General features: G+C 70.7%; 48 protein-coding genes, 2 tRNA genes and 4 pseudogenes (1 of these 54 only partly in view). 40 read left to right on the top strand and 14 right to left on the bottom strand.

Annotated elements, in window-relative coordinates; all coding sequences use genetic code 11:
• From ACIBB8_RS15785 to ACIBB8_RS15775, 3 genes and pseudogenes are all read left to right on the top strand, one after another.
• On the top strand, positions 1 to 1,315 hold the final stretch of the coding sequence (locus ACIBB8_RS15785; protein WP_398952358.1) for a SpoIIE family protein phosphatase. 1,361 nt of this gene lie to the left of the window's left edge; the window shows 1,315 of its 2,676 coding nt (coding positions 1,362-2,676); its start codon lies beyond the left edge, outside the window; it ends in the stop codon at positions 1,313 to 1,315.
• Positions 1,316 to 1,466: 151 nt separating this feature from the next.
• Positions 1,467 to 1,568, top strand: a pseudogene (locus tag ACIBB8_RS15780) (acyl-CoA thioesterase II); the annotation flags it as partial.
• 132 nt (positions 1,569 to 1,700) lie between these two features.
• On the top strand, positions 1,701 to 4,367 hold the full coding sequence (locus tag ACIBB8_RS15775) for a SpoIIE family protein phosphatase (protein ID WP_398952355.1): 2,667 nt from the start codon (positions 1,701 to 1,703) through the stop codon (positions 4,365 to 4,367).
• On the opposite strand, the gene ACIBB8_RS15770 is transcribed toward ACIBB8_RS15775, so the two are convergent.
• On the bottom strand, positions 4,343 to 5,152 hold the full coding sequence (locus ACIBB8_RS15770; RefSeq protein WP_398952353.1) for a phosphatase: 810 nt from the start codon (positions 5,150 to 5,152) through the stop codon (positions 4,343 to 4,345). The two genes, ACIBB8_RS15775 and ACIBB8_RS15770, sit on opposite strands and share 25 nt — an antisense overlap.
• Before the next feature lie 175 nt (positions 5,153 to 5,327).
• Here ACIBB8_RS15770 and ACIBB8_RS15765 point away from each other — a divergent pair.
• Positions 5,328 to 5,603 (top strand): annotated as a pseudogene (locus ACIBB8_RS15765) (helix-turn-helix domain-containing protein); the annotation flags it as partial.
• 52 nt (positions 5,604 to 5,655) lie between these two features.
• Positions 5,656 to 6,243: a Uma2 family endonuclease gene (locus ACIBB8_RS15760; protein ID WP_398952351.1), complete on the top strand. Its 588-nt coding sequence runs from the start codon at positions 5,656 to 5,658 to the stop codon at positions 6,241 to 6,243.
• Between the two features lie 127 nt (positions 6,244 to 6,370).
• Here ACIBB8_RS15760 and ACIBB8_RS15755 read toward each other — a convergent pair whose 3' ends face one another.
• A complete protein-coding gene (locus ACIBB8_RS15755; RefSeq protein WP_398952349.1) occupies positions 6,371 to 7,006 on the bottom strand; it encodes a TetR/AcrR family transcriptional regulator in 636 nt (211 codons plus the stop codon).
• Between the two features lie 109 nt (positions 7,007 to 7,115).
• Between ACIBB8_RS15755 and ACIBB8_RS15750 the strand changes: the two genes are divergently transcribed.
• From ACIBB8_RS15750 to ACIBB8_RS15735, 4 genes are read left to right on the top strand one after another with little or no spacing between them, the layout of a single operon-like run.
• On the top strand, positions 7,116 to 8,723 hold the full coding sequence (locus tag ACIBB8_RS15750; protein ID WP_398952347.1) for a carboxyl transferase domain-containing protein: 1,608 nt from the start codon (positions 7,116 to 7,118) through the stop codon (positions 8,721 to 8,723).
• Positions 8,724 to 8,737: 14 nt separating this feature from the next.
• Positions 8,738 to 10,816, top strand: a complete 2,079-nt coding sequence (locus tag ACIBB8_RS15745; RefSeq protein ID WP_398952548.1) for an acetyl/propionyl/methylcrotonyl-CoA carboxylase subunit alpha — start codon at positions 8,738 to 8,740, stop codon at positions 10,814 to 10,816.
• A complete protein-coding gene (locus tag ACIBB8_RS15740; protein WP_398952345.1) occupies positions 10,813 to 11,751 on the top strand; it encodes a hydroxymethylglutaryl-CoA lyase in 939 nt (312 codons plus the stop codon). The genes ACIBB8_RS15745 and ACIBB8_RS15740 overlap by 4 nt, the downstream gene beginning before the upstream one ends.
• Positions 11,752 to 11,780: 29 nt before the next feature.
• On the top strand, positions 11,781 to 12,941 hold the full coding sequence (locus ACIBB8_RS15735) for an acyl-CoA dehydrogenase family protein (RefSeq protein WP_398952343.1): 1,161 nt from the start codon (positions 11,781 to 11,783) through the stop codon (positions 12,939 to 12,941).
• A gap of 29 nt (positions 12,942 to 12,970) precedes the next feature.
• Here the strand turns inward: ACIBB8_RS15735 and ACIBB8_RS15730 are convergent, their stop codons facing one another.
• Positions 12,971 to 13,522, bottom strand: a complete 552-nt coding sequence (locus ACIBB8_RS15730) for a GNAT family N-acetyltransferase (protein ID WP_398952341.1) — start codon at positions 13,520 to 13,522, stop codon at positions 12,971 to 12,973.
• Positions 13,523 to 13,617: 95 nt separating this feature from the next.
• Between ACIBB8_RS15730 and ACIBB8_RS15725 the strand changes: the two genes are divergently transcribed.
• Together ACIBB8_RS15725 and ACIBB8_RS15720 are read left to right on the top strand one after the other, a co-directional pair.
• A complete protein-coding gene (locus tag ACIBB8_RS15725) occupies positions 13,618 to 14,217 on the top strand; it encodes a GNAT family N-acetyltransferase (protein ID WP_398952338.1) in 600 nt (199 codons plus the stop codon).
• Between the two features lie 151 nt (positions 14,218 to 14,368).
• Positions 14,369 to 14,902 carry an NUDIX hydrolase gene (locus ACIBB8_RS15720; protein ID WP_398952336.1) on the top strand — a complete coding sequence of 178 codons (534 nt, stop codon included), beginning with the start codon at positions 14,369 to 14,371 and terminating at the stop codon, positions 14,900 to 14,902.
• Here the strand turns inward: ACIBB8_RS15720 and ACIBB8_RS15715 are convergent.
• Positions 14,880 to 16,226: a hypothetical protein gene (locus ACIBB8_RS15715; RefSeq protein WP_398952334.1), complete on the bottom strand. Its 1,347-nt coding sequence runs from the start codon at positions 16,224 to 16,226 to the stop codon at positions 14,880 to 14,882. The genes ACIBB8_RS15720 and ACIBB8_RS15715 overlap by 23 nt on opposite strands.
• A gap of 123 nt (positions 16,227 to 16,349) precedes the next feature.
• On the opposite strand from ACIBB8_RS15715, the gene ACIBB8_RS15710 reads away from it, so the two are divergent.
• The 13 genes and pseudogenes from ACIBB8_RS15710 to ACIBB8_RS15650 all read left to right on the top strand — a co-directional run bounded on the left by ACIBB8_RS15710 (position 16,350) and on the right by ACIBB8_RS15650 (position 28,194).
• Positions 16,350 to 16,550: a hypothetical protein gene (locus ACIBB8_RS15710; protein ID WP_398952332.1), complete on the top strand. Its 201-nt coding sequence runs from the start codon at positions 16,350 to 16,352 to the stop codon at positions 16,548 to 16,550.
• Positions 16,550 to 16,855 (top strand): hypothetical protein, encoded by a 306-nt coding sequence (locus tag ACIBB8_RS15705; RefSeq protein WP_398952330.1) that lies wholly within the window; start codon positions 16,550 to 16,552, stop codon positions 16,853 to 16,855. The genes ACIBB8_RS15710 and ACIBB8_RS15705 overlap by 1 nt, the downstream gene beginning before the upstream one ends.
• A gap of 216 nt (positions 16,856 to 17,071) precedes the next feature.
• Entirely contained in the window at positions 17,072 to 18,196 is a 1,125-nt protein-coding gene (locus ACIBB8_RS15700; RefSeq protein WP_398952328.1) for a radical SAM protein, read from the top strand.
• The gene (locus tag ACIBB8_RS15695; RefSeq protein WP_179182600.1) at positions 18,193 to 18,357 is read left to right on the top strand and encodes a hypothetical protein; all 165 of its coding nucleotides are present in this window, start codon (positions 18,193 to 18,195) and stop codon (positions 18,355 to 18,357) included. Before ACIBB8_RS15700 ends, ACIBB8_RS15695 begins: the two co-directional genes overlap by 4 nt.
• 88 nt (positions 18,358 to 18,445) lie before the next feature.
• Positions 18,446 to 19,312 (top strand): GNAT family N-acetyltransferase, encoded by an 867-nt coding sequence (locus ACIBB8_RS15690; RefSeq protein WP_398952326.1) that lies wholly within the window; start codon positions 18,446 to 18,448, stop codon positions 19,310 to 19,312.
• Between the two features lie 210 nt (positions 19,313 to 19,522).
• Positions 19,523 to 19,915: pseudogene (locus tag ACIBB8_RS15685) on the top strand (transposase); the annotation flags it as partial.
• A gap of 52 nt (positions 19,916 to 19,967) precedes the next feature.
• A complete protein-coding gene (locus ACIBB8_RS15680) occupies positions 19,968 to 20,522 on the top strand; it encodes a hypothetical protein (RefSeq protein WP_398952324.1) in 555 nt (184 codons plus the stop codon).
• A gap of 473 nt (positions 20,523 to 20,995) precedes the next feature.
• Positions 20,996 to 22,030, top strand: a complete 1,035-nt coding sequence (locus ACIBB8_RS15675) for an ABC transporter substrate-binding protein (protein ID WP_398952322.1) — start codon at positions 20,996 to 20,998, stop codon at positions 22,028 to 22,030.
• Between the two features lie 98 nt (positions 22,031 to 22,128).
• Positions 22,129 to 22,980: a siderophore-interacting protein gene (locus ACIBB8_RS15670; RefSeq protein ID WP_398952320.1), complete on the top strand. Its 852-nt coding sequence runs from the start codon at positions 22,129 to 22,131 to the stop codon at positions 22,978 to 22,980.
• A gap of 151 nt (positions 22,981 to 23,131) precedes the next feature.
• On the top strand, positions 23,132 to 24,580 hold the full coding sequence (locus tag ACIBB8_RS15665) for a pyridoxal phosphate-dependent decarboxylase family protein (protein ID WP_398952318.1): 1,449 nt from the start codon (positions 23,132 to 23,134) through the stop codon (positions 24,578 to 24,580).
• On the top strand, positions 24,564 to 25,841 hold the full coding sequence (locus ACIBB8_RS15660) for a lysine N(6)-hydroxylase/L-ornithine N(5)-oxygenase family protein (protein ID WP_398952316.1): 1,278 nt from the start codon (positions 24,564 to 24,566) through the stop codon (positions 25,839 to 25,841). Before ACIBB8_RS15665 ends, ACIBB8_RS15660 begins: the two co-directional genes overlap by 17 nt.
• Entirely contained in the window at positions 25,838 to 26,425 is a 588-nt protein-coding gene (locus tag ACIBB8_RS15655; protein ID WP_398952314.1) for a GNAT family N-acetyltransferase, read from the top strand. The genes ACIBB8_RS15660 and ACIBB8_RS15655 overlap by 4 nt, the downstream gene beginning before the upstream one ends.
• Positions 26,422 to 28,194, top strand: coding sequence for an IucA/IucC family protein (locus ACIBB8_RS15650; protein ID WP_398952312.1), 1,773 nt, complete (start codon positions 26,422 to 26,424; stop codon positions 28,192 to 28,194). Before ACIBB8_RS15655 ends, ACIBB8_RS15650 begins: the two co-directional genes overlap by 4 nt.
• A 272-nt stretch (positions 28,195 to 28,466) precedes the next feature.
• On the opposite strand, the gene ACIBB8_RS15645 is transcribed toward ACIBB8_RS15650, so the two are convergent.
• Complete coding sequence (locus ACIBB8_RS15645; RefSeq protein ID WP_398952310.1) at positions 28,467 to 30,104, bottom strand: beta-N-acetylhexosaminidase; 1,638 nt, start codon at positions 30,102 to 30,104, stop codon at positions 28,467 to 28,469.
• Positions 30,105 to 30,406: 302 nt separating this feature from the next.
• Here ACIBB8_RS15645 and ACIBB8_RS15640 point away from each other — a divergent pair, with 302 nt between their 5' ends.
• Positions 30,407 to 30,682 carry a hypothetical protein gene (locus ACIBB8_RS15640; protein WP_398952308.1) on the top strand — a complete coding sequence of 92 codons (276 nt, stop codon included), beginning with the start codon at positions 30,407 to 30,409 and terminating at the stop codon, positions 30,680 to 30,682.
• A 43-nt stretch (positions 30,683 to 30,725) separates the two neighbouring features.
• Positions 30,726 to 32,555 carry a glutamine--fructose-6-phosphate transaminase (isomerizing) gene (gene glmS, locus ACIBB8_RS15635; protein WP_398952306.1) on the top strand — a complete coding sequence of 610 codons (1,830 nt, stop codon included), beginning with the start codon at positions 30,726 to 30,728 and terminating at the stop codon, positions 32,553 to 32,555.
• A gap of 105 nt (positions 32,556 to 32,660) precedes the next feature.
• Here glmS and ACIBB8_RS15630 read toward each other — a convergent pair whose 3' ends face one another.
• Positions 32,661 to 33,233, bottom strand: coding sequence for an acetate uptake transporter (locus ACIBB8_RS15630; RefSeq protein ID WP_398952304.1), 573 nt, complete (start codon positions 33,231 to 33,233; stop codon positions 32,661 to 32,663).
• 383 nt (positions 33,234 to 33,616) lie between these two features.
• Positions 33,617 to 34,138 carry a universal stress protein gene (locus ACIBB8_RS15625; RefSeq protein ID WP_398952302.1) on the bottom strand — a complete coding sequence of 174 codons (522 nt, stop codon included), beginning with the start codon at positions 34,136 to 34,138 and terminating at the stop codon, positions 33,617 to 33,619.
• Between the two features lie 905 nt (positions 34,139 to 35,043).
• Between ACIBB8_RS15625 and ACIBB8_RS15620 the strand changes: the two genes are divergently transcribed.
• The 3 genes from ACIBB8_RS15620 (at position 35,044) to ACIBB8_RS15610 (ending at position 37,091) form a co-directional block, all read left to right on the top strand.
• Complete coding sequence (locus ACIBB8_RS15620) at positions 35,044 to 36,279, top strand: helix-turn-helix domain-containing protein (RefSeq protein WP_398952300.1); 1,236 nt, start codon at positions 35,044 to 35,046, stop codon at positions 36,277 to 36,279.
• Positions 36,280 to 36,289: 10 nt separating this feature from the next.
• Positions 36,290 to 36,892, top strand: a complete 603-nt coding sequence (orn, locus tag ACIBB8_RS15615) for an oligoribonuclease (RefSeq protein ID WP_398952298.1) — start codon at positions 36,290 to 36,292, stop codon at positions 36,890 to 36,892.
• A 126-nt stretch (positions 36,893 to 37,018) separates the two neighbouring features.
• Positions 37,019 to 37,091: transfer RNA gene (locus tag ACIBB8_RS15610), tRNA-His, on the top strand.
• A gap of 33 nt (positions 37,092 to 37,124) precedes the next feature.
• Here ACIBB8_RS15610 and ACIBB8_RS15605 read toward each other — a convergent pair.
• A complete protein-coding gene (locus ACIBB8_RS15605) occupies positions 37,125 to 37,718 on the bottom strand; it encodes an MFS transporter (RefSeq protein WP_398952296.1) in 594 nt (197 codons plus the stop codon).
• Positions 37,719 to 37,905: 187 nt separating this feature from the next.
• Here ACIBB8_RS15605 and ACIBB8_RS15600 point away from each other — a divergent pair, with 187 nt between their 5' ends.
• Positions 37,906 to 38,418, top strand: a complete 513-nt coding sequence (locus ACIBB8_RS15600) for a winged helix-turn-helix transcriptional regulator (protein WP_398952546.1) — start codon at positions 37,906 to 37,908, stop codon at positions 38,416 to 38,418.
• A gap of 237 nt (positions 38,419 to 38,655) precedes the next feature.
• Here the strand turns inward: ACIBB8_RS15600 and ACIBB8_RS15595 are convergent, their stop codons facing one another.
• Positions 38,656 to 40,206: a carboxylesterase/lipase family protein gene (locus tag ACIBB8_RS15595; protein WP_398952294.1), complete on the bottom strand. Its 1,551-nt coding sequence runs from the start codon at positions 40,204 to 40,206 to the stop codon at positions 38,656 to 38,658.
• Positions 40,207 to 40,303: 97 nt separating this feature from the next.
• Here ACIBB8_RS15595 and ACIBB8_RS15590 point away from each other — a divergent pair, with 97 nt between their 5' ends.
• Complete coding sequence (locus tag ACIBB8_RS15590) at positions 40,304 to 40,876, top strand: TetR/AcrR family transcriptional regulator (RefSeq protein WP_398952292.1); 573 nt, start codon at positions 40,304 to 40,306, stop codon at positions 40,874 to 40,876.
• A gap of 112 nt (positions 40,877 to 40,988) precedes the next feature.
• Here the strand turns inward: ACIBB8_RS15590 and ACIBB8_RS15585 are convergent.
• From ACIBB8_RS15585 to ACIBB8_RS15575, 3 genes and pseudogenes are all read right to left on the bottom strand, one after another.
• Positions 40,989 to 41,321, bottom strand: a pseudogene (locus ACIBB8_RS15585) (hypothetical protein); the annotation flags it as partial.
• A 188-nt stretch (positions 41,322 to 41,509) separates the two neighbouring features.
• Positions 41,510 to 42,400: a spermidine synthase gene (locus tag ACIBB8_RS15580; RefSeq protein ID WP_398952290.1), complete on the bottom strand. Its 891-nt coding sequence runs from the start codon at positions 42,398 to 42,400 to the stop codon at positions 41,510 to 41,512.
• An 80-nt stretch (positions 42,401 to 42,480) separates the two neighbouring features.
• A complete protein-coding gene (locus ACIBB8_RS15575; RefSeq protein WP_398952544.1) occupies positions 42,481 to 42,981 on the bottom strand; it encodes a hypothetical protein in 501 nt (166 codons plus the stop codon).
• 242 nt (positions 42,982 to 43,223) lie between these two features.
• On the opposite strand from ACIBB8_RS15575, the gene ACIBB8_RS15570 reads away from it, so the two are divergent.
• Positions 43,224 to 44,582 carry a tetratricopeptide repeat protein gene (locus ACIBB8_RS15570; protein WP_398952288.1) on the top strand — a complete coding sequence of 453 codons (1,359 nt, stop codon included), beginning with the start codon at positions 43,224 to 43,226 and terminating at the stop codon, positions 44,580 to 44,582.
• A gap of 322 nt (positions 44,583 to 44,904) precedes the next feature.
• Here ACIBB8_RS15570 and ACIBB8_RS15565 read toward each other — a convergent pair whose 3' ends face one another.
• Entirely contained in the window at positions 44,905 to 45,501 is a 597-nt protein-coding gene (locus tag ACIBB8_RS15565; protein ID WP_398952286.1) for a histidine phosphatase family protein, read from the bottom strand.
• Between the two features lie 246 nt (positions 45,502 to 45,747).
• Here ACIBB8_RS15565 and ACIBB8_RS15560 point away from each other — a divergent pair, with 246 nt between their 5' ends.
• From ACIBB8_RS15560 to ACIBB8_RS15530, 7 genes are all read left to right on the top strand, one after another.
• Entirely contained in the window at positions 45,748 to 46,680 is a 933-nt protein-coding gene (locus ACIBB8_RS15560; RefSeq protein ID WP_398952542.1) for a phosphatase PAP2 family protein, read from the top strand.
• Entirely contained in the window at positions 46,580 to 47,773 is a 1,194-nt protein-coding gene (locus tag ACIBB8_RS15555) for a hypothetical protein (protein ID WP_398952284.1), read from the top strand. The genes ACIBB8_RS15560 and ACIBB8_RS15555 overlap by 101 nt, the downstream gene beginning before the upstream one ends.
• Positions 47,764 to 49,377 (top strand): hypothetical protein, encoded by a 1,614-nt coding sequence (locus ACIBB8_RS15550; protein ID WP_398952282.1) that lies wholly within the window; start codon positions 47,764 to 47,766, stop codon positions 49,375 to 49,377. The genes ACIBB8_RS15555 and ACIBB8_RS15550 overlap by 10 nt, the downstream gene beginning before the upstream one ends.
• Entirely contained in the window at positions 49,374 to 50,708 is a 1,335-nt protein-coding gene (locus tag ACIBB8_RS15545) for an AAA domain-containing protein (RefSeq protein ID WP_398952280.1), read from the top strand. The genes ACIBB8_RS15550 and ACIBB8_RS15545 overlap by 4 nt, the downstream gene beginning before the upstream one ends.
• A 312-nt stretch (positions 50,709 to 51,020) precedes the next feature.
• Positions 51,021 to 51,362 (top strand): hypothetical protein, encoded by a 342-nt coding sequence (locus ACIBB8_RS15540; RefSeq protein ID WP_358862460.1) that lies wholly within the window; start codon positions 51,021 to 51,023, stop codon positions 51,360 to 51,362.
• A gap of 218 nt (positions 51,363 to 51,580) precedes the next feature.
• Complete coding sequence (locus ACIBB8_RS15535; protein ID WP_398952277.1) at positions 51,581 to 52,309, top strand: bifunctional DNA primase/polymerase; 729 nt, start codon at positions 51,581 to 51,583, stop codon at positions 52,307 to 52,309.
• Positions 52,300 to 52,373, top strand: a tRNA-Lys gene (locus tag ACIBB8_RS15530). The genes ACIBB8_RS15535 and ACIBB8_RS15530 overlap by 10 nt, the downstream gene beginning before the upstream one ends.
• A gap of 58 nt (positions 52,374 to 52,431) precedes the next feature.
• On the opposite strand, the gene ACIBB8_RS15525 is transcribed toward ACIBB8_RS15530, so the two are convergent.
• Positions 52,432 to 53,673, bottom strand: coding sequence for a M6 family metalloprotease domain-containing protein (locus ACIBB8_RS15525; protein ID WP_398952275.1), 1,242 nt, complete (start codon positions 53,671 to 53,673; stop codon positions 52,432 to 52,434).
• A gap of 490 nt (positions 53,674 to 54,163) precedes the next feature.
• Here ACIBB8_RS15525 and ACIBB8_RS15520 point away from each other — a divergent pair, with 490 nt between their 5' ends.
• Entirely contained in the window at positions 54,164 to 56,029 is a 1,866-nt protein-coding gene (locus ACIBB8_RS15520; protein ID WP_398952273.1) for a putative bifunctional diguanylate cyclase/phosphodiesterase, read from the top strand.
• Positions 56,030 to 56,208 lie beyond the last annotated feature (179 nt).

Raw genomic sequence — 56,208 nt, 5'->3', positions numbered from 1 at the left:
GATGGTCAAGTTCTGGCGCCGCGAGAAGGAGCCTTTCGACGAAGAGGACGTCGCCTTCGCCGAGGAGCTGGCCGCCCGGGCCGCGGTGTGCGTCGACAACGCCCGCCGCTACACCCATGAGCACACCATGGCCGTCACCCTGCAGCGCAGCCTGCTGCCCCGCGCCCTGCCCGAGCAGTCCGCGCTGGAGGTCGCCCACCGCTATCTGCCCGCCCAGGCCGGGGTGGGCGGCGACTGGTTCGACGTCATCCCGCTGCCTGGCACCCGGGTGGCCCTGGTGGTCGGCGACGTCGTCGGCCACGGCCTGCACGCCGCCGCCACCATGGGCCGTCTGCGCACCGCCGTCCGCAACTTCTCGGCCCTCGACCTGCCTCCCGACGAACTCCTGAGCTACCTGGACGAGCTGGTCACCCAGCTCGACACCGAAGAGGCCACCGGGAACCACGAGGACAAGGCGGTCACCGGTGCCACCTGCCTGTACGCCGCCTACGACCCGGTCACCGGGCTGTGCACCCTGGCCCGGTCCGGCCACCCGGGACCGGCCCTGGTCCACCCCGACGGCACCGTGGACTACCCGGACGTACCGGTCTCTCCCCCGCTGGGCCTGGGCGGCTCCCTTCCCTTCGAGACGGCCCGGCTGGATGTGCCGGAAGGCTCACGTCTGGTGCTCTTCACCGACGGGCTGGTCAAGGGACGCAGCAACGACATCGGCACCGGCCTGGAGACCCTGCACACCGCCCTGGCCGCCACGGTGGACCGCACCCCGGAGGAGACCTGCACCGCGGTGCTGAACGCCCTGCTGCCCACCCGGCCCAGCGACGACATCGCGCTGCTGGTGGCCCGTACCCACCGGCTGGCCCCCGACCGGGTCGCCGAATGGGCGGTCGCCTCCGACCCGGCGGCCGTCGCCCCCGTCCGCGCGGAGTGCACCCTCCGGCTGAGCAACTGGGGGCTGGACGAGATCTCCTTCGCCACCGAACTGATCCTCAGCGAGCTGATCACCAACGCCGTACGCTACGGCACCCAACCCATCACCGTCCGCCTGCTGTACGACCGCACCCTGATCTGCGAGGTCTCCGACGGGTCCAGCACCGCCCCCCATCTACGCCGGGCCGCCACCACGGACGAGGGCGGCCGCGGCCTGTTCCTCGTCGCCCAGTTCGCCCGGCACTGGGGCACCCGCTACCTGGCCCGCGGCAAGGTCATCTGGGCCGAACAGGCCCTCCATGACGGCGCCGCGGAACCCGGTGTGGATCTCGGCGACCTGCTGCTCGCTCAGCTGGACGATGCTCAGTGGGACGACATCGCGGGCTGATCCGCCGGGAGGAGACCCGCCGCTCCCAGCAGATACGCGACCATCGGGCCGTAGAAGCGCGGGTCGGATACCCTGCCGACCGCCAAGGAGTCGCTGCCGCGGTACGCCGACGCCTTCAACGAGCCGGGCGTCGCGGAGCGGCTGCTGAAGGCCAGGCTCCGCCGGCGGACTGGGCCAGGCCCGGATCTACACCCAGGACGGCCAGCTGGCGATCTCCGTGATCCAGGAGGGCGTGGTCCGCGTCCCTCGGTGACGAGCCGCCCGCGGAGGGAGGTGCTAGAAAGAGAGAGTGACCGGGCTCAACGGTCGACCAGGGCACCTCCCGCGCGGCCCTCTGAGAGAGCGCCTCCGTCGGATCCTGAGCGGGCGGAGCATCGCCGCGCAGATGTTCGCCGTACAGGCCGTGTTCGCCCTGCTCCTCATCGTCATCGTGACGGTGGCACTCCTGTTCGACGCCCGCAGCACCGCGGTGAGAGCGGCTGGCGACCGGACGGCCGCCATCGCCCAGACCCTCTCAACGTCTCCCCAGGTCGTGGCGGGCCTCCATTCCCCCCATCCGACCGCTGCGCTCCAGCCGCTGGCCGAACGGACCCGGAAGCTGACAGGCGTCGACTTCGTCATCGTGGCGAACACGAAGGGCATCGTCTACACCCACCCGCTGCGGAAGCGCATCGGCAAACCGCTGATCGCCGACTTCCGGCCCGCTCTGAAGGGCAAGGTCGTCACGGAGACCATCCACGGCACCTTCGGCCCCACCGTGGAAGCCATAGCCCCTGTGACCGACAGCAAGGGGTCGGTCGTCGGCCTCGTCACCGCCGGGGTCACGGTCAAGCGCGGGGAGGCCCTGGCGGCCGGCCAGGTGCCGTTCCTCCTGGGGGGCGCGGCCGTCGCCCTCGTGGTGTCCGCGGGCAGCACGGCGCTGGTGAGCCGGCGGCTGCGGCGCCAGACCCGCGGCCTGGACCCGGCGGAGATGACCCGGATGTACGAGCACCACGACGCGGTGATCCACGCGGTGCGCGAAGGAGTGCTCATCGTCGGGGACGACGGGCGGCTGCTGCTGTCCAACGACGAGGCGCGGCGGCTGCTGGATCTGCCGCCGGACGCCGAGCAGCACCGGGTGACGGAGCTGGGTCTGGAGCCGGGCACGGCCGAACTGCTGGCCTCCGGACGGGCCGCGACCGACGAGGTGCTCTTCGCCGGGGACCGGCTGCTGGCCGTCAACCAGCGGCCCACCGCCCCCTACAGCGGGAGCGTGGCGACGCTGCGGGACACCACCGAGCTACGGGCGCTGGCGGGCCGGGCGGAGGTCGCGCGGGAGCGGCTGGGGTTGCTGTACGACGCCGGGGTGCGGATCGGCACCACGCTGGACGTGCGGCGCACCGCGGAGGAACTGGCCGAGGTGGCGGTCCCCCGGTTCGCCGACGTCGTCACGGTCGAGCTGCTGGACCCGGTGCTGGGGGGCGAGGAGCCGCAGGGAGCGGGCACCGAGATGCGCCGTGTCGCCGTCGTGGGCCTGGAGGCCGACTCTCTTTTCTATCCCGTCGGCGCGCTGATCCCGTTCGTCGCCACCCACCCGGTCGCGGCCGGGATGACCCTCGACCGTGCGATCCTCGAGGCGGACCTGAGCACCGCCGACGGCTGGCGGGCCCAGGATCCCGAACGCGCTCGGCGCATCCTGGAGCACGGCATTCGCTCTCTGATCTCGGTGCCGCTGCGGGCGAGGGGAGTGGTGCTGGGAACGGCCGACTTCTGGCGCTCCGAGAAAGACCCCTTCGATGAGGAGGACCTGTTCTTCGCCGAGGAGCTGGCCGCCCGGGCCGCCGTATGCATCGACAACGCCCGCCGCTACACCCATGAGCACACCATGGCCGTCACCCTGCAGCGCAGCCTGCTGCCCCGCGCCCTGCCCGAGCAGTCGGCGCTGGAGGTCGCCCACCGCTATCTGCCCGCCCGGGCCGGGGTGGGCGGCGACTGGTTCGACGTCATCCCGCTGCCCGGTGCCCGGGTGGCGCTGGTGGTCGGCGACGTCGTCGGCCACGGCCTGCACGCCGCCGCCACCATGGGCCGGCTGCGCACCGCCGTCCGCAACTTCTCGGCCCTCGACCTGCCTCCCGACGAACTCCTGAGCTACCTGGACGAGCTGGTCACCCAGCTCGACACCGAAGAGGCCACCGAGGACAACGAGAACCGGGCGGTGACCGGTGCCACCTGCCTGTACGCCGTCTACGACCCGGTCACCGGGGTGTGCACCCTGGCCCGGTCCGGCCACCCGGGGCCCGCCCTGGTCCACCCCGACGGCACCGTGGACTACCCGGACGTGCCGGTCTCCCCGCCGCTGGGCCTGGGCGGCAGTCTGCCCTTCGAGACGGCCCGGCTGGAGCTGCCGGAGGGTTCGCGTCTGGTGCTCTTCACCGACGGGCTCGTCGAGGACCGCCGCCGCGACCTCGACACCGGCCTGGGCGCACTGCGCACCGCTCTGACCGCCGCCGTGGACCGTACCCCGGAGGAGACCTGTGCCGCGGTGCTGGACGCCGTGCTGCCCACCCGGCCCAGCGACGACGTCGCGCTGCTGGTGGCCCGTACCCGGCGGCTGGCCCCCGACCGGGTCGCCGAATGGTCGGTCCCCTCCGACCCGGCGGCCGTCGCCCCCGTCCGCGCGGAGTGCATCCTCCGGCTGAACAACTGGGGGCTGGACGAGATCTCCTTCGCCACCGAACTGATCCTCAGCGAGCTGATCACCAACGCCGTTCGGTACGGCACCCAGCCCATCACCGTCCGCCTGCTGTACGACCGCACCCTGGTCTGCGAGGTCTCCGACGGGTCCAGCACCTCTCCCCATCTGCGCCGGGCCGCCATCACGGACGAGGGCGGACGCGGCCTGTTCCTCGTCGCCCAGTTCGCCCAGCGCTGGGGTACCCGCTACCTGGCCCGCGGCAAGGTCATCTGGACCGAACAGGCCCTCCACGACGGTGCCGCGGAACCCGGTGTGGATCTCGGCGACCTGCTGCTCGCTCAGCTGGACGATGCTCAGTGGGACGACGTCGCGGGCTGATCCACCGGGAGAAGGCCCGCCGCTCCCAGCAGATACGCGACCATCGGGTCGTAGAAGCGCGGGTCGGTGACGTGGTCGTCCAGCGGGACGACCACCTGCAGCGTGCCCTCGGCCTCGCCGATGAAGAGGGCCGGGTCGTTGCAGTCGGCGTAGCCGACCGCGTCGAGGCCGCGCTGCCCCGCGCACCCCGCCCACCCATGGTCGGCGACCACGAGATCGGGCTGCGGGCGACCCTCGCGCTCCAGGCCGTCGAGGATCGCGGCCATCGGCGCGGGCGAGTGCGTGTGCCACAGCGTGGCCCCGCGCTCCAGCACCGCGACATCCGCGAACTGGAAGACCATCGCCTCATCGGCGGTGAGCCCGGACGGAATGCGCATGATCTCGCAGCCGGCCGCGCGCAGCGCGTCCGCCGTCTGCCGGTGCACGTCGAGCAGCCCGCCCGGATGGCCGGTCGCGAAGAGCACGCGCTGCTTGCCCACGGCGGCCTTGCGCAGCCGCGCCGCCAGCCGTTCCAGCGCGTCGACCGTGAGCTCCGGGTCGATGGTGTCCTGCCCCTGGCGGTGCTCAGGGTCGTCGTTGACGCCGCACCGCTCGGCCATCACGGCGAGCACGTCCTGCTCATCGGCCCACCGGTTGCCGAGTTCCAGCCCCAGCCAGTAGTGACGATCTCCGTTCGCGAGCTTGCGGTAGTGGGAGAGGTTGTTGTCGCGGGGGGTGGCGACATCACCGGCGATACGAGTGCGGACGAGGTGATCGACGAGGGCGGCACGGCTGGGTATCGGCATGAACCCATTGTGCCGTCAGGTGTGCGCAGTGTGCCGGGTGTCTTGCACGGCGGGCGGGGCGGGGCGGGCGGGTCGTGACGCGGACCGTGTCGCACAACCAGCCGGGAGCGGGTGCGGACCGTCCGGCGCCAAGGCCCGCGCCCAGGGCCGAACCGGTGGCGCCTGCCCCGGCCTCCCCGCCGTCGCCGCCTGGCTCGAACGCGACGCCCACCCCGACGCCGTACGCCGCACCCTCGTCGCCGACCTCCCCGAACCTCTGAAATACCCAGCGGGCCTCCTCGCCCACCGACTCGCCACCCTCCTGCCACCCCCGCTCCCCGCCGCCCCGGCCCGGGAAGCCGTACGGCGCCCGAACCCGCTGCAGAACTGCGACGGGTGCGACCGCGCCTTCCGGGCGCCGGAGCCCGGCGAGTGCCACGACTGCCGATCCGACCTGCAGGAGGCCGCCTAGCATGAACGTGACGACCCTTGACCCCGGGTACAGACGACGAGGAGCGAGCACGATGACCATCGCCCCGGACGACGCACGGCGAGACGCCCGCCTGTACCAGATCATGCGGGACTTCGTCTCATCCATGGACGACACCCTTCCTGGCAAATTCGAGATCACCAAGGAAGGAATCGTCCACGACATGATGGCGCCCGCCGGACCCCATGAGTTGACGACACTGCGCGTCCGGAAGCGCCTGGAGAAGGTGATGCCGGAAGAGCTGGTGGCCCACACGGGGACTCCCGACGTGGAAGATGCGCCGGAGGGCATCATGCGTCACCTCGACGTGATGGTGATCGCCGAGGTGGACATGGAGGTCGAGGGTTCCTTCGCGCCCCGCACGCTCATCGCCGCCATCGAAGTCGTCTCACGGTCCAACCCGGACAACGACTGGGTAAGCAAGATGCGGGACTATCCGCTTCTGGGCATCCCCCTCTACGTGATCTTCGATCCGCGTACCGGCTCGGGGGCCGTGCTCTCCGACATCCATCCCACGCCGAACGGGCCGCGGTACGCCACCCGCAAGGACTTCGTGTACGGGGAGGACATCACCATCGGCGAGTGGACCATCTCGACCGATAACCTGCCGCAGTACGCGTAGCGCACCGCGGCCTGCCCGGTCGGCGCGATCTGCGCAGGTCGGCGTCGAGCGGCCGATCCCGATCGCCGCCGGTGCTGTGAAGGCACACGTTCACCGGGTTGCTCGGCCTGCAGCCATGCTTTTGTCCTCAATCGCCGGACGGGCCTGCAGATACTGAGGACGAACCGCCCGCCGCCTCGAACGCCCCCCGCGCCAGCCGGTGCAGCAGTGCCGCCGTCGCCATGCGGCCCGGGAGGGCGCCGGGGCGGCCCAGGTGCGGGGTCGAGTTGAGCAGGCCGAAGACCGCGTGGACGGTGGCGCGGGCCTCGCTCTCGGGGAGGAGCGGGTAGAGGGCACGGACGACCTCGACCCACAGCTCCACGTACTGGCGCTGGAGCTGGCGCACGCGCTTGCGGTCGGTGTCCCGGAGGCGGTCCAGCTCGCGGTCGTGCAGGGTGATCAGGGGGCGGTCGTCCAGGGCGAAGTCGATGTGGCCCTCGATGAGCGCGTCCAGGAGGGCTTCCGGGGAGCCGTCGCCGGAGGCCGCGTCCTCCGTGACGCGGAGCCTTCCGCCGGCCAGGAGGCGCTCACTGATGCCGACCAGCAGCTCGGCGAGCATCGCGTCCTTGCCGGGGAAGTGGCGGTAGAGGCCGGGACCGCTGATCCCGACGGCTGCGCCTATCTCGTCGACGCCCACACCGTGGAAGCCGCGCTCGGCGAAGAGGCGGGCAGCCTCCTTGAGGATCTGCTCGCGGCGCGTGGGGGCGTCCGTCCTGGTGGTCATGGATTCGATTCTAGACAGTGGCGTTAGCGAGCGTTAACCTGAAGGGAACGTGTTAACGCTCATTAACCGGATCGGCCGGACCGGTCGACCGGGCAAGGGGGCTCGACGGATGCAGCAGGCACCGGTGCTGGCGAGTGCGGCGGATCCCGCGTCTCAGGGCTGGCTGGCCAACGAGGAGGCGCACCGCGCGCTCGGCGACGAGCTGCGGACGCGCCTGGCCGCGGCCAGGCTGGGCGGGGGTGAGAAGGCCCGCGCCCGCCATGTGGCGCGCGGGAAGCTGCTGCCCCGGGAGCGGGTGGACACCCTGCTCGATCCGGGGTCGCCCTTCCTGGAGCTGGCACCGCTCGCGGCCGAGGGGCTGTACGGGGGCGCCGCTCCGGCGGCCGGGGTGATCGCCGGAATCGGGCGGGTCAGCGGCCGGGAGTGCGTGATCGTCGCCAATGACGCCACGGTCAAGGGCGGCACGTATTACCCCATGACGGTGAAGAAGCACCTGCGGGCCCAGGAGGTGGCGCTGGAGAACCGGCTGCCGTGTCTGTACCTCGTGGACTCCGGTGGCGCGTTTCTGCCGATGCAGGACGAGGTGTTTCCCGACCGGGAGCACTTCGGGCGGATCTTCTACAACCAGGCGCGGATGTCGGGGGCCGGGATTCCGCAGGTCGCTGCCGTGCTGGGGTCCTGTACGGCCGGTGGGGCGTACGTCCCCGCGATGAGCGACGAGGCCGTGATCGTGCGGAACCAGGGGACGATCTTCCTCGGCGGTCCGCCGCTGGTGAAGGCCGCGACCGGTGAGGTCGTCACGGCGGAGGAGCTGGGCGGCGGCGAGGTCCACTCCCGTACGTCGGGCGTCACCGACCATCTCGCGGAGGACGACGCGCACGCGCTGCGGATCGTCCGGAACATCGTGGCGACGCTGCCCGCGCGCGGGGCTCTGCCCTGGTCCGTGGAGGCCGTGGAGGAGCCGAAGGTCGATCCTGCCGGGCTGTACGGGGCCGTACCGGTCGATTCGCGGACGCCGTACGACGTACGGGAGGTCATCGCGCGGGTCGTCGACGGGTCGCGGTTCGCCGAGTTCAAGGCGGAGTACGGGACGACGCTGGTCACCGGCTTCGCGCGGATCCACGGGCACCCGGTCGGTATCGTCGCCAACAACGGCATCCTGTTCTCCGAGTCCGCCCAGAAGGGCGCGCACTTCATCGAGCTCTGCGACCAGCGCGGCATCCCGCTGGTCTTCCTGCAGAACATCTCCGGGTTCATGGTCGGGCGCGACTACGAGGCCGGCGGCATCGCCAAGCACGGCGCCAAGATGGTCACGGCCGTCGCCTGCACCCGGGTCCCGAAGCTGACCGTCGTGGTCGGCGGGTCGTACGGGGCGGGGAACTACTCCATGTGCGGGCGGGCCTACTCGCCGCGCTTCCTGTGGATGTGGCCCAACGCCAAGATCTCCGTCATGGGCGGCGAGCAGGCCGCGTCCGTCCTCGCGACGGTCAAGCGCGACCAGCTGGGCGACGACTGGAGCGCCGAGGACGAGGAAACCTTCAAGGCGCCGATCCGCGAGCAGTACGAGACGCAGGGGAACGCGTACTACGCCACCGCCCGGCTCTGGGACGACGGGGTGATCGACCCGCTGGAGACCCGGCAGGTGCTGGGGCTCGCTCTGACCGCGTGTGCCAACGCCCCGCTGGGTGACCCCGGCTTCGGCGTCTTCCGGATGTGAGGGAACAGATGACGATGTTCGACACCGTTCTGGTCGCCAACCGCGGCGAGATCGCGGTCCGGGTGATCCGGACCCTGCGGGAGCTGGGTGTGCGGTCCGTCGCCGTCTTCAGCGACGCGGACGCCGACGCCCGGCATGTACGGGAGGCCGATACGGCGGTGCGGATCGGACCCGCACCCGCCGCCGAGAGCTATCTCAGCGTGCCCGCGCTGCTGGAGGCCGCCCGGCGCACCGGCGCGCAGGCCGTGCACCCGGGGTACGGATTCCTCGCCGAGAACGCGGGGTTCGCGCAGGCGTGCGCGGACGCGGGGCTCGTCTTCATCGGGCCGCCCGCTTCCGCGATCTCGCTGATGGGCGACAAGATCCGGGCCAAGGAGACCGTCGCGGCGGCCGGGGTTCCGGTCGTGCCGGGGTCGTCCGGCAGCGGGCTCAGCGACACCCAGCTCGCGGAGGCGGCGCGCGCGATCGGCATGCCGGTGCTGCTGAAGCCCTCGGCGGGCGGCGGTGGCAAGGGCATGCGGCTGGTGCGCGACGAGACGCTGCTCGCCGACGAGATCGCCGCCGCCCGGCGCGAGGCGCGCGGCTCGTTCGGGGACGACACCCTGCTCGTGGAGCGGTGGATCGACCGGCCGCGCCACATCGAGATCCAGGTCCTGGCCGACAGTCACGGGAACGTGGTGCATCTCGGCGAGCGCGAGTGCTCGCTCCAGCGCCGCCACCAGAAGATCATCGAGGAGGCGCCGTCCGTCCTGCTCGACGAGGAGACCCGGGCGGCGATGGGCGAGGCGGCCGTCCAGGCGGCCCGCTCCTGCGGGTATGTCGGCGCGGGCACGGTGGAGTTCATCGTCCCGGGCAACGACCCCGCCTCGTACTACTTCATGGAGATGAACACCCGCCTCCAGGTCGAGCACCCGGTCACCGAACTGATCACCGGCCTGGACCTGGTGGAGTGGCAGCTGCGGGTCGCCTCCGGCGAACAACTCCCGTACAAGCAGCCGGACATCACACTCACCGGACATGCGATCGAGGCCCGTATCTGCGCCGAGGACCCGGCCCGCGGATTTCTGCCGTCCGGCGGTACGGTGCTCTCCCTCGGCGAGCCGAACGGCCCGGGGGTACGCACCGACTCGGGTCTCAGCGAGGGGGTCGGGGTCGGCAGTCTGTACGACCCGATGCTCTCGAAGGTCATCGTCCACGGACCCGACCGGGCCACGGCGCTGCGGCGGCTGCGCACCGCCCTGTCGGAGCTGGTGGTCCTGGGCGTGCCGACCAACGCCGGGTTCCTGCGCCGGCTGCTCGCCCACCCGCAGGTGGTGGCGGGCGATCTCGACACCGGGCTGGTGGAACGCGCGGTGGACGGGCTGGTGCCGGACGGGGTACCGGAGGAGGTGTACGCGGCGGCGGCGCTGCTGCGACAGCCGGCCGCCGGGGACACCTCGCCCGCGGGCAGGTCCGGTTGGGTCGACCCGTTCTCGGTGGCCAACGGCTGGCGGCTGGGCGGCGCCCCCGCCCGCACGGTCCGCCACTTCCGGCTGCCGGGCCACGACCCGGTACAGGTCGCCGTGCGCTCCTGTCCGGCGGGCACCGAGCTGACGTTCGGTCATGTCGGGGAGGGTGCACTGCCACCGGCGCCCGCGACGGGCACCTGCGGCCCGCTGGCCCCACTGCCCGGCGGCACGGAGACAGCCAGGGTCATCGACGTCTCCGCACACCGCCTCACCTTCGAACTCGCCGGTGTCACCCACACGTTCACCCACGCCACCTCCCCGGAGGGGACCTGGCTGGGCCGCGACGGCGACACCTGGCACGTACAGGACCACGACCCCGTGGAGGCGTCCCTCACCGGCGCCGCGCACGGCGGCGCGGACACGCTCGCCGCGCCCATGCCGGGCACGGTCACCGTCGTGAAGGTGGCCGTCGGGGACGAGGTCGTCGCCGGGCAGAGCCTGCTCGTCGTGGAGGCGATGAAGATGGAGCACGTCATCTCCGCCCCGCACGCCGGGACCGTCACCGAACTCGATGTGACGGCCGGTGCCACCGTCGCCATGGACCAGGTGCTGGCCGTGGTGGTTCCGAGTGAGGAGGAAGCATGACCGCCGGCAAGCTGCCCATGACCGTGCCCGCACCGGATCTGCCCGCCCGGGTACGCATCCACGAGGTCGGCGCCCGCGACGGGCTGCAGAACGAGAAGGCGGTCGTCCCGACCGAGGTGAAGGCGGAGTTCATCCACCGCCTCGCCACGGCCGGCCTGACCACCATCGAGGCGACCAGCTTCGTCCACCCGAAATGGGTTCCCCAACTCGCCGACGCGGAGGACCTGTTCCCCCGCCTCGGGGACATCAAGGGGGTCGCGCTCCCGGTGCTCGTACCGAACGAACGCGGGCTGGACCGCGCCCTCGCTCTCGGTGCGCGCCGGATCGCGGTGTTCGGATCGGCGACCGAGACGTTCGCCGCCCGCAATCTCAACCGCACGATCGCCGAGTCGCTCGCCATGTTCGAGCCCGTCGTCGCCCGCGCCAAGGCGGACAAGGTGCACGTCCGCGGCTATCTGTCGATGTGCTTCGGCGACCCGTGGGAAGGGCCGGTCCCCGTCCACCAGGTCGTGCGCGTCGCCAAGGCGCTGATGGATCTCGGCTGCGACGAGCTCTCCCTCGGCGACACCATCGGCGTCGCCACCCCCGGCCATGTGCAGGACCTGCTCTCCGAGCTGAACGAGGAGGGCGTGCACACCAACACCATCGGGGTGCACTTCCACGACACGTACGGCCAGGCGCTCTCCAACACCCTCGCCGCGCTCCAGCACGGTGTCGCCACCGTGGACGCCTCCGCGGGCGGCCTCGGCGGCTGCCCGTACGCGAAGAGCGCCACCGGAAATCTCGCCACCGAAGACCTCGTGTGGATGCTCGACGGCCTCGGCATCGAAACCGGGGTCGACCTCGACGCGCTCACCGCCACCAGCGTGTGGCTCGCCGAACAACTGGGCCGCCCGAGCCCGTCCCGTACCGTCCGCGCGCTCTCGGTTCAATAAACACAGTCCCACAAGGAGTGACCCCCACCATGTCCCTGGATCACCGGCTGACCGCCGAGCACGAGGAACTGCGCCGCACCGTCGAGGAGTTCGCGCACGACGTGGTCGCCCCGAAGATCGGCGACTTCTACGAGCGCCATGAGTTCCCGTACGAGATCGTGCGCGAGATGGGGCGGATGGGCCTGTTCGGGCTGCCGTTCCCGGAGGAGTACGGCGGCATGGGCGGCGACTATCTCGCCCTCGGGATCGCCCTGGAGGAGCTGGCCCGCGTCGACTCGTCCGTGGCGATCACCCTGGAGGCCGGGGTCTCGCTCGGCGCCATGCCGGTCTACCGGTTCGGCACGGAGGAGCAGAAGCAGCAGTGGCTGCCGAAGCTCTGCTCGGGCGAGGCGCTGGGTGCCTTCGGGCTGACCGAACCGGACTGCGGGTCGGACGCGGGCGGCACCCGGACGACGGCCGTGCGCGACGGGGACGAGTGGGTGATAAACGGCTCCAAGTGCTTCATCACCAACTCCGGTACGGACATCACCGCGCTGGTCACGGTCACGGCGGTGACCGGACACAAGGAGAACGGCGCCCCGCTCATCTCCTCGATCATCGTGCCGTCCGGCACCCCCGGCTTCACGGTCGCCGCTCCGTACTCCAAGGTCGGCTGGAACGCGTCGGACACCCGTGAGCTGTCCTTCTCGGACGTCCGGGTCCCGGCGGCGAACCTGCTGGGCGAGGAGGGCCGCGGGTACGCGCAGTTCCTGCGGATCCTCGACGAGGGACGGATCGCGATCTCGGCGCTGGCCACGGGTCTGGCGCAGGGCTGCGTGGACGAGTCGGTGAAGTACGCCAAGGAGCGGCACGCCTTCGGCCGGCCGATCGGCGCCAACCAGGCCATCCAGTTCAAGATCGCGGACATGGAGATGCGGGCGCACATGGCCCGGATCGGCTGGCGGGACGCGGCATCCAGGCTGCTGGCGGGCGAACCGTTCAAGAAGGAGGCGGCGGCCGCCAAGCTGTACTCGTCCACGGTGGCGGTGGACAACGCCCGCGAGGCGACCCAGATCCACGGCGGCTACGGCTTCATGAACGAGTACCCGGTGGCCCGCATGTGGCGCGACTCCAAGATCCTGGAGATCGGTGAGGGCACGAGCGAGGTGCAGCGGATGCTGATCGCCCGGGAGCTGGGGCTGCCGGCCTGACGGTCACCGGGCGGGGGCCGCGTCGGCGATCAGCTCGTCGTGCCCGGCCACTCCTCGCGGAGCATGCCGAACAGCACGGTGTCGTAGCGCTTGCCCGCCACCAGCACGGTGGCCCGGCGTCGGCCCTCCTCGCGGAAGCCCGCCCTGGTGAAGGCGCGGAGGGCCCGCTCGTTGCCGCTCCAGGTGTCCAGTTCGATCCGGTGCAGCCCGAAGGCCCCGAACAGGTGCCCCACCAGCAGCCGCAGTGCGTCGGAGCCGTGGCCGCGGCCCCAGCGGTCCCGGGCGCCGATGGTGACGCCCACGGTGGCCAGCCCGGTGAACGGGTCCAGGTCCCGGTAGTCAGCCATGCCGATCACTGTGCCGTCGGCCAGGTCCTCGACCGTGAAGACGGCCGACTCCCTCGGGTTCAGCCGCAGCATCGTCTCGAAGCCGAGCTCGAGGGCCTCCGCCGTGACCGGGCCGAAGCACGGGTTGCCGCCGGTGGCCCAGTGCACCACCTCCGGATCGTTGCGCCACCGGAGGTGATGCTCCGCATCCTCCGCACGCAGTGCGCGAAGCCTTACCAACTTGCCTTCGATCATGCACAGATCATAGGCCCGGGATGATCGGTGGCGATCTTGGAGCCGGGCACGCAATTCGTTCGACAGGGGCCGCGCCGTCCCGGCAGAGTCCGTACATGAAGCCGCAGCACTGGCCCCTGTACGGGCTCCGCATCCGCACGCCCCGCCTGGAACTCCGCCTTCCGGACCTGGAGTTGCTCGACGACCTGGCAAGCGTCGCGGCCGACGGGGTGCACGCGCCGGACAGCATGCCGTTCACCGTGCCCTGGACCGACGGCACGCCCGCCGAACGCGGCCGGGCCGTGTACCAGCATGTGCTGTCCACCGTCGCCAACTGGTCCGTACGCGACTGGGTCCTGAGCCTCGTCGTGCTGCACGAGGGCAAGGTCGTCGGGCGGCAGGACCTGGGGGCGCGCGACTTCGCGGTGACCGGTGAGGTGCACACCGGGTCGTGGCTGGGGCTGGCACACCAGGGTCAGGGCATCGGCACCGAGATGCGCGCCGCCGTGCTGCATCTGGCATTCGCCGGGCTCGGCGCCCGGAGCGCGATCTCGTCCGCGATGACGGACAACCCGCGTTCGCTGGGCGTCTCGCGTCGGCTCGGCTATCTGCCGGACGGGCTGGAGGTGGCCGCACTGCGGGGCGCCCCCGTCACCCTGCAGTACAGCACCCCTTCCCAGTCGCCGCACTGCAGGACCTCCGGCGCCTGTATATGAGGGACGACTCGTGCGAGCTCCCGCATGAGGTAGCGACCCCGTAGGAGCAGGGGCGCCAGTATTCGTCAGCCTGACGTGAAACGTGGTCGAACCTAGCCCCAGTTAGCCGCCGCTCTGCGATGCTGGAGGTCGATCGAGAGGGGCCGCAGCGATGCAGTGGAAGATCCACGGGGAACGTCCGATCTACGAGAACAGCTGGGTGAACCTGTGGCTCACCGACGTCGAGACGCCGGACGGGAACCGCTGGGAGCACCACGTCGTCAAGCTCCGACACCTGGCCGTGGCCGCCGTGGTCAACGAGCGGCGCGAGGTGCTGATGATGTGGCGGCATCGCTTCATCACGGACGCCTGGGCGTGGGAGCTGCCCATGGGTCTGGTCGAGGAGGGCGAGACGCCGGCCGATGCGGCTGCCCGTGAGGTGCTGGAGGAGACCGGCTGGCGCCCCGGCCCGATCAAGCCGCTGATCTACGCCGAGCCGGCGAACGGCATCACCGACTCCCAGCACCACATCTTCCGGGCCGACGGGGCAACGTACGAGGGCCCGCCGACCGAGAAGAACGAGTCGGACCGGATCGAGTGGATCCCGCTGGCCGACGTACGGGCCATGATCGACCGCCGCGAGATCATCAGCAGCGGCTCCCTCGTCGGGCTGCTCTACCTGCTCATGGACGAGGCGATCCGCTGACCTGGCGGGGCAGTACCTCCCGGAGCCGGGCCTCGAATGCCACCGCGGCCGGCTCCCGGCGGAAAGGCTCCAGCTGCTCGTAGAACTCCCGCAGGTGGCCGGCGACTCGTTGCGAGCTGACGGCCGCTGCCGGGGCTAGGGCATCCATGGCCGTGTGGCATGCCTCGTCAAGTTTGCCGCGTTGGAGCTGGGTGCGGGCGAGCCAGAAGGCGTGGAAGGCGCGGCCTCGGTGGTTCGTCTGGTGTTCTCGGCGGAGGGCGTCCGCGATGAGGGGTTCGGCGAGGGCGGCTTCGCCCAGGCGGCCGTGTGCGATGCCGGTGTCCACGATGAGCTTCGGTTCGTCGAAGTAGGCGACCCAGGCCGGGTCCGGATCCCCGGTGCCGATCCGTCCGAACTGGGTGTGGGCTTCTGAGATCGCGGTGTGGGTGGCGCCGTGGTTGCCGAGGGTGGCGTGGGCAAAGGCTTCGCGCATCGCGAGCATGGCCAGCACGCGCGGTGTCGTCCTCGCGGCCGCTCGGGCCTGGTCCTGAGCGGCCGTGACGAGGGCGAGGGCGTCCCCGGGCTTGTCCTGGTAGGTGGCCTGGAGGCTCATGCAAGCGAGGACGTTGGCCATGAACTGGCGGTCGTCGATGGCCTTGGCCAGTCCGAGCGATTCGGTGAAGTAGGCGCGTGCCTGGTTGTACTGGCGGGCGTCGAAGTAGGTCCATCCGGTGAGCCGGGCCAGCTCGGCCGCGATGCTGTGCAGGCCATCCCGCAGAGAAGCCGGACGCTGTTCCTTGAGGAGATCGACGACGTAGCGGAGCTGGCCGACGACCGCCGGCCGTAAGGTCTCGCCGCCGTGCTCGTCGTCCCGGCGCCAGTAGTCCGCGATCGAGGAATGCAGCGCGTCCAGCGTCGACGCGCTGAGATCCCGCTCGGCCGCCAGGGCGAGGATGCCGTCGACGTCCGCCCCCGGTAGTCCGGCGGCCAGCGGCTCGACGGCTGAGGAGGGCACCTCGGCCGGTTCGCGGGACGTGACGGTCAGGCTGGGCGGCGTCTCCCAGGAGCGTCGGGCAAGGCCGAGCATGTGGCCAGGGATGCGCAGCCCGTCCGAGATCCGTTCGATCACGTCCATGTACAGCAACTGCCGCCGTCCGGCGATCACCTCGCCCACGCGGCTTGGGGTCAGGTCGCAGCGGCGCGCGATCATCGACGGATAGATGCCTGCTCGTGCCTTGACCAGCTGGAAGATGCGGCCGAAGTCTTTGGCCTGGCATGCCTCGATCATCACTGGATCCGTGAGCAGGCTGACCGGGAGTTCCTTCGAGCGAGATGGCTCGGGCATCGGGCACGCTCCGGCATGAGGACTACGGATCGCTGCACTTGGTCAACCGAGGGTGATGTTACCCAAGTTGGGTAATCCGCTTGGCCTTTCTGGCCGGGCCCGCGGATCGCGATGCTCCTGGCCATGGCGAACGGACAGGACGACGTACGGATGACGTTGCGGGTCTCCCGTGACTCCGGCCAGACGTGGGGGCCTCGCACAGAGGTACGCGTGGGCGAGGACCCGGTGGTCCCAGAGAACCCGGGCCGCTACCCGCCGTGCATCTGCCCCCGGTGCGCGACGCAGGAACGGAACGCCGTCGCGTCCTTCCGGATGGTGTCGTGATGCGGTGCGCGCACTGGCGCCGGGTGCCCCTCGACCTGGCACGGGAAGCACGGGAGAAGTCGGCCGCCCCGTACATCGACAGGGCGGTGCAGTGCCAGCTGTCCGCGCACGACGAGGGTGAGCACTTCGGTCTCCTCACCGACGCCGACACGTACGGGACCGCACTGTGGCTCCGCTGGCACGGGACGGACGAGACGGAACTCGTCGTGCTGCCGGACTGCCCGGTCGCCGCCCCGGGGCCCGACGTGAGGGCTGCTGTCTGTTCGCCGACCACGCCAAGCAGCACACCTGGGAAGACGCCCTGAAAGAGGTCTCGTGCACCAGCTGATCGCGAGCCCGCACAAGCCCCGGCGCCCTCGCTCGCCTCGCAACGAACAGTGCGGAGACTGCGGTGGCAGCGGCGCCAACTCGTCCGGCAAGACCTGCGGCACCTGTAACGGGCTGGGCGAGATCCACTGCCGCGCTGGCCGCCAGGAGTCCCGTGTGCTGTCCCGCTTCGTGATCCGGAAGGAGGGCCACCGATGGCCCACGCTCTGATCGCCTCCCCGTTCCTCGACCGACACCTTCTTCTCAAGCCGGGAGCACGAGCCGGCGCCCGAATCTCCGCCGACCACTACGAGGGCCTGCGCCAGGCCGCCACCGACGGTGCGTCGCTTCCCACCTGGGCGGTGCAGACCGCCTCCGACGTGTGGGGCCTGGACCTGGACGGCCAGACCGCGCAGGGCACCGTGCTGGTACGCGAGCCGTCCCCGTACAGCTACTGCCGGGCGTCCTGGGAGATCAACCTCGGCTGCAACTTCGGCTGCAAGCACTGCTACCTCGGCGAGCGGCCCTTCTCCGGCCTCGGCTGGGACGACAAGGTGCTACTGCTCGACATCATGCGCGAGGCCGGCGTCCTCTGGCTCCAGATCACCGGCGGTGAGCCCACCATGGATCCCCACTTCCAGGGTGCCTACCGGTACGCCTGGCTGGCCGGGATGATGCTCACGATCTCCACGAACGGCTCGCTGCTCTGGCGGCCGGACCTTCTGAAGCTCTTCCGGGACTGCCCGCCCTACCGGCTGGTGGTCAGCATGTACGGGGCGAGCGAGGAGTCCTTCGACACGCTCACCCAGCGCCGCGGGGCGTGGAAGGCGTTCCGGCGCGGCATGGACGCCGCGCGCGAGGCGGGCCTGCCGCTGCGCATCAACGTCGTGGTGACCGAGGACAACGCCTCCGAGGCCGACGAGATGGCCGCCCTCGCCGACGAGTGGAACGTCGAGAACCACGCGTACACGAACATGACGCCCACGATCTACGGCGGCGGAGAGCCGCTGCTCGCCCAGTCCGCCGCCCACCTGCGGCAGCGCAAGCCGTTCGCCGGCTGCAACGCGGGACACACCTTCTTCCACGCCGACCCTCACGCCAAGGTCTCCATCTGCAAGGTCGGCCGGGACGACCAGATCGACCTCATGGCCGAAGGCATCGACGGCCTCACCCGGCTCGGCGCCATCGCCGACCGCCTCATGCTTCGCACCGGAGGGTGCGAGGGCTGCGCCCTGTCCGGCACCTGCCGGGTCTGCCGCCCCCTGGCCAAGCACTACCAGGAGGCCAAGGCGCCGCTGCACAGCTACTGCCAGCACGGAGACAAGGAGAACGCCTCATGACCCCGCCCGTACCGGTGGCCATCCTCCCCGGCCCGCCGGCCTCGGCCCGCCGCGCCGCCCCGCCCGTCGCGACCGCGTCGATCACCGCCGTCCAGGACCTCGACGTGATCGTGGAGAGCGCGGAGTGCTCCTGCGACGCCGGTGACGACAACCCCCACTGACCGACACGATCCGGTCAACTCCGTTCAGGCCCCGGCGTGCTCGCGTCGGGGCCTGAGCCCTGACCAGCTCGCCGTTAGGGTGCCGCTCATGTTCTTCCGCTGGGACTGGCTCCGGCCCGTACTGACCGCGCCGATCGTGCCGACTCTCGGTCCCGTCCACCCCGACGCCCTGACCGTCGGCGTCTTCGAGGACACCCTGCGAGCGGCGGACACCAGGGACTTCCTGCCCTATGACAAGAACCGGCGCTGGGGCGGCGAGAAGGACGAAAGCGTCCTCCGCGAGGACGTGGTCCACCAGCGCGAGCGCACCCTCATCCCCACCCTGACCCGGCGCGGACGCGGCACCGTCAAGGTCTTCGCCTACGGGCTCCGTGGCAGCGTCGTGGATGAAGCCGCCGAGCTGGCCGCCAAGCTCGCCGCCGCACACGACGTGGCGGGCGCCCGGGTCGTACGCCCCCTCGCCCCCGGGACCGCGCACCCGCGCGGAACCCGCATCCAACTGAAAGACTTCACCGCCGCCCCCTGCCCCGCCCCGGACGGTCCGGTCCGCCCCGTCACCGACTGGCCGACCGCCGTGCAGGGGACCTTCGCCCCGTTCGCCGAGGCCATGGCGGGCGATGGCTTGGCCTTCCTCCACACGCAGATGCAGGCCGGCTGGTGCGGCCCGGTCCTCGCCGCCGCCGTCGAGGGCCGCATCGTGGGCGCGATCGGTCCCATGGAGGTACGCGCGGACGCGATCGGACGCGCCCAGCTCATGCCCCAGTACTTCGCCGTCCTCCCCGAGGCCCGAGGCCAGGGCCTGGGACGCGTCCTATGGCGGGCCGCAATGCACTGGGGTCAATCCCACGGCGCCGCCTACCAACTCCTCCAGACCGAGGTCGGCGGCCCCTCCGACTACCTGTGTCAGGCCGAAGGACTCACCTCCCTCGGCTTCACCCACACCATGCACGTTTAACCCCGGACCCTGCCCACAGCGAGGGCGCGACCGACTCAGCATCTCTGCGGCCTCTCTCGTCAACTGTTGCCCACGTTCTGACCGTTCGCCCATGCAGGCGCGCTTTGCCACGCGGCCGGCCGGAGCGGCTTTGGCCGGTGTCCTGTTCGGGTTGGGGTCGGGCATGTTCAGGGGGCCGTACGCTGGCCCGGCAACTCGGGCAGGCTTTGCCAGGAGATCTACAACGCCGAGGACCGCGCCCACGCCGAGAAGGCCATCGAAGCATTCGTGAGGACCTACGGCACCAAGTGGCCCAAGGCCGCCGCGAAGATCACCGACGACCGGGACGAACTGCTGGCGTTCTACAACTTCCCCGCCGAGCACTGGATCCACCTGCGGACCACCAACCCGATCGAGTCCACCTTCTCCACCGTCAAGCTCCGCACCAAGGTCACCCGCGGTGCCGGCAGCCCGGCCGCCGCCCTGGCGATGGTGTTCAAGCTCGTCGAGTCCGCCCAGGACCGATGGCGCGCGATCACCGGCGCCCACCTCGTCGCCCAGGTTCGCTCCGGCGCCCGCTTCGAGAACGGCATCCTGGTCGAGCGCCAGGAGCAGGCCGCGTGACCACACGAAAAACAGGTGCCCAGGTCCGGCTCAGCGGTGCGACACTGCCCCCATGACCAGGCCAGAGCTCTCCGAACTCGACTATTTGCGGGAGATCGAACGGCTCGCCAAAGCAGTTGCCTCCGCGGCCGCCGGCGAGCGGTGGTACGCCGACGACACCGAAGGTGAGGGGCCGCTCCAACGTAGTGTCAACGCCCTGGGACGGGCCCTGCTCCACTACCACTTTCCCCTGGACGGATGCCTGGAGGAGGAGGCAGAGCGCCCACATGTTCCTCTCGCCGCCGTGGCCGTCATCCGCCCCGAGGCCATGCCCGTCGGCACCGACGAGACCTACCCGCATGCCTGTGCCCGGCTGGGCGTGGAAGCACGCCCCGAAGGGTGGGCGTTGTGGGAGACCTGGGTCGACGGCAACGGGAAAGTCACCATGGTCGTCTCCGCCGTGGACACCACCGAGGGCTTGCTCACCAACTGGGCCAAGGGCAGAGACCTGCTCCCGGTCATGCCGCTGCCCTCCCAGATCGCCCAGGTCCACGCCGGCTGGACCGGCTGGGGATCGATCTTCTCCCCCTACGGCAAGAGGAAGCTCGGCCTCAACGGACAGCCGTGATCCACAGGTATTGACTATTGCTCGTCGCCGCGTGGATCACGAGGTCTTTCTCCTGCCTGACCGCCTTGCCACAGACCGCTTGCTTGGTCCACGCCTGGTCCACACACCGTGATCCAAAGGGGTATAGGGGAGGGTCAGGGTGAGACAGGGCCGCATGACGAAGGGGTGCTCCTGGTAGGGACACCCCTTCTGGTCGGCGTGTTCTCTGACCTGCTGCGGGGGGTGTGGGATTTGAACCCACGGTGACTCGCGCCACGACGGTTTTCAAGACCGCTATGTGACCGAGCGGCTCGCCAAAATCACCGCCGCGGCCCGGCGGGCGGAGGACGTCGGCGGCAGGGTGCTCGTCTGGTAGCCGGGCCGCCGGTGGCCGGCCGGGCAGGCCGCCCACTGGACAGTTAGTGAGGTTAGGCTAACCTACCTTCGAACTCGTCAGCGGGCGCCCACCGGCGCGTACGAAAGCAGACACACCCATGCCCAAGGTCCGGACCACCTCCCTCTCCCGTCGCGGCCTGCTGGCCGCCGGCGGCGCCGTCGGCCTCGGCGCCGCACTCACAGCGTGCGGCGGCAACGACTCGAAGGGCTCCGGCTCCGGCTCGGGTTCGAGCGCCGGGAAGTCCGGCCCGTGGACGTTCAAGGACGACCGCGGCCAGACCGTGAAGGCCGCAAAGGTCCCGAAGAACATCGTCGCCTTCACCGGTGTCGCCGCCGCCCTCCACGACTACGGCATCGAGGTCAAGGGCGTCTTCGGCCCGACGAAGACCAAGGACGGCAAGGCCGATGTGCAGGCCGGCGACCTCGACATCAGCAAGGTCGAGATCCTCGGCAACGTCTGGGGCGAGTTCAACGTCGAGAAGTACGCGGCGCTCGGCCCGGATCTGCTCGTGACCGCCATGTGGGAGAAGGACGCCCTCTGGTACGTGCCGGACCAGTCCAAGGACAAGATCCTGAAGCTGGCCCCGAGCGTCGCCCTGTGGGCCGCCCACACCACCATCCCCAAGGCGATCCAGCGCCACGAGGATCTCGCCGCCTCCCTCGGCGCCGACGTCAGGGCCGCCGCGGTGACCGACGCCAAGGCCCGCTTCGAGAAGGCCGCGGCCCGGCTGCGCGCCGCCGCCAAGTCCAAGCCGAACGTCAAGGTCATGATCGGCTCGGCCAGCCAGGACCTCTTCTACGTCTCGCTCGCCAAGATGTCCGCGGACACCCTGTACTTCCAGGAGCTGGGTGTGAAGTTCGTCGAGCCGAAGGTCAACGCCGCGGGCTTCTTCGAGGAGCTGAGCTGGGAGAACGTCGACAAGTACGACGCCGACATCATCATGATGGACAACCGCTCCTCGGCCCTGCAGCCCGACGCCCTGACGTCCAAGCCGACCTGGGCGCGACTGCCCGCCGTCATGGCGGGTCAGGTCATCCCGCGGACCACCGAGCCGATCTACTCCTACGGCAAGTGCGCGCCGATCCTCGAGGACCTCGCGAAGGCCATCGAGGGCGCCAAGAAGGTCAGCTGACCGAGCGTCAGGCACCCCCGACTCCGGCCCGGCCAGGGTTGCCCCGGCCGGGCCGGGCCGTTTTCCCTCGCTTCCCGGTTCCTGGAAGGAGCCCTCGTATGACGACCGCTGCCGCACCCCCCGTCGCCCCCTTCCGGTTCTTCGGCCTGACGGTCACCCGGACCAGGCGACTGGGGCCCTCCATGCTCCGGATCACCTTCGGCGGTCCGGGGCTCGACGGCTTCGCCGCCGGAGGCCGCGATCAGAGCCTGTCGTTGTTCCTGCCGCACCCCGGCCAGACGGAACCAGTCGTTCCGGTCGACAAGGACGGCAACTGGTTCGCCACCTGGCGCGCCCTGCCCGAGGACATACGGGCCGTCATGCGCTCGTACACCGTCCGCGCACAGCGCCGCAACCCCGACGGATCGACCGAAATCGATATCGACTTCGCGCTGCACGAGGACGGCGGACCCGCCTGCCGCTGGGCCGCCACCGCCGCGCCCGGCGATCTCCTCAAGGCGCTCGGCCCAGCCGTCGAGGACAACACGGCCGTGCGCTTCCGGCCCCCGGAGGGCACCGACTGGGTGCTGATCTGGGCCGATGAGACGGCGCTTCCCGCCGCATCGGCAGCCCTGGAGTGGCTGCCCGCCGGCATGCGGGCCCGCGTCTGGCTCGAGGTCCAGCACACCAAGGACCGCCAGGCATTGGGCACCGCAGCCCGCGCCCGGATCAGCTGGCTCGTCCGGGACGAGGACGCGCCGTCCGCCGTGGACGCCGTACGCGCCGCCGAGCTGCCCGAGGGGACCCCGTACGTCTGGATCGCAGGCGAGTCGTCGACCGTACGGGCGCTGCGCCGCCATCTGGTCCAGGAGCGCGGGTTCGACCGCAGGCGGGTGACGTTCGTCGGCTACTGGCGTCGCGGGATGAGTGAGGAGCAGCTGCGCGCAGAAGCGGTCACCGAGCACGCGTGATCCGGACAACTTCGGCGTCCCGTGGGGGGCGAGGGAACAACTCGACGTGAAGTTAGGTTAGGCTAACCTTACTTCGACATCGAGCCCTCGCCCCCCGTTCCTCTGCCCTGAGGGCGCCGATGAAGTTTCCCCGCATCCGGGAGGACCCTTCATGCGTTCGCACCTGCTCAATGACTCGACTGCGGAGCACTACCGTCGCTCCGTGACCGCAGGGATCGAACGGGTCGCAGCCAAACTCGCCGCCGCCGGCCGGCCGTTCACCGGGATCTCCGTCGACGCGCTCTCCCCGGTCGTCGACGCGATCGACCTGGACCGGCCGTTGGGTGATGCGTCCGCCGCCCTCGACGAGCTCGACCGCGTCTATCTCCGGGACGCCGTCTACTTCCACCACCCCCGGTACCTGGGCCACCTCAACTGCCCGGTGGTCATCCCCGCAGTCCTCGGCGAGGCCGTCCTGTCGGCCGTCAACTCCTCCCTGGACACCTGGGACCAGAGCGCGGGCGGCACCCTGATCGAGCGCCGGCTGATCAACTGGACCGCGGCCCGGATCGGCCTCGGCCCGGCCGCCGACGGCATCTTCACCAGCGGCGGCACGCAGTCCAACCTGCAGGCCCTGCTGCTCGCCCGCGAAGAGGCCAAGTCCCGCCCCGGGCAGTTCGACCAGCTGCGGATCTTCACCTCCGAGTGCAGCCATTTCAGCGTCCAGAAGTCGGCGAAACTCCTCGGTCTCGGACCGGACTCCGTCGTCTCCGTCCCCGTCGACCGGAACAAACGCATGCAGACCGTGGCCCTCGCCCGCGCGCTGGAGCAGTGCGCCGCCGAGGGCGCCGTCCCGATGGCGGTCGTCGCCACCGCGGGCACCACGGACTTCGGCTCGATCGACCCGCTGCCCGAAATCGCCGCGCTGGTGCGGGAGTTCTCCACCTGGATGCACGTCGACGCCGCGTACGGCTGCGGACTGCTCGCCTCCGGCGAGCGCCGCCACCTCCTCGACGGCATCGAGCGCGCCGACTCCGTGACCGTGGACTACCACAAGTCCTTCTTCCAGCCGGTGAGTTCCTCGGCCGTCCTGGTACGCGACCGGGCCACGCTGCGCCACGCCACGTACCACGCGGAGTACCTCAACCCGCAGCGCATGGCCGCCGAGCACATCCCCAACCAGGTCGACAAGTCCCTGCAGACCACCCGCAGGTTCGACGCCCTCAAACTGTGGATGACCCTGCGCGTCATGGGTGCGGACGGCATCGGCGAGCTCTTCGACGAGGTCTGCGACCTGGCCGCCGAAGGCTGGCAGCTGCTCACCACGGACCCGCGTTTCGACGTCGTCGTCGAGCCGCAGCTCTCCACGCTGGTGTTCCGCTGCGTCCCGGACTCCGTCACCTCACCCGCCGAAATCGACCGCGCCAACCTCTACGCCCGCAAGGCGCTCTTCGCCTCCGGCGAGGCCGTCGTCGCCGGGACGAAGGTCGGCGGCCGCCAGTACCTCAAATTCACTCTGCTCAACCCCGAAACGACCGCACAGGACATCGCCGCGGTCCTCGACCTGATCGCCGGCCACGCCGAGCAGTACCTGGGAGACTCCCTTGACCGCGCTTCCTGACCCCCACGACTTCATCGGGATCGGCCTCGGCCCGTTCAATCTCGGCCTCGCCTGCCTGACCGAACCCATCGACGAACTCAGCGGTGTGTTCCTGGAGTCCAAGCCGGACTTCGAGTGGCATGCCGGAATGTTCCTCGAAGGCGCCCACCTCCAGACACCGTTCATGTCGGACCTGGTGACGATGGCCGACCCCACCTCGCCGTACTCCTTCCTCAGCTACCTGAAGGAACGCGGGCGGCTGTACTCCTTCTACATCCGGGAGAACTTCTACCCGCTGCGGACCGAGTACAACGACTACTGCCGGTGGGCCGCAGGCCGGCTGAGCAGTGTCCGCTTCAACGAGACCGTCGAGTCGGTCAGGTACGACGAGAGAACCGCTCTCTACACCGCCCGCACCCTTGCCGGAAGCGTCTTCCGCGCCCGGCACCTGGTACTGGGCACGGGAACTCCCCCGTACATCCCGGAGGCGTGCCGGGAGCTGGGCGGCGACCTCCTGCACAACTCCCGCTACCTGGAGCGAAAGGCGGCCCTCCAGGCCAAGGAGTCCATCACCCTCGTGGGCAGCGGGCAGAGCGCGGCGGAGATCTACTACGACCTGCTCTCCGAGATCGACGCGCACGGCTACCGGCTGAACTGGGTGACGCGCTCACCGCGGTTCTTCCCGCTGGAGTACACCAAGCTGACGCTGGAGATGACCTCCCCGGAGTACATCGACTACTTCCATGCCCTGCCCGAACAGACCCGCTATCGGCTGGAGTCCGGCCAGAAGGGGCTCTTCAAGGGCATCGACGGCGAACAGATCGACGCGATCTTCGACCTGCTCTACCGGAAGAACCTGACCGGGCCGGTCCCCACCCGGCTCCTCACCAACTCCGCGCTGCACAGTGCGCGCTACGAGGAGAGCAGCGGCACGTACACGCTCGGCCTGCACCAGGAGGAGCAGGACAAGGAGTACAGCCTCACCACCGAGGGGCTGATCCTCGCCACCGGCTACCGCTACACCCCGCCGGCCTTCCTGGAGCCGATCGCCGGCCGGCTGCGCCACGACAGCCGCGGCCGCTTCGACGTGGCCCGCAACTACTCCATCGACACCACCGGGCGCGGCGTCTTCCTGCAGAACGCGGGCACGCACACCCACTCGATCACCTCGCCCGACCTGGGCATGGGTGCCTACCGCAACGCGTACATCATCGGCGAGCTGCTCGGCCGTGAGTACTACCCGGTCGAGAAGTCCATCGCCTTCCAGGAGTTCGCCGTATGAACACCGCCCTCGGTACCTTCACCGTCCGCGCCCTCGACCCTTCCCCGAGCCCTCACCCCGGTTCGAGCGGGGGTGGCTCCATGTCCGACGCCGAGCTGGTGCACAGCTGGGTCACCCACCCCAAGGCGTCCTTCTGGCTGATGGGCGACGCCCGGCTGCAGGACGTCGAGCGGGAGTACAGGGCGATCGCCGCCCACCCGCACCACGACGCGTTCATAGGACTGCACAACGGGGAGCCCGCCTTCCTGATGGAGCGGTACGACCCCGCCGAGGTCGAACTCAAGGGGCTCTACGAGGCCGAACCCGGCGACATCGGGATGCACTTCCTCGTCGCCCCGACGGACACCCCACTGCACGGCTTCACGCACGCGGTGATCACCACGGTGCTGGAGACGCTGTTCGCCGATCCGTCGGTACGCAGGGTCGTCGTCGAACCGGACGTCCGCAACACGGCCGTGCACGCGCTCAACAAGGCCGTGGGCTTCGAGGTCCTCCGCGAGATCGCCAAGCCGGAGAAGACCGCCCTGCTCAGCGCCTGCACCCGAGAACAGTTCCACGCCGCGCGCGAAGGAGACGCCCGATGACCACCACCACCGCCGTCGCGCACCTCACCCCCGAGCGCTGGGCCACCGCCAACCGGCAGCTCATCCGCAAAGCCCTCGCCGAGTTCAGCCACGAGCGGCTGCTGACCCCCGAACCACTCGGCGCCGGACTCTACGCGGTACGCGGCGACGACACGGCGACCGAGTACCGCTTCGCCGCCCGGCGCTTCGCGCTCGACCACTGGCAGGTCGACGCCGCCTCCGTCACCCGCCACCGGCACGGCACCGAACTGCCCCTGGACGCACTGGAATTCTTCGTCGAACTACGCGAGACGCTGGGGCTTTCGGCGGAGATCCTGCCGGTCTACCTGGAGGAGATCTCCTCCACGCTGGCCGGAACGGCCTACAAACTCACCAAGGAACCGGTGACCTCCGCCGCGCTCGTCGCCGCCGGATTCCAGGCGATCGAGACGGGCATGACCGAGGGCCACCCCTGCTTCGTCGCCAACAACGGGCGCCTCGGCTTCGGCATCGACGAGTACCGCGCGTACGCCCCCGAAGCGGCGAGCGCGGTCCGGCTGGTCTGGCTCGCCGCCCGCCGCGATCGCGCCACGTTCACGGCGGGCGCCGGGCTCGACTACGAGACGCTGATCAGCGCCGAACTGAGCGGGCAGACCCGGCAGCGGTTCGCCGGCACGCTGACCGGCCTCGGGCTCGACCCCGACGACTACCTGCTCATCCCCGCCCACCCCTGGCAGTGGTGGAACAAACTGGCCGTCACCTTCGCGGGAGAACTCGCCCAGCACCGTCTGGTCTGCCTCGGCGAGAGCGACGACAGCTACCTCGCCCAGCAGTCCATCCGCACCTTCTTCAACACCGCCAACCCGGAGAAGCACTACGTCAAGACGTCACTGTCCGTCCTGAACATGGGCTTCATGCGCGGGCTCTCCGCCGCGTACATGGAGGCGACGCCCGCGATCAACGACTGGCTGTCCGGGCTCATCGAGCGCGACGAGGTGCTGCGCGCGGCCCGGTTCTCGATCATCCGGGAGCGGGCGGCCATCGGCTACCACCACCGGACGTACGAGGCGGCCACCGCCAAGGGCTCGCCGTACCTGAAAATGCTCGCCGCGCTCTGGCGGGAAAGTCCGGTACCCGGCCTGGCGCCGGGCGAACGGGTCGCGACCATGGCATCGCTCGTCCACACCGACCACGAGGGCAACTCCGTCGCGGGCGCGCTGATCGCCGAGTCGGGACTGGCCCCCGCCGACTGGCTGCGCCGCTACCTGGACGCCTACCTGGTGCCGGTGCTGCACAGCTTCTACGCGTACGACCTCGTGTACATGCCGCACGGCGAGAACGTCATCCTGGTCGTCGAGAACGGCGTCGTCACCCGCACGGTCTTCAAGGACATCGCCGAGGAGATCGCCGTCATGGACCCGGACGCGGTGCTGCCGCCCCAGGTCGAGCGGATCCGCGCCGAGGTCCCGGACGACATGAAGCTGCTGTCGGTCCTCACCGACGTCTTCGACTGCTTCCTCCGCTTCCTGGGCGCCGGACTCGCCACCGAAGGGATCCTCGACGAGGAGACGTTCTGGCGGACGGTCGCCGCCTGCGTGTCCGGCTACCAGGAGTCGGTGCCGCAGCTCGCGGACAAGTTCAAGCGGTACGACATGTTCACGGAGGAATTCGCACTGTCCTGCCTGAACCGGCTCCAGCTGCGCAACAACAAGCAGATGGTCGACCTGACGGACCCGTCGGGAGCACTGCAGCTCGTCGGCACACTCAGGAACCCGATCGCGGGGTTCTAGGGCGTGTTTCGAAAGGAGCGTCGTCCGCCCGCAGGGGCGGGCCTGGCGGCGTCTGGTGCGTGCGATCGCAAGGCGGAGGGTCACCCCGATACTGGGCGTATCGGGGCGAGCCCCACAACGCAGCGAGCGTGCGTGCCAGACGCCGCCCGGCAGGCGGGACTTTCGAAACACGCCCTAGGAGGGCACGGAACCGCCCCGGTCGCCGGACGGGCCCGGAAGATCAGGCCCGCCCGGCGACCGGGGACAGCGCGTCAGCAGGACGCCCGGTCACCTCACTGCTCAGGCCACGGCACCTGCGCCGACCTGTAGTAGTCGATCCCCAGCGCCGAGAACCTCGGCCCCTGCGCCGCGAGGCGCACCTTGTACGCGTCCCAGTCATGCGTGGACGCCGGCGACCAGCCCAGCTCCGCAACGCCCGGCAGCCGCGGGAACGCCATCTGCTCGACCTCGTCGCTGTTCGTCACCGTCTCCGACCAGATCGGCGCCTCGACCCCGAGGATCGAGTCCTCCGGGGTGCCTTCGAGGTACGTCGCCGGGTTCCAGTCGTACGAACGCTGCACCTCGACATAGCCGGCCCAGGCCAGACCCAGCTTGGTGTCCTTGTTGTATTTCATGTCGAGGTACGTACGGTCCGCGGGGGACAGCACGAGCTGCGTACCGTTCTTCGCCGCGTCCGCCACCTGCTTGCGCTCGGCGGCGCCCGTCCGGTCGTAACCCCAGTACTGGGCGACCGCGCCCGCGACGGGCGTGGCCCCGGTCAGCTGATGCCAGCCGACCACGGTCTTGCCGTACTTGCCGACGATGGCCTGCGCCTTGTTCATGAAGGTCACATAGTCCTCGTGGCTGGTGGAGTGCGCCTCGTCGCCGCCGATGTGGAGGTACTTGCCCGGCGTCAGCGCGGCCAGCTCACGGACCACGTCGTCCACGAACGTGTACGTGATCGCCTTCGGTACGCACAACGAGCTGAAACCGACGCTCGTGCCGGTGTAGAGCGGCGGTGCGACCCCGTTGCAGTTCAGCTCGGCGTACGAGGCGAGTGCCGCATTGGTGTGGCCCGGCAGGTCGATCTCCGGCACGACCTCCAGGTAGCGGGAGGAGGCGTACCGGACGATCTCCTTGTAGTCGCTCTTGGTGTAGTAGCCGCCGGCTCCCCCGCCGACCTCGGTCTGCCCGCCGTACGTGGCCAGTCGCGGCCAGGAGTCGATGGCGATGCGCCAGCCCTGGTCGTCGGAGAGATGCAGATGGAGCTTGTTCATCTTGTAGAGGGCGAGCTGGTCGATATAGCGCTTGACCTCGGAGACGGAGAAGAAGTGCCGGGAGACATCGAGCATCGCGCTGCGGTACGCGTAGCGCGGCGCGTCCGTGACCGTGCCGCCCGCGACCTGCCACGGCCCCGCCTGGCGGCTGCTCTTCTCCACGTCCGCCGGGAGCAGCTGCCGGAGCGTCTGGACGCCGTGGAAGAGGCCCGCCGGGCCGCGCGCGGTGATGGTGACGGATCCGTGGCTCGACTTCAGCGTGTAGCCCTCCGCGCCCAGCTCGCTGTCGTCGGAGCCGAGCCGGAGCCGGATGCCGTCACCGCCGCCGCGGCCGGTGACCGGCAGGGCGTACCCGGTGGAGGGGCGCAGCACGCCCGCCAGGTAGGTGCCGATCCTCCGGGCCTCGGCGGAGTCGTCGTCGACGCGGATCTTCGTTCCCGCGGTGATGGTGTACGGGGAGCCGCCCGCCTTCACCTCGGCGGGGGCGGGCACGATCTGCCCGAGCGGACGCGGCGCGGCGGCGGGGGCCTTGCCGCTGTTCGCCGCGGCCCCTCCCGAAGCCGCGCCGACATTGGAGATTCCGGCCGCCGTGACGAGCAGCAGCAAGCCGAGCAGACGGGGAAGTGCGGTGCGCTGTTTCCTGTGCAGTCTCACAAGCCGGGTCCCTTTCGACGGGTTCACACCTGTGGATCTCCTGAGTCACGAACCATCACCATGCGTATCGTGCGCCTCACGCGCGGTCAAGGTGTAGACCACTTCCCCGTTCTGCGGCCGCCGGAATCGCCCGGCATGCGAGGCGCCGGATGAGGTCGCCGTCCGTGCCGAAGCGTCTCCGGGTGACTCCCGGGCGATTCTGGCCCCGACCCGGGCACGAAGGAGAGCGTGATCACACTCACCCCTGCCCGATATCGGGCAGAATTGTTGCGTTGAGGCTCCATTCACCGCAATATCGACGAGTGCCTGAACGCCGCTCGTCGCACGACGACCTCATCGATCACCTGGTGCGCTCCACCACGCTCCAGCGCGGCGAAGCCGCCCGGGTGGTCCTCGACGTGCTGGCGTACTTCGACGAGACGACCGACGACTTCGTCCGCCGCCGCCACCGCGAACTGCAGTCCGGAGGCCTGGTGAACACGGAGATCTTCGAACGTATCTCGGCCGAGCTGCCGCACCGGGCGGTCGCGCCGCCGGAGCTCTCGCTCCGCCAGCTGCGCCGCATCGTCTACGGCTGAGCACCGGGCACCGCAACGACATCGATGGAGGGGCAGAGACTCTATGTGCGGAATCGTCGGATATATCGGAAAGCGTGATGTGGCACCGCTGCTGCTGGAGGGGCTGCAGCGGCTGGAGTACCGGGGGTACGACTCCGCGGGCATCGTCATCACCGGCAAGGCAGCGGCCGGAAAGCCCGCCACGCTGAAGATGGTCAAGGCGAAGGGCCGGGTCCGCGAGCTGGAGGCCCGCGTCCCCAAGCGTTTCACCGGCACCACCGGTATCGCCCACACCCGCTGGGCCACCCACGGCGCCCCGAGTGACGAGAACGCCCACCCGCACCTGGACGCCGAGAACAAGGTCGCCGTCGTCCACAACGGCATCATCGACAACGCCTCCGAGCTCCGTGCGAAGCTCGTCGCCGACGGCGTCGTCTTCCTCTCCGAGACCGACACCGAGGTGCTGGTCCACCTGATCGCCCGTGCGCAGGCGGACACCCTGGAGGAGAAGGTCCGCGAGGCGCTCCGCTCGGTCGAGGGCACGTACGGCATCGCCGTCATGCACGCCGACTTCAACGACCGCATCGTCGTCGCACGCAACGGCTCCCCGGTCGTCCTCGGCATCGGCGAGAAGGAGATGTTCGTCGCCTCCGACGTCGCCGCGCTGGTCGCCCACACCCGTCAGGTCGTCACCCTCGACGACGGCGAGATGGCCACCCTCAAGGCCGACGACTTCCGTACGTACACGACGGAGGGCTCGTCCACGACGGCCACGCCGACCACCGTGGAGTGGGAGGCCGAGTCGTACGACATGGGCGGCCACGACACGTACATGCACAAGGAGATCTCCGAGCAGGCCGACGCCGTCGACCGGGTGCTGCGCGGCCGCATCGACGACCGGTTCTCCACGGTGCACCTGGGCGGTCTCAACCTGGACGCCCGTGAGGCGCGCGGGGTCCGCCGGATCAAGATCCTGGGCTGCGGCACCTCGTACCACGCGGGCCAGATCGGCGCCCAGCTCATCGAGGAGCTGGCCCGCATCCCCGCGGACGCCGAGCCCGCCTCCGAGTTCCGCTACCGCAACCCCGTCGTCGACCCCGACACCCTGTACGTCGCGGTCTCCCAGTCCGGTGAGACGTACGACGTGCTGGCCGCCGTCCAGGAGCTCAAGCGCAAGGGCGCACGGGTCCTCGGTGTGGTCAACGTGGTCGGCTCGGCGATCGCCCGGGAGGCCGACGGCGGTACGTACGTCCACGCCGGCCCCGAGGTCTGCGTCGTCTCCACCAAGTGCTTCACCAACACGGTGGTCGCGTTCGCGCTGCTCGCCCTGCACCTGGGCCGCATCCGCGACCTGTCGGTCGCCGACGGCAAGCGGATCATCGAGGGGCTGCGCAAGCTGCCTGCGCAGATCACCGAGATCCTCGAGAACGAGGACGAGATCAAGAAGCTGGCCGCGGAGTACGCGGACGCCAAGTCGATGATGTTCATCGGCCGGGTGCGCGGCTACCCCGTCGCCCGCGAGGCCTCGCTGAAGCTCAAGGAGGTCTCGTACATCCACGCCGAGGCCTACCCGGCGTCCGAGCTGAAGCACGGCCCGCTGGCCCTGATCGAGCCCGCGATGCCGACGGTCGCGATCGTGCCGGACGACGACCTGCTGGAGAAGAACCGCGCCGCGATGGAGGAGATCAAGGCCCGCAGCGGCCGGATCCTCGCGGTCGCGCACCAGGTCCAGGAGAAGGCCGACCACACCATCGTGGTGCCGAAGAACGAGAACGAGCTGGACCCGATCCTGATGGGCATCCCGCTCCAGCTCTTCGCGTACCACACGGCGCTGGCCATGGGCCGCGACATCGACAAGCCGCGGAACCTCGCGAAGTCCGTCACCGTCGAGTAAGACCGACCGGCAGGAGAGCGGCCCCGCACCACGTCAGAGAAGGTGCGGGGCCGCTCTCTCCCGTTGGCCGGCGCCGCCCCCAGGTCGCACCGGCCGGTGACTGCCTCAGCCGGCGGCCGTCACACCCCGGCCGGCAGCACGCCCCGGCAGCGCCGTCGGCCACTTGGCCAGCGCCGCCGTCGCTCCGTACCAGGCGGCGAGACCGGCCACTGCGGCCAGCCAGCCGCCGACCTTGCCGAGCCCGCCACTGCCGGCGAACTGCCCGACACCCAGGAGCAGAAGCCCCAGGAAGAGCAGTGCGTACGTCCCCTGCGCAAGCAGACCGCCGCCGGCCGCCCCGAGGGTGAGACTCAGCGCGAACAGCGCCCAGAGCAGCAGGAACAGCCCCGCTGCATGACCGGAGACATGGGCATCGGCACCGGTGCCCCAGGTGAACCAGAACGCGCCGAGCCCGACGAAGGCCGTGCCGGTGAAGGCGCTGCCGCCGCGGAACTCCAGCAGTCCGGCGACGAACAGGGCGATACCGCCGACATACAGTGCGAGCGAGACGGCGTCGGCCGCCGTCACCCCGTCGATGACCCGGGTGTGACCGATGCCGAACGCCAACAGGGTGAGTCCCAGGGCGAGATGGCCGAGGGTGGAGGTGCTGCTGCTTCCCGCAGAGACGTCATTGTCCACGGCGGGCTCCCTTCAAAGGCAGTGGTGCTGTTTCCCAGTGACCCTTATGTACCCTTCACAAGCGCACAATTCACCTTTACGGGTGAGTAGATTGCCTGTTTTCAAGGGCGAGTTGACGCCACGTCGGCCATCCGGCCAGGACGCCCCCGCGTCAGGAAGAAAGAGCCCACGGGCTGTCCCGTACCCCGTGGCGGGCGCGCGACGACAACTACGGCACCTCGCCGCGTTGTCGGAACGTCCGAATGCGCCCAGCATGAGGACGCTCCTCCGCCTTACGGTGCACCGCGTCTGACGCAGCGCGCTGATCGATCAGGGATGACGGGAGAGCCCTCAGAGCCCTGTCGGGCGACCTCTGATCGGGCGGACGGTCACTCGACAGGCTCTCAGGGAATGACCACGACCGGGCGCTGGGCGCGCCGCGCCAGCCGCCCCGCCACCGAGCCGAAGATCCGGCCGACGATGCCGTGCGTGGAGCCGACGACGATCGCGTCGGCCGAGTACTCCCGGCCGACCTCCTCCAGCTCGTGGCAGATGTCGCCGCCCCGCTCGACGAGCACCCACGGCACCTCGGAGAGGTAGTCCGCGCAGGCGAGCTCCAGACCGAGGACCTCGGTGCGGTGATCGGGCACATCGACGAAGACGGGAGGCTCGCAGCCTGCCCAGACCGTGGTCGGAAGCCGATTGGCGACATGGACGATGATCAGGCCGGAACCTGATCTTCGGGCCATCCCGATGGCATAGGCGAGGGCTCGCTCACTGGACATGGAGCCGTCGAAGCCGACCACGACCCCATGCCGGAAGGCGGGATCGCAGGAGTGGCGTGGTTCTTCGACCGCCAGGGGGTCCGACGATGGGTCGGCTACCTGCTTGCGGTCCGCGGGTTCGGGGATTTCGTGACCGGCCATCGGTGTCTCGGCGAAGAGAGTCCTCGTGGGGAGAGCGGCTTGGGGAAGGCGTATCAGCGGGCGGTGTTGTGGTGTCCGGGAATCATCTTCCCAACCCCTTACCCCCAAGGGTACGGCGCCACTCCTCCACTGCCCAGACCCCCGCAAAGCGCGTGCGACGTTCCACGGAGCATGCCCGAGGCAGTCGCAGATGGCAATGCCGGTTGCGCGGTACACCGAGGCCGCCCCACCGGGGCCGGCGCCGGATGACCGACCGCGGCGGACACCCGTCGGCGACCGAGTCGCTGCACAGAGTCACCACCCGCAGGGGCCACCGCACCGCATCACCGCGCCACCCCGGAGCACGGCGCCCGCACCCGACCCGCCCGACCGACCGCGCCCGTCACCGCTCCCGGCCCCGTGGGGCGGCACCGCCGCTTGCCGCATCCCGCCCCGCCGGTCCGAACGCGCGGTCGCCCACCGGACCGAGGGGGCGCACAGGTGCAGTCACATGGAGAGGGTCGCGCGCCGGTCGAACGACTGAATCCGGCATGCGCAACCGTATATTTTCAGCCAACTTCTCACCCGTGTCGATTCCTTGGCGAATTGGCCGATCAACCTCCTTGCCACCAGGCAAGAAGAGACCACACGGTACGCTTCCACCCGATAGGGACGGGCCACGAACGGGAGGCGCACTTCCCTGCACGGCCCGGGGGTGGAACGCTTCGTGATCGAATGCTTCCCGCCAGGTGGCCATGTCGATATAGCGCTGGTTGGTCAACTTGTCACGACGGCACCACGAGACGCAGTAGATTCGATCTTGGGTGCCGAAGACTGGGGACTCGTGCAAGACCGAGGGGAAATGTGCAGGAGCGACAGGCCCGTAAGGACCAGGAAGACGCGAACACCGAGGGGGGCTTAGCGTCATGAGCCAGGACTCCGCCGCCGCAACGGAGGCTGTACGAAAGCTCGGCGGACGACGACGTCGCGAAGTCGTCGCCGTCCTGCTGTTCAGCGGCGGCCCCATCTTCGAGAGCTCCATCCCGCTCTCCGTGTTCGGGATCGACCGCCAGGACGCAGGAGTTCCGCGCTACCGACTTCTCGTCTGCGGCGGGGAGGAGGGGCCGCTGCGCACCACCGGCGGGCTCGAACTCACCGCACCCTACGGTCTGGAGGCGATCAGCAGGGCAGGCACCGTCGTGGTGCCCGCCTGGCGTTCGATCACCTCGCCACCGCCCACGGAGGCGTTGGACGCGCTGCGCCGCGCCCACGAGGAAGGGGCCCGCATCGTCGGGCTGTGCACCGGCGCGTTCGTGCTCGCCGCCGCGGGACTGCTGGACGGCCGTCCCGCGACCACGCACTGGATGTACGCACCGACGCTGGCCAAGCGCTATCCGTCGGTCCACGTCGATCCGCGCGAGCTGTTCGTCGACGACGGCGATGTGCTCACCTCCGCCGGGACAGCGGCAGGAATCGACCTCTGTCTGCACATAGTCCGCACGGACCACGGCACCGAGGCCGCCGGGGCACTGGCCCGGCGGCTCGTCGTGCCCCCGCGGCGCAGTGGCGGTCAGGAGCGCTACCTCGACAGGTCTTTACCCGAGGAGATCGGCTCCGACCCGCTCGCCGAGGTCGTGGCCTGGGCGCTGGAGCACCTCCACGAGCAGTTCGACGTGGAGACGCTCGCCGCGCGCGCCTACATGAGCAGGCGGACCTTCGACCGGAGGTTCCGTTCGCTGACCGGCAGCGCACCGCTCCAGTGGCTGATCACCCAGCGCGTGCTGCAGGCGCAGCGGCTGCTGGAGACGTCCGACTACTCGGTCGACGAGGTCGCGGGCCGCTGCGGCTTCCGCTCGCCGGTCGCGTTGCGCGGACACTTCCGGCGCCAGCTGGGCTCCTCCCCCGCCGCGTACCGGGCCGCGTACCGGGCCCGCCGGCCGCAGGGCGGACCCATGGAGCCGGTGGCGACGGCGACCGAGACGGTCGTGCCCGCACAGGGCACGTCCGCGAGCCGGAGGGCCGGCCTGACGGCGACCCCGTCGGGCCCTCCGGCCGCAGCCGCCACGGCGGCCGGGACGGAGCAGCCGGAGCACGGGAAGCCGGGCTCCGACGCATACGCCACCGGGCGCCCGACCCTGCCGGGGCAGCGCAGCGCCCCGTAGGGTGGGACGTATGAACGATCGCATGGTGTGGATCGACTGCGAGATGACCGGGCTCTCGCTGACGGAAGACGCACTCATCGAGGTGGCCGCACTGGTCACCGACTCGGAGTTGAACGTGCTCGGCGAAGGGGTGGACATCGTGATCCGCCCGCCGGACAGGGCCCTGGAGACGATGCCCGAGGTGGTGCGGCAGATGCACACCGCCTCGGGCCTCCTCGACGAGCTGGCCGACGGCACCACGCTCGTCGACGCCGAGGCCCAGGTGCTGGCCTATGTGCGCGAGTATGTGAAGGAGCCGGGCAAGGCACCGCTCTGCGGGAACTCGGTCAGTACCGACCGGGGATTCCTGGCCCGGGACATGGCTGCCCTGGAGACCTACCTGCACTACCGGATCGTCGATGTGTCCTCGGTCAAGGAGCTGGCCCGCCGCTGGTACCCGAGGGCGTACTTCAACAGTCCGGAGAAGAACGGCAACCACCGGGCGCTCGCAGACATCCGTGACTCCATCACGGAGCTGCGGTACTACCGGGAGGCGATCTTCGTACCGCAGCCCGGGCCGGACTCGGAGCAGGCCAAGGCCATCGCGACACGCCTGACGGCGCCGCCGTCGTAGGACCTCGGGAAGCCGCTGGTCACGGGCGTTTCAAGGTCCGGGATCAGCGGCTGAACAACGGGGGCGCGAGCACCCCCTCGGACCCTGTACACTTTTTCTCGGCCGGTCAGAAAAAGACCGGACACGGTGGGTATAGCTCAGATGGTAGAGCACCTGGTTGTGGTCCAGGATGTCGCGGGTTCGAGTCCCGTTACTCACCCTGAATGAAGAAGGCCTGACCTGTGAAAACAGGTCAGGCCTTCTTCATGCCCCGACACTTGGGAACATCGCGGGAACACAACTGTCGGATCGCGAGTGCCGCAGTCGCGTAGCCGGCGCCGAGCAGGCAGGCGGCAGCCCATCCGGCTGCCGTGTAGGTCCATGTTGCGGTCACCGCGCCGAGGGCCGAGCCGAGGGAGTAAAAGGCCATATAGGCGCCGATCGCACGGCTGGTCTGCTGAGGCCGCGCGGTGGTGATGAGGTGCTGGTTGCTGACGTGGACGGCCTGCACGGCGAAGTCGAGCAGGATCACGCCCGCGCAAAGCAGCCAGAGGGATTGCCCGGTTTGGGCGATGAATGCCCACGAGGAGATCAAGGCCACCAGTGACCAGGCCGTGACCGGGCCGGCGTATCCGCGGTCGGCCCACCGTCCTGCGCGGGCGGCGCCGAAAGCGCCGGCGAGCCCGGCGAAACCGAACAGGCCGATCTGTGCCGGGGTCAGTTGCCAGGGTTCGGCAGCCAGCGGAAGGGCCAGACCGCTCCAGAGCGTTCCGAACGAGGCGAACACAAAGAACGCGATGGCCGCTCGGCTGCGGAACATCCGGTCTGTGGTGAGAAGCAGCCCCATGGAGGCGATCACCCGCCGGTAGCAATACTCGCCACGGCTGTCGCGCACACCATGGCCAGCAGCAGCCTTCGCCCACCACTGAGGACCGTCACCGCCACCACCCTCCAATCAGTAGCACATTGCAACCGTTCTCACGCTAGGGCAGAATGGTTTTGAAACGCAACCGAATGGGGCGCGCATGACGGCAATGCCCGCACAGAAGGCCTCCACGGCCGATCGCTGGACCGACCCGAGCTGCCCGGTGGCCCGGACCCTGGACCTGGTCGGCGACCGCTGGAGCCTGCTCATCGTCCGGGACGCGATGGACGGCGCATCCGCATTCACCGACTTCCACCACAGGCTCGGGATCGCCCGCAACATCCTCACCGACCGGCTGCGCCGCCTCACCGAACACGGCATCCTCGCCCGCGATGTCGCACCATCGGGCAAACGGCAGACCTACGCACTGACGGAAGCCGGTCGCGACCTGTTCACCGCGGTCCTCGCCCTCCGCCAATGGGGAGAGCGCCACGCCTTCGCCCCCGGCGAGAAACGCTCGGTGCTCGTCGACCAGCAAGGACAGGTCGTCCCCGACCTGCGTGCCGTCGACGCCGCCGGCACGTCTCTCACCTGCAGCACGACCCGCGTCGAGAAGGTTCCCGAAACCGCCCCACAGCCGCAGGCGACCGCAGACGACCCCAGACCGAGCGAAATCACCTAGGCACTCACCCGGAAGCGGGCCTGGTCACGTCCTCTCGGGTTGGCGACGCGCTGAGCGGCGCATGGAACCATCCGGAACTCCCGAGCCTGCGGAGGCCCTCGGGCGCACTGCACCCCGCACGGCCGCGAACAAGGCGCGGCGCCCGGCGGACCTCGCACGCAGAGCATGCGTGGCCGTTCTCCTGCGGAGGCCGTGGTTCGTTTTCGTGACGAAACGCGAGGCGCGAGCGTGACCGCGTCAGAAGACTTTCTTCCAGAAGGTGTCGTTGTGGTCTTCCGCGAACCCGGCGCGCTTCCAGGCGCCCGAGGCCAGCGTCCGTACGTACCCCTTGTCACCGCGGAAGGCCGGCCAGTTCGTCCTGCCCGAGCAAGCGAAGCCCACCCATGTTTCGGTCATCCTGTCGCGGAACCGCGCCTGTTCGTCCTTCACGTCCTCGAAGAGGGGCAGGTCGAAGAGGTAGGTGAGCTCCGCCATGTGCTGGGCGCGCTGATCGAAGCTGCCTCGCGGGAACCCCCTGAACCAGGGTGTGTCGCGCTCGCTGAACTCGTACATCCGCGTCGGCGTCCACCGCGACAGCATGCGGGCGGTGTCCAGCGTCGGCACCGACCACGCCGCATCGGTGCGGACCGTGGCCAGGGCCTCGCCGGCCGAGGGGAACCGCGTCAGCGGATAGCGCTTCAGCACCGCATCGGCCTTGTCGCCGAACTCGTCGCGGATGGCGGGCTCGTACTCCTCCGGCCGCAGGGCGACGCCGCCCCTGGCCAGCTCCTCGCCGAGGACCCTTCCGCGTTCCTCGTCGTGGTTGACGCCGATGAGTACGGGCACCCGGTTGAAGCGTCCGGTGCGCAGCGCCTCCCCGGGGGCCACCGGCAGCAGCTCCGTGCCGGCGACCGGACGGGGCTCCTTGTCCGTCCCATAGACGTTCAACAGCGTGGCCACGGGGGCCTTCCGCAGGCACGCCGCGATGTCCGTGCTCCTGTCGCAGCCCACCCGTGCGATCACCTCCTTGCCCTCGGCCTCGGCCTCGGCTCGGGTGCGTGAGCCGCCAGTGGCGCACGGCGCGCTCTGCACGACGGCGCGGTCGAACAGGCCGGCCGACCCGGGCGAGGCGAGATGGCCGCACACGCTGTAGCCGCCGCCGGACTGGCCCATGATCGTGACGTTCCCGGCGTCGCCGCCGAAGGCGCCGGCGTTGGCACGGACCCAGCGCAGTGCGGCCTGTTGGTCCTCCAGCCCGAGGCCGCCGGACTCCGCGAGGGCGGGATCGGTCAGGAAGCCCATGACGCCCAGGCGGTAGTTCATCGACACGACGACCGCGCCGATCGCAGCCAGCCGCTTCGGTCCGTACATGTCGCCGGTGCCGTACATCAGGCTGCCGCCGTGGATCCACACGATCACCGGCAGCCTGCCGCCGGCCCCGGCGGGGGTGGTGACGTTGAGGTGAAGGCAGTCCTCGTCCCTGTCGTTGGGGACGCCGATCGGAAGTCCCTTCGGCTGCGGGCAGGGTGACCCCGGGGCGGTCGCCTCGCGCACCCCCGTCCAGGCCACGGCGGGCTTCGGAGAGGCCCAACGCAGCTCACCGACCGGCGGGGCAGCGTACGGAATGCCCTGGAAGCTGCGCACGCGCCCGTCGACGGTGCCGCGCACCGCGCCGCCCGTCGTCGTGACGACGGTGCCGGCCTCCTGACTCTCCGTCCGGGCGGCGGCTGGGGAGGCGAGGCCCGACCCCAGCGCCAGCGCCAGCGTGCCGACGGCCAATCCCTTTAAAACGCTCCTGATGCGTGTCATGGCGAGGACGCTAGACAGATTTGGGCAATCGCGCAATGCGTTTGATTAAGTCATTCGCCTCAGACGCACGCGCTAGGCGGGTGCTACGCTACGGCGCATGGGAAACCGCGAAGCCCTGCTTGTCGGCGCCAAGGCATGCCTGAAGGAAAAGGGGTACGACCGCACCACCGTGCGGGACATCGCAACGGCGGCCGGAGTGAGCATGGCCGCCATCGGCTACCACTACGGCTCCCGGGAAGCGCTGCTCAACCAGGCCCTGTTCGAGACCCTCGACGAATGGGGCGACGCGATGGGCCGGGCGCTCGCCCCCGACACCGACGGCTCCACGAGGCAGCACTTCGAGCGCATGTGGGAGAGCCTGATCGCGGACTTCACGGCGCACCCCGATCTGTGGCTGGCCTCGGTGGAGCTGTTCATGCAGGCCCAGCGGCAGCCGGAACTGCGCCCCGCGCTGACCGAAGGCATCGCCCAGGGGCGGCGCGGCATGGCCGCGATTCTGGACGGCGTTCCCGAGGGTGAGGTCTCCGAGTCCTCCGTACGCACCCACGGCAGCGTCCAGCTCGCCCTGATGTCCGGCCTGATGATCCAGCACCTCGCCGACCCGGCCGGCGCCCCCACGGCAGCCGAGGTACTTGAAGGCCTGCGCACCCTGGCCGGCCTCGCACGCTGAGTCCTGGCCTCCGGTCGGACCTGAAGGCCCTTCAGGAGCGGCGCGCCCGCCCACGCGAATGCCCCCGGACGAGGAGTCCGGGGTCGCCTCTCGATGCGGGTTGCGCTCGTCAGCCGACGACGGCAACCCACCACGGCGGTGTCCGACCCCGCGCGCCGAGCCGGCGCTCGCACCAGCCGGTGATCGCGTCGCGCAGCTCCGCCGTCCCCCACACCGTCGGATAGCCGGGCGAGTCCGCGGCCGCCACCGGGGCCTTCTGGATCAGCGCCGGTACCGGGTCGACCGGAGTGCCGACGGACAGGTCGACGATGCCGTCCGGATGGGCGGCCGGCTCGGCCGGTGCTGCGTCGAAGACGTCCAGGCCGGTGACGAAGCGGACGCGCGGGCCCCAGGGCAACTCCCGTCCGCGTGCGCGTTCTTTCCCCGAAGCCGACACCCGGGACATCACCCGGCGGTACGCGCGGGGCAGATGCGGCGCTCGCCGCGGTGAGCCGGGGGTGCAGGGGGCAGGCCATCAGTACCGTCCCCACACCTGCGCTCCCCCGCAACCGGCCACGCCGTCCGGCACGGTGCGGAGTTACGGGACGACGGCGGCCGGGTCGTCCTCGAGCTCGGCGCCGGTGCGGCGCCGAGTCACTGGAAAGCGGAGGACGGCGGCGCCGGTGACGGACGGGCGTCCGCATCGCGCACCGCGGCCGCGCCGCCGGTGAAGTCGGCGAGTTCCCGGCCGTGTTCGACGCGTCCCGGGTGCGGGTCGGTGGCGACCCTGCGGGTCAGTTCGGCGACCTTGAGCGGCAGCCCGGAGGCGAGCAGCACGGCGTTGCCGAAGCGGCGGCCGCGCAGCACCGCCGGGTCGGCGGCAAGGGCCAGCTCGGGGAAGACGGCGGCGGCGGTGGCGATCTGGCCGCGGAGATGGGCCAGCGGCGGGCCGTCGGTGAGATTGGCCACGTACTGCCCGGTGGGCTTCAGCACCCGGCGTACGTCGGTGAGGAACTCGGTGCTGTTGAGGTGAGCGGGGGTGCGGGATCCGCTGAACGCGTCAGCGATGACGAGGTCCGCCCAGTCGTCCGGGATCTTCCCGAGCCCGGCGCGGGCGTCGGTGGAGCGGACCCGGATCCGGGCCTGCGGGTCCAGGGGCAGCTCCCGGCGGACCAGTTGGACGAGCGCCGCGTCCAGCTCGACGATCTGCTGGGTGGAGCGGGGGCGGGTCGCTGCGATGTAGCGGGCGAGGGTGAAGGCGCCGCCGCCGAGGTGCACGACGTGCAGGGGCTGCTGCGCGGGAGCGACGAGATCCGCGATGTGGCCGATCCGGCGCTGGTAGGGGAAGGAGAGGTGCGAGGGGTCGTCGAGGTCGACATGGGACTGAGGGGCGCCGTCGAGGTTCAGCGTCCAGGCACGAGGGCGCTCCCGGTCGGGTATCAGCTCGGCGAGACCACCGTCGACCGCCTCGGCGAGGGTCTCCGGCCTGCGGTCGGATCGCTTCCGCGCGTTCTCTCCACCGCTGGATGCTCCTCGACGTGCCACTGCTGTTTCCCCTGCTCGCTGCTCATCGCTCCGGTGCCGGACCGGCGCCGGTGGGGAACACACCCCCGGCCATTATGAGCTCAGCAGCAGTTGTCGGCCGCCTCGATCAGCCGGGCCGCCTGGTCGAGGGCGGCCCGCAGCGCGGCAGGATCGGTGACCGGGGCGTCGGCGGCGGGCGGCAGCAGCCAGCCGCTGCCGGCGACCGGCGGCTCGGCGGGAATGCGGAGCCCGCGGCCGCTCGTCTGCGTACAGGCACTGCCCGGTACGTCCCAGGCCTCGGCGGTGCCCGGCGGCACCAGGAAGCCGAGGGTGTCGCAGGTGTCGTCGTGCAGGACCGGGCCGACTGCCTCCTGATCGGCGCCGCGGCGCAGGATGTCGACGGCCTCGAGGCCCTGGCGGGCGGGGACGGTCACCAGCTCGCAGGGCCCGGGGGCCAGGAGTGGCAGGGGCTCCGCCACGGCGGGCTCGGCGGCCGAAGGCCGGGGTGTGCCGGGTTCGGGGGTGGCGGGTTCACGCTCCGCAGCCCCGGAACCGGTCGTCGTCGTAGTCGTCCGTGAGCCGGTCTCCGTGCCGAGATGCAACAAGGGACCTCTCCTCTCATCGCCGGGCGGAGCCAGACTCCGTCTCCACATCAACCAACGCGTCGACTACGTCAAGGGCTACGGTGCCACGCCGCCGCAAAGGATGGCAGTTCATGGCGGATTGCGGGCGAGATATCCGTTTTACGGGCAAACACTGTGTGTGCGGCCCGTCACAGCAGGTACCTTCTTGCTCCGCCGGGACACCGGAAACAGGCCCGGCTTGCACCAGAGAGGGCCCAGCCATGGTGTCGACAGGGGCAGTTCCCAACCTCGCCTTCCGGCGGCTGCGCGGACCGCGCTCCGCCGGGGAGTTCGCTGCCGCGGTGCGCAGATCCGCCCGCGAGATCGGCGAGCAGGTCGCGTGCGACGCCCGGTACATCGGACGCGTGGAGTCCGGCGAGATCCGCTGCCCCAACTACGCGTACGAACGAGTCTTCCTGCACATGTTCCCCGGGGCGACCCTGGCGGACCTGGGCTTCTCGTCGCGCGAGACCGTACGCGGCCGAGGGGCGCGCGCCACCGCCGAGATCCCCGACACCCCACCGCCCCCCACGCTCCACAGCGACACCGACGAGGAGAGCGACGTGCTGCGTCGCGTATTCATGACCAGCGGCACCGCCGCGATGGCGGCCGCATCCCTGGGCTTCGGCCTCGGCACCGCCGCCGCCGCCGTACCGGCACAGCGACCCGCACAGCGACGGGTCGGCGAGGCCGAGGTGACCGCCGTCGAGAAGGCGGTACGGCAGATCAGGCTGCTGGACGACCGGCACGGCGGCGACGGCCTCTACCGGCGGGCCGCGCAGCCGCTGAGGGCGGCGTACGCGCTGCTGGACGAGGGAACGACCACCCGCCGCTCCACGTCCGACCGACTGCATGCCGGGGCGGGTGAGCTGGCCATCTCGGTGGGGTGGCTGGCCCACGACTCGGGGCGCTTCGAGGACGCGCGCTCGCACTACGCGGAGGCGCTGGCGACGGCACGGCTGGCCGGTGACGCGGCGCTGGAGGCGCATGCGTTCTGCAACGCGTCATTCCTGGCGAGGGACACGGGGCGGCCGCGGGAGTCGGTACGGGCGGCGGAGGCCGGGCTGCGGGTGGCGACGCCGCTGGGCTCTCCGCGACTGCTGGCGCTGCTCGCACTGCGGGAGGCGGGGGGCCGGGCGGGGCTCGGCGATCGCAGCGGCTGCGAACGGGCGCTGGGGCGGGCGCACGAGGCCTTCGGACGGGGGACGCGCGATGCCGACCCGGAGTGGATGACGTTCTTCCAGGAGGCGGAGCTGGAGATGCTGGAGGCGCAGTGCTGGTCGGCGCTGGGTGACTGGCGGCGGGCGACGCGTCATGCACGACGGGCCACACAGCTGCAGGACCCGCACTTCACCCGGAACCTGGCGCTGTACCGGGCCGAGCTGACGACGGACCTGGCGCATGCCGGGGCCGTGGCGGAAGCGGCCGCGACGGGGCACCAGGTGCTGGACCTGCTCGACCAGGTGCAGTCGTCCCGGATCCGGGCGATGCTGTCGGGGGCGGTGCGGGTGCTACAGGCACAACACGGGTCACCGGAGGTGGCGGGGCTTCTGGAGCGGTGCACAGAGATGGGGGTGTAACGGCCTGGTGCACGATAGAGAGTGGATCAGCGAGCGGCGTCATGCGGCTTCGAATCCAAGGCGGAGGAGGGAGGCGACGCGAAGGGGGCCCCTCCCATGCCTTCAAGGCCATGGGGGAGTCGTCGACTGCCGACAACGCCGGAGGCGGAGTCGCATGACGCCGGGAGCCCGCTCGCTATCGTGCACCAGGCCGTAAGGGAACCCGGCGAGGCGGGGGCGTCCCCTACCGATCCGACGGCCGGGTCCGCACACACCGAGCAGCCCGTGTCCCCGGCGCCGCCCCCCGCGAAGCGCCCACCGCGCCTCTGCGCAACGGCGGGACCTACCGGTCCAGGTGACCCGTGTCGTTCCAGCGCTCCAGTGCCGGGGCCCCGTACGCCCACCCCAGGACCGACAGCGACGTCGGGTCCAGCCGGATGCGGGACGCGAACGACACATCCTCGCCCAGCCACCGCGCCCCCAGCGCCCGCAGGATGTGACCGTGCGCGAAGACCAGCACGTCGCGGTCGGCCGAGCGCGCCCAGGCCACGATCTCGTCCGCGCGGGCGGACAGTTCGGAGAGGGTCTCGCCCTCCGGCACCCCGTCGCGCCAGATGAACCAGCCCGGCCGGATCGCCTGGATCTCGGCCGGGGTCATGCCCTCGTACGCCCCGTAGTCCCACTCCATGAGCGCGTCCCACAGCTGCGCCCGGCCCGCGAAGCCGGCTATCTCGCAGGTCTCCCTGGCGCGGACGAGCGGGCTGGTCCGGACCTCGAGGCCCGGCAGGTCCGCCCACGGTTTCCGGTGCAGCCGCTCGCCCAGCAGCTTGGCGCCCTCGCGGCCCGCGTCGAGCAGCGGGATGTCCGTCCTGCCGGTGTGATTGCCCCTGACCGACCATTCCGTCTGGCCGTGCCGGGCGAGCAGGATACGCGGTGCCATGACGGCTCCCCCTGAGATGTGGATCAAAGAAAACGGCAACAGGGACGGGTCGTCCGCCTTTGTTCATCATCGCTCACGTATTCGGGAGGCAACCTCTGGGGCCGCGCAGGCGTCCCTTCCCCCGCGGAGAAGGCTCCGCGCGCACGGGGCATCCACAAGGGACCCCGGGGGGATTCGCCACCGACCTGCGCCGTACGGTTGAACGTCCACCGTCGGGCGCATGAACTCATGATGGAGAGCATCCGGATGTCGCTTGCCACCGCCGCGCCCGCGTCGCGGCACCGGCCTCGATGGTGGGCCGAGCTGCCACTGATCGCGATCGTGTACGCGATCTACTTGGCGGGCCGGCTGCTGGTCCGAAGCGATGTGTCGACCGCCGTCGACCACGGGCTGCGCATACTTCATCTGGAGAAGATGCTCTTCCTCAACGCCGAGCACCCGCTCAACCGCTTGATGACGGCCCATCCGGTGATAGGCATACCCTCCGACTTCGTCTACGCCTCACTGCATTACGTGGTCACCCCGGCCGTCCTGGTCTGGATCTACCAGCGGCACGCGGCCGCGTACCGCGCCGCCCGCACCTGGCTGATGACCTCCACGCTGCTCGGTCTGATCGGTTTCGCGCTGATGCCGACCTGCCCGCCGCGGCTGCTCGACGCCACACACGGCTTCGTCGACACCATGGCCCAGTACAGCTCGTACGGCTGGTGGGGCGCCGAGGCGAGTGCGCCGCGCGGGATGGGCTGGATGACCAACCAGTACGCGGCGATGCCGAGCCTGCACGTCGGCTGGGCGCTGTGGTGCGGAATCCTGCTGTGGCGCCACGGCAGGCACCCGCTGCTCCGGGCCGCGGGTGTCGTGTACCCGCTCCTCACCACGTTCGTCGTGATGGGCACGGCCAACCACTACTTCCTCGACGCGGTCGCGGGCGCCGCGGTGATGGGCGTCGGGGCGCTGCTCACCAGGCCGGTGATGCGGCTCGCCGACCGGATCAGGGCAGCGGCAGGGGTCCGCACCGCTGCGGCCGTCCCGGTCACGAAGTCCCCTGTTGTCAGTGCCGGATGCAAGACTTCCGCGGGTGAGCGAATCCCCGTCCAGCGGACCTCCTCCGCAGACTCCATCGATGTCGCGGCATCGGCCGACGCAGCAGGCGACGACACTCCGGCAGCGGCTCGCTGAACTGCGCGGTCCCGCCGTCGCACCGCATCCGCTCGATGCCCGCGCGCTGGCCGCCCTCGCCGCCAACCCCGGCTGCAAGCGGCGCGCCCTGCTGGACGGCGCCGGGGTGGACAAGGCCGCGCTGGCGGCCGCGCTCGGCTCTCCCGCCGCGTTCGGTCAGTCGCAGTTCGCTTTCATGCGGGGCAACGCGTTCGAGGCGAGAGTCAAGGCCGACGGCGGCACGGAGCTGATGCGCCTGCTGTACGAGCGGCTCGGCGGGGGCGGCGAGTCACCGCGCGAGGTCCGGGTGCCGGATCTGGCGGCGGCGGGTCCCGAGGGCCGTGCGGCGCGGACGGCCCTGGCGCTGCGGGAGGCGACCGAGGCGGGCTGCTGGGCTCTGCTCGATCACCCGATGCTGGCCCTGGAGGTGGCGGGCTCGCCCGCCTATCTGGAGCCGGACGCGGTGGTGGTGCACCCCGACGGCCGGTGGACGGTCGTGGAGATCAAGTCGTTTCCCGTGATCGACAGTTCGGCGGACGCGGCGAAGGTCGGCGCGGCGGCCCGGCAGTCCGCGGTGTATGTGCTGGCGCTGGAGCGCGTCGCGGCGGTCACGGCGGGGGCGGAGGTCGGCCACCGGGTGCTGCTGGTCTGCCCGAAGGACTTCTCCAACCTGCCGACGGCGTCGGTCGTCGACGTGCGCAAGCAGCGCGCGGTCACCCGCCGCCAGCTGACCCGGCTGACCCGGGTCGAGGACATCGCGGCCGCCCTGCCCGAAGGCGCCACCTTCGACCCGGAGTGCTCCGCGCAGGAGCTGACGGCCGCGGTCGACGCGGTCACGGCGGCGTACGCACCGGAGTGCCTGGCCGCGTGCGAACTGGCCTTCCACTGCCGGGCGAAGGCGCGTGCGGCCGGCGCGGTGGAGGCGCTGGGGCGGAGCGTACGGGGTGAGCTCGGCGGTCTGACGACGGTGGGCGCGGTACTGGCCGCGGCGGCAGGCAAGGAAGGCGATCCGGCCGACCCCACGGTCGCCGCCCTGCGCCGCGCCGCGGCCCTGCGCGCGGAGGCGCTGGAGCACCGGGGCGCGCCCCTGGAAGGAAGCCCGGCATGTCGCTGATCAGCACCCTGGCACGGCTGGAGGCCGTGGAGAGCGGGCGGGCGCAGCCGATGGCCACTGTCCGGCACCGTCATCTCACCGGTGCGCCGCTCGTTCTCGTACCGCTGACCACCGCCGGTGAGGCGGGCGCGCCGCTCGGCGCCCTCGTCGGAACAGACCGGGACGCGCCCCGGCTGCTCACCGTGGCCCAGCCGCGCGACCGCGATCTGCGGTTCGCTTTCCTCGCCGAGCTGGCCGAGGTGGTCCTGCCGCACATCGAGACGTACACGGACGTGGTGGAGCCCGCCGAGCGGGGCGAGACCGATCCCGAGACCGGAAAGAAGGTCAAGGTCGAGGTCGAGTTGTGCACGGACGCGCCGCAGTTGATCGTGCCGAGCCGGGCGGGTCTCGACTTCGTACGGCTGCTGGGCCGGTCCATGCGGTTCCGGCGCACCGCCGAGGACGACCCGGACACCCCGTACCCGGCGCCCGCCAGGGTCCCGCTGCTGGGCCGCTGGCTCACGCATTACGGGGAGCGGGCCCGGGTGCCGGGTTCCTCGCTGCTCCTGGCCATGACTGATCTGCTGAACCGGCACTGGGCGACCGGGCAGTCCACGCTGGAGGACCAGCATCTGGGGGCGCTGCTCGCCTGGATCGACCCTGCGGCGGGCGAGTCCGGTGCCCAGGCCGCGCTCCGGGCCGAGCTGCAGCGGGACGCCGGTGGCCAGCTGCTCTGCCCGCCCGCCGGTCCGGCGACGGACCCGGCGTTCGACAACCGGCTGCTCGCGCCCGCGATCGAGAGGTACGACCGGGCGCGCACGTCGCTCGCGGCGGCCGAGGACGGTCTCGCGGCCGACGCCCGGCTCGCCGCACTGACCGCCGCCGAGCGGGAGATCAGGTCGCTGCTGGCCGGGGTGGCGCGGCCGACCTGGGACGCGGTGTGGCGGGGGCTCGACCTCATGCGGGAGCTGCCGGCCGGGTCCAGGACCGAGGACCGGTGGACCCGGGACCGGTGGTCGTTCACCGGCCACCGGGACCGGGTGCGGGCCGGGGAGCCGCCGCAGCCGCGCCGGGACGACGCGGTGACGGCGGCGGCAAAGCTGGCCTCGCGGGAGACGGCGCAGGCGCAGTTGGAGGCGCAGGAGGCCCTGGACGACCCGCTGGTGCTCGCCGGGCGCCGGCTGGCCGGTGAGGCGTTCGTCGGGGAGGTGGCCGAGGTGGTGATGGCGTACAGCGAGTCGAAGCGGCCCTCGCCGCGTCCGCTGGTCACGGTCCGGACGGGCGAGCGCCCTCATCTCGGTGAGCGCACGAAGGTGTACCGCACGCTGGACGGCAAGCCGCAGACCGCCGAGTTCGTGGCGTACGCCTCCGAGGATCTCCCGGACGCGGAGGAGCGGCTGCTGGTGCTGCGGATCACCGACCGGATGGGCCGGAGCAAGGAGCCGGCCCCGGGGTCGCTGCCGGAGCCGGGCGACCGGATCGTCTGGACCCTGTTCGAGCACGACCAGCGCGGCGGCCCGAGGCTGCCGGACCCGGAGGAGACGCCGTGGACGCACGGCGGCCCGCCGGGCGCCGCCGGACATTTCGAGAACCCCGACCCCATGACTCCGGAGGACCTGTTGTGACGGCCGTATTCGATCCGGGCGCCGAAGCGGGGCGGGCCACCGCCCAGATCCTGGACGACACGCTGAACGGCACGGCCCGCGGCATCGTGGTGGACTCCCCGCCGGGTGCGGGAAAGTCGACGCTGGTGGTGCGCGCCGCGCTCGAACTCGCTTCGGCAGGGCGCCCGTTGATGGTGGTCGCGCAGACCAACGCCCAGGTCGACGACCTGGTGGTGCGGCTGGCCGAGAAGGACCCGGGGCTGCCGGTCGGGCGCTTGCACAGCAACGACGCGGACCCGTACGACAAGGTGCTGGACGGCCTGGCCAACGTGCGGAAGTCGGCGAAGGCCGGAGATCTGGCCGGACTGGATGTCGTCATCTCGACGGCCGCCAAGTGGGCTCATGTGAAGAACGTCGAGCCGTGGGGGCACGCGATCGTCGACGAGGCGTACCAGATGCGCTCGGACGCGCTGCTGGCTGTCGCGGGGCTCTTCGAAAGGGCGCTGTTCGTCGGCGATCCGGGCCAGCTGGACCCGTTCTCCATCGTCGGCGCGGACCAGTGGGCGGGGCTGTCGTACGACCCGTCGGCGAGCGCGGTCTCGACGCTGCTGGCGCACAACCCGGAGCTGCCGCAGCGCCGGCTGCCGGTGTCGTGGCGGCTGCCCGCGTCGGCCGCGCGGCTGGTCTCGGACGCGTTCTACCCGTACACCCCGTTCCGCAGCGGTACGGATCACGGCGACCGGCGGCTGGCGTTCGGTGTCCCGTCGGACGGCTCCGCCCCGGACCGGGTGCTGGACGAGGCTGCGGAGTCCGGCTGGGGCCTGCTCGAACTCCCGGCCCGGCACACCCCGCGCACGGACCCGGAGGCGGTGCGGGCGGTGGCCCTGGTGGTCCGCCGGCTGCTGGACCGGGGCGGCGCGGCGACGAGCGAACGCTCACCCGACCCGGCCCCGGTGACGGCGGACCGGGTCGCGGTCGGCACGGCCCACCGGGACCAGGCGGCGGCGGTACGGGCGGCGCTCGCCGAGCTCGGTGTGACGGGTGTGGCGGTGGACACGGCGAACCGGCTCCAGGGCCGCGAGTTCGATGTGACGGTGGTCCTGCACCCGCTGTCCGGGCGCCCGGACGCCACAGCGTTCCATCTGGAGACGGGCCGGCTGTGCGTCCTGGCGTCGCGCCACCGTCACGCCTGCATCGTGGTCTGCCGTGCCGGCGTCGCGGACCTGCTGGACGAGCACCCGTCGACGGAACCGGTCCAGCTCGGCGTCACGGTCAAGTTTCCTGACGGGTGGGAGGCGAGCCATGCGGTCCTGGCCCACCTCGCGGAACACCGCGTCCCGTGGCGCCCGTAACGGCCTCCCCCGCGACAAGGAGTGGATCGGCGAGCGGCGTCGTGCGGCTTCGATAGCAAGGCGGAGGACGGAGTCGACGCGGAGCGTCGGTGACCGACGACAACGCCGCCGGCGGCGGCGTAGGGCGCAGGGAGCCCGCTCCCTACCGCAGGGGAGGCCGTAACACTGCCGGATCACGGGCGATGGGCCGTCGGGGGTGTGCGCCATGCCGGGCGGTAACCCGGTGCGCCCCGCGCACCGCCCCCGAAGCCCACTTGCGGGCGGTTGGACAATGGAGGGTGGCCGTCGGGCCCACCGAAGGAGGAACACCACATGGCACAACCCGAGCGGAAGGAGCAGCAGCGGCTGCGCCCCGCGCCCCTGCTCTTCGAGCCGACGGCGGCGGTCGCCGACCCCGAGCATTTCTTCGACCTGGAGTCGATGGACGACCCGGAGGAGCTGCTGGCCCGCGCCACCGAGCTGACGCTGGCCTTCCGCGCCGCGACCGACCGGGCGGTCGAGTACCAGGCGATCGCCGCCGCGCAGCTGGCCGATCCGAGCCGGTTCGACCGGCTCACCACGGCGGACATCGCACAGCGCGCCGAGTGGACCGAGGACTACGCGAAGAAGATGGTCGAGTTCGGCTGGAGTCTGCTGGGCGGCGCGCGGCCGTGACGCCGGAGCGTCCGACCCCCAGCAGCCTCCGGGTCCGGGTCCGGGTCCGTATCCGGCGACGGGGACTCCGGGTCCGACACCGGCTCTCGCTCCGGATCTGACTCCGGGCACAGCCGGTGGCATATGCCCGCGCGCAAGATACTCCTCCCCACCTCACCCTGTCCGGGTTTCCGGCAATTCCTGTCATCCACAGTGTCACCACCGGTAGACCGGTAGTCATGAGCGCATGGCTGCCAGACGAGACCACCCTGCATCCCGGCATCGGAACCTGCGCCGGCGCCCGCCACGGTGCCGATGTCTTCACGGTCCTGCGGGACCGAGCCGGTGACCAGACCGCTCAGGTCACCGCGGCCGGAGCGGCCTGGCTGGCCGGTGCCGCCGCGTATCCGCGCTCCATGCTCGCCCAGTGGCGGGCCCACCCCGGCTCCCCTGGCGTGCTGCCGTGCGGATCGGCGTTCGACGTGGTCAATGTGCCGACGCTCTTCGGGCGGCGGATGCTGGAGCACCTGTGGGCCGACGGCCCGGGTTCCGGCCCGGTCGCCACGCACCGCGGGCGGATGCTGCTGTTCGCCGCCCCCGGCACCGCCCAGCGGCTGCCGTCGCTGCTCGAGTGGGAGGAGTGGGGCACCAGCCACGAGCAGGCGGCGGAACACGGCCCCGAGGCGCCCTGGGAGAGGGAGGACCGCGAGGGCAGGGTCCCGCCGCTGCTCTGCCACGGCACCGGTGACGCGGTGACCGTCCCGCCCCTGGCCTGCGCCTCCTCCTCGTCAGGGCCTCGCTGGGTGGTCGCCCCCGACACCCGTACCCCTTGGCTGCCGGGCCCCGACGTACTGCTCTGGGCTTGTGTGCGCGTGGCCCGTTCCGCGCCCGCCGGGTCGGCTCGGATTTCGATTTTTCCTCCCGCCGATCAGGGTGCTAATGTCTACGACGTCAGCAGGCGCCGCTAGCTCAGTTGGTTAGAGCAGCTGACTCTTAATCAGCGGGTCCGGGGTTCGAGTCCCTGGCGGCGCACAGACGGAAGAAGCCCCTCGCGAAAGCGAGGGGCTTCTTTGTTTACGTCACGGCAGCGTTACGTGCCCGTGGCGATACGCACTGTCCACGCACCCGACGGCGTCCGGTCCGCGACCTCGATCCGGGTGTGCTCGTCGGGGACGGAGTACGTCTCGCCGACCCGCAGGGGGGCGTCCGCGAGCGGCGGGTAGACCGACCGGTCCCAGCAGGCATCGGTATGGGGGTGGGTGTCGATGACCTGGATCGGCCCGCCGCCGGACGGTGTCTCGTTGCGGACCCGGTAGATCAGCACCCCCTCGCTGCACGTCTCCCGGTCGTTGCCGGTGGCACTGCGGGCCTCCAGCGCCACGGCACTGTCCTCACCGGTCCTGATCACCGCGAGCCGCGTACCGATCGAGGCGCCGGGCGCCGGCACGGCGGCCATCGGCTCCAGGGTGATGTCCTGGTTGTGCTGGATACACGCCACTTGCCTGCGGTCCAGCCAGCCCAGCTTCCACTTGTGCCAGCCGAACAGGTCCGGCGCGAGACCGAACTGGCTGCCCATCACGTCCCAGTCGCCGACGTACGTGTCCCAGTCGCCCTTGCCGTCCGGCGGCCGGTGATAGAGGTCCGGCAGGTCGAAGACGTGCCCGGTCTCGTGGGCCAGTACGTTCCGGTCCGGCGGATGCTGCTCGAAGACGGTGACGACGCGCCTGATGTCCGTGCCGTCGGCATGCAGCGGCTGGTCGAAGTTGACGACCTTGGTGGCGTCGGAGTCGACGCCGGGCGCGTCCGGGTCGGCGACCAGATAGACGATGTCGTACTTCGAGAAGTCGACCTGGTCGTCGGCCGCGGCGATCGCGTCGCGCAGATAGGAACTGCGCTGCTTGTCGCCCCAGTCGCGCTTCATGCCGTACGACGTGGAGTTGTGGGGCATCTGGACCCACTGGTGCTGCGGGTGCGGGCGCAGGGTGAACTTCCCGTACGAGGCGCGCCGGAAGAACTGCGTGGTGGCGGGGAAGTAGTCGGCGGCGAGCTCGTCCGGGGTGGTGACGGGGCGGGCGTCGGGGAACGACAGAAAGATCATGACCGCGTCGAGGGTGTGGTCGGGGCGCGGGTATGCGCCGTCCCACTCGTCCAGGCCGAGCGAGTGGTGCGCCCCCGTCCTGGGCAGGGCGCAGGGGCCGGCTTCACCTGTGGCCGCCACGGCCGGACCCGCGACGAGGGAGGTGGAGGCGAGTGCCAGGAGAGAGATCAGACCGGCCACCACACCACGCGGACTCGGTTTCTCCCATCCCCCGAGCCTGCGCTGAGGCGGCACATCGACCTCCGGGTGCGGGATGCGGATACACGCAATCCACCCTGTGCCGGTTCATGGGCATTCGCCCTGTTGTGCTGCCCCACTCGGGTCAGCGGTCCGCCCCTCAGAGCCCTTTCACAGACAGTCACAAATGATCACTGAGGCAAAGCGAAGCAGACTCAAGATCGACGTGAGGGAACAGAGCCGCGCAGAAATAATCAGTCATGGGCAAACCGGAAAGACGCGCGAATGACCCGTGTGAGGTGTTCCCCGGGGTCACAACGGACGGGAAGCTGGAACGGGTCAGACAACAGCATCTATGCTTCACCACGCTTTCCTGCGTGGTTCCCGCCTCAGACAACGGCGCTCCGCGCGGCGGGCCAGTCCGACCACAACTGTTCAGGACAGAACTGCACGGCGGGAGCGAGCGGTGAGCGGAACCTCCGAAGGGCCGAGGCCCGCGGCAGGCACAGCGCCCCCTACCGTGCGACCATCTGTCACGGAGCGTCACATGAAATCGGTCGGTCCGGGAGCCGTCGACTCCCGTCCGGCCGATTACCGCGCCGCCTTCCTGGGCGCCATGCTGCCGATGGCCGTCGTCGACCACGAAGGCCTGGTCCTGTGTGCCAACGACGCTCTCGGCGGGCTGCTCGGCGCCGACTCCGCGGCGCTGACCGCCCAGTCCGCGTCCGATCTGCTCGACCTCTCCGCCGACGTCCGGACCTGGCATGCGTACCGCGAGGTGCTGCGCGGCCGGCGATCCCGGTTCCGCTGCACCCGCAAGCTCAAACACCCCGACGGACGCTCGATGTGGGCCGAGATCACCGTCGTGCCGATGCCGGAGACCGGGGCAACAGGTGCGAAGACGGGCGCCGGGACAGAGTCGGAGGCCAGGGCGGAACCGGAGGCCGGGACGGGCGCGGAGACCGGAACCGGGATCACTCCGGGCGCCTCCCCCGTGCTGCTCTCCGTCGCCGACATCAGCGACCGCCACGAGCTGCAGAAGCGGCTGCGCCACCTCCGAACGCATGACCCGGTGACCCGGCTGCCCAACCGGACATTGTTCTTCGAGCGGCTCTCCGCCGCGCTGGAGACTCCGCCCTTCCAGGACGACAGCCTCCCGCGGCACGGCCGGATCGGGCTCTGCTACCTCGACCTGGACGGCTTCAAGGCCGTCAACGACACGATGGGGCACCGGATCGGCGACCGGCTGCTCGCCGCCGTCGCCGCCCGGCTCACCGACTGCGCCGAACGGGAGAGCCTGCACCGCACCGGCGGCACACTCGTGGCGCGCCTCGGCGGCGACGAGTTCGCGATCCTGGTCGAGGAGTCCGCCGGGACGCAGCAACTCACCGATCTCGCCCGCGTGGTGCTCGCCGCCCTCCAGAAGCCGTTCGACCTGGCCGGGACACAGCTGGCCGTGTCGGCGTCGATCGGGGTGGTGGAGCGGAGCGTCGCCGGGACCTCGGCCACCGGTCTGATGCAGGCCGCCGACACCACGCTGTACTGGGCGAAGGCGGACGGCAAGGCACGCTGGACCCTCTTCGACCCCGAGCGCAACGCGCACCGGATGACGCGGCAGGCGCTCTCCTCCACGCTCCGGCCGGCCGTCGAGCGCGGCGAGTTCACCATCGAGTACCAGCCGCTTGTCGGGATGGCCGACGGAGTCGTACGAGGGGTGGAGGCCCTGGTCCGCTGGAACCACCCGCAGTTCGGCATGCTCTCACCGAACCGGTTCGTCGCGATCGCCGAGGAGGACGGCTCGATCGTCCAGCTCGGCCGCTGGGTGCTCCGGTCGGCCTGCCGTCAGGCCCGGCGCTGGCAGCTGGACCATCCGGCCCGGCCGCCGCTCTTCATCAGCGTCAATGTCGCCGTCCGGCAGGTCTGGGACTCCGACCTGGTCACCGATGTCGCCGAGATCCTCGCCGAGACCGGCCTGGCCCCGGGACTGCTGCAGCTGGAACTGACCGAGTCAGCGGTGATGGGCCCGGCGGGCCGCCCGCTGGAGGCGCTCCAGGCGCTCAGCGACATGGGCGTCCGGATCGCCATCGACGACTTCGGGACCGGCTACTCGAACCTCGCCTATCTGAGCCGGCTGCCGGTCTCCGTACTGAAACTGGACGGCTCGTTCGTACGCGGCTTCCGGTACGAGGACGGGGCGCAGCCCAGCCCGGCCGACGAGACGATCGTCGAGGCGATGGTGCAGCTGGCGCACCGGCTGGGGCTGACCGTCACCGCGGAGTGTGTGGAGACCGTGAGCCAGGCGGAACGGCTCCGGCGGATAGGCTGCGACACGGGGCAGGGCTGGCTCTACTCCCGGGCGGTGGCCCCGGAGCGCATCGCGGAACTCATCGGGACGAGCCCCCTGGGGCTCTGAGAGCCTGTCGGGTGACCTTCGCGTGGCCGCCCGATCCCGCTCCGGCTGGCCGACGCGTGCCAGTGGTCGGACGACGGCTCCTCCGCTAGCCCCATCCTCCGCACATGACCGGTTCGGATGAACTGACGATGCGACCGGTACCTCTGTGGGGTGCCGGTCGTTGAGTGGGACATGCCGAT

Origin of the sequence: Streptomyces sp. NPDC051286, from assembly GCF_044455345.1 — a bacterium.
GTDB lineage: Bacteria > Actinomycetota > Actinomycetes > Streptomycetales > Streptomycetaceae > Streptomyces.
The sequence above is the reverse complement of the archived record's forward strand: the minus strand, read 5'-3'. Positions and strand labels throughout refer to the sequence as shown.

What these genes read in the sequence shown, in the direction of transcription:
- ACIBB8_RS15725 (WP_398952338.1), top strand. Translation starts at nt 13,618, where the DNA reads ATGAAGCCGCAGCACTGGCCCCTGTACGGGCTCCGCATCCGCACGCCC.
- ACIBB8_RS15570 (WP_398952288.1), top strand. Translation starts at nt 43,224, where the DNA reads ATGGTGTCGACAGGGGCAGTTCCCAACCTCGCCTTCCGGCGGCTGCGC.
- ACIBB8_RS15750 (WP_398952347.1), top strand. Translation starts at nt 7,116, where the DNA reads ATGCAGCAGGCACCGGTGCTGGCGAGTGCGGCGGATCCCGCGTCTCAG.
- ACIBB8_RS15550 (WP_398952282.1), top strand. Translation starts at nt 47,764, where the DNA reads ATGTCGCTGATCAGCACCCTGGCACGGCTGGAGGCCGTGGAGAGCGGG.
- ACIBB8_RS15695 (WP_179182600.1), top strand. Translation starts at nt 18,193, where the DNA reads ATGACCCCGCCCGTACCGGTGGCCATCCTCCCCGGCCCGCCGGCCTCG.
- ACIBB8_RS15710 (WP_398952332.1), top strand. Translation starts at nt 16,350, where the DNA reads ATGGCGAACGGACAGGACGACGTACGGATGACGTTGCGGGTCTCCCGT.
- ACIBB8_RS15770 (WP_398952353.1), bottom strand. Translation starts at nt 5,152, where the DNA reads ATGCCGATACCCAGCCGTGCCGCCCTCGTCGATCACCTCGTCCGCACT.
- ACIBB8_RS15740 (WP_398952345.1), top strand. Translation starts at nt 10,813, where the DNA reads ATGACCGCCGGCAAGCTGCCCATGACCGTGCCCGCACCGGATCTGCCC.
- ACIBB8_RS15675 (WP_398952322.1), top strand. Translation starts at nt 20,996, where the DNA reads ATGCCCAAGGTCCGGACCACCTCCCTCTCCCGTCGCGGCCTGCTGGCC.
- ACIBB8_RS15600 (WP_398952546.1), top strand. Translation starts at nt 37,906, where the DNA reads ATGCCCGCACAGAAGGCCTCCACGGCCGATCGCTGGACCGACCCGAGC.
- ACIBB8_RS15665 (WP_398952318.1), top strand. Translation starts at nt 23,132, where the DNA reads ATGCGTTCGCACCTGCTCAATGACTCGACTGCGGAGCACTACCGTCGC.
- ACIBB8_RS15590 (WP_398952292.1), top strand. Translation starts at nt 40,304, where the DNA reads ATGGGAAACCGCGAAGCCCTGCTTGTCGGCGCCAAGGCATGCCTGAAG.
- ACIBB8_RS15755 (WP_398952349.1), bottom strand. Translation starts at nt 7,006, where the DNA reads ATGACCACCAGGACGGACGCCCCCACGCGCCGCGAGCAGATCCTCAAG.
- ACIBB8_RS15625 (WP_398952302.1), bottom strand. Translation starts at nt 34,138, where the DNA reads ATGGCCGGTCACGAAATCCCCGAACCCGCGGACCGCAAGCAGGTAGCC.
- ACIBB8_RS15775 (WP_398952355.1), top strand. Translation starts at nt 1,701, where the DNA reads ATGTTCGCCGTACAGGCCGTGTTCGCCCTGCTCCTCATCGTCATCGTG.
- ACIBB8_RS15735 (WP_398952343.1), top strand. Translation starts at nt 11,781, where the DNA reads ATGTCCCTGGATCACCGGCTGACCGCCGAGCACGAGGAACTGCGCCGC.
- ACIBB8_RS15745 (WP_398952548.1), top strand. Translation starts at nt 8,738, where the DNA reads ATGTTCGACACCGTTCTGGTCGCCAACCGCGGCGAGATCGCGGTCCGG.
- ACIBB8_RS15595 (WP_398952294.1), bottom strand. Translation starts at nt 40,206, where the DNA reads ATGACACGCATCAGGAGCGTTTTAAAGGGATTGGCCGTCGGCACGCTG.
- ACIBB8_RS15700 (WP_398952328.1), top strand. Translation starts at nt 17,072, where the DNA reads ATGGCCCACGCTCTGATCGCCTCCCCGTTCCTCGACCGACACCTTCTT.
- ACIBB8_RS15540 (WP_358862460.1), top strand. Translation starts at nt 51,021, where the DNA reads ATGGCACAACCCGAGCGGAAGGAGCAGCAGCGGCTGCGCCCCGCGCCC.
- ACIBB8_RS15720 (WP_398952336.1), top strand. Translation starts at nt 14,369, where the DNA reads ATGCAGTGGAAGATCCACGGGGAACGTCCGATCTACGAGAACAGCTGG.
- ACIBB8_RS15690 (WP_398952326.1), top strand. Translation starts at nt 18,446, where the DNA reads ATGTTCTTCCGCTGGGACTGGCTCCGGCCCGTACTGACCGCGCCGATC.
- ACIBB8_RS15680 (WP_398952324.1), top strand. Translation starts at nt 19,968, where the DNA reads ATGACCAGGCCAGAGCTCTCCGAACTCGACTATTTGCGGGAGATCGAA.
- ACIBB8_RS15620 (WP_398952300.1), top strand. Translation starts at nt 35,044, where the DNA reads ATGAGCCAGGACTCCGCCGCCGCAACGGAGGCTGTACGAAAGCTCGGC.
- orn (WP_398952298.1), top strand. Translation starts at nt 36,290, where the DNA reads ATGAACGATCGCATGGTGTGGATCGACTGCGAGATGACCGGGCTCTCG.
- ACIBB8_RS15605 (WP_398952296.1), bottom strand. Translation starts at nt 37,718, where the DNA reads ATGGGGCTGCTTCTCACCACAGACCGGATGTTCCGCAGCCGAGCGGCC.
- ACIBB8_RS15730 (WP_398952341.1), bottom strand. Translation starts at nt 13,522, where the DNA reads ATGATCGAAGGCAAGTTGGTAAGGCTTCGCGCACTGCGTGCGGAGGAT.
- ACIBB8_RS15655 (WP_398952314.1), top strand. Translation starts at nt 25,838, where the DNA reads ATGAACACCGCCCTCGGTACCTTCACCGTCCGCGCCCTCGACCCTTCC.
- ACIBB8_RS15715 (WP_398952334.1), bottom strand. Translation starts at nt 16,226, where the DNA reads ATGCCCGAGCCATCTCGCTCGAAGGAACTCCCGGTCAGCCTGCTCACG.
- ACIBB8_RS15565 (WP_398952286.1), bottom strand. Translation starts at nt 45,501, where the DNA reads ATGGCACCGCGTATCCTGCTCGCCCGGCACGGCCAGACGGAATGGTCG.
- ACIBB8_RS15705 (WP_398952330.1), top strand. Translation starts at nt 16,550, where the DNA reads ATGCGGTGCGCGCACTGGCGCCGGGTGCCCCTCGACCTGGCACGGGAA.
- ACIBB8_RS15760 (WP_398952351.1), top strand. Translation starts at nt 5,656, where the DNA reads ATGACCATCGCCCCGGACGACGCACGGCGAGACGCCCGCCTGTACCAG.
- ACIBB8_RS15560 (WP_398952542.1), top strand. Translation starts at nt 45,748, where the DNA reads ATGTCGCTTGCCACCGCCGCGCCCGCGTCGCGGCACCGGCCTCGATGG.
- ACIBB8_RS15520 (WP_398952273.1), top strand. Translation starts at nt 54,164, where the DNA reads ATGAAATCGGTCGGTCCGGGAGCCGTCGACTCCCGTCCGGCCGATTAC.
- ACIBB8_RS15670 (WP_398952320.1), top strand. Translation starts at nt 22,129, where the DNA reads ATGACGACCGCTGCCGCACCCCCCGTCGCCCCCTTCCGGTTCTTCGGC.
- glmS (WP_398952306.1), top strand. Translation starts at nt 30,726, where the DNA reads ATGTGCGGAATCGTCGGATATATCGGAAAGCGTGATGTGGCACCGCTG.
- ACIBB8_RS15535 (WP_398952277.1), top strand. Translation starts at nt 51,581, where the DNA reads ATGAGCGCATGGCTGCCAGACGAGACCACCCTGCATCCCGGCATCGGA.
- ACIBB8_RS15650 (WP_398952312.1), top strand. Translation starts at nt 26,422, where the DNA reads ATGACCACCACCACCGCCGTCGCGCACCTCACCCCCGAGCGCTGGGCC.